Genomic DNA, 57,423 nt, shown 5'->3' with positions numbered 1-57,423 from the left:
TCAAGGCCATCGTCTACTTCGACACCGCCCACGACGACCAGGGCGACCGCGACATCAGCATCGACAGCACCAAGACCAACCTCGCCGCCTTCCGCGCCCTGGCCGCTGACAAGATCTTCGACGTGAAGCTGCGCTGATCCTCAGGGACTCACGAGCCGCCCGGCGGGCCTGCCGGGCGGCTCGTGCCGTTCTCCGCGGCGTTCCCGCCACGGAGGGGGCCTGCTCTCCGTTACCGTGAATCCGAGCCGGTGCCGCCTTTCCGCCGGGCCAGGGCGACCATCGCCCGTCGGTCCGGTGAACGTTCGGTGAACTGCGTCAAGCCCGCGGTCGTCGCCGTCGAACGGTGGTGTAGCGGGGCGCTACGCGCCTCCTCAGGCTGTCGAGACGGAGTGGACGTGGGCGCTGTGCGCTGGGTGCGGAACCGTGGCATCAAGACCAAGATCCTGGCGGTGGTCGCTGTCGCGGTCGTCGGCATGATCGTCACCGGGCTGTTGAGCCTCATCGGTCTGGGCAGCCTGCAGGACACCCGCTCGCAAGAGCTGCGCCGTGCGGTGCCCTACCTGACCAACCTGAACGGCGCCGCGTTGGCGCTCAAGGCGGCGGCGAACGACGAGCGGGGATTCCTGATCGCCGGGGACGCCAAGTTCCGTGACGAGTCGCTGGGCCGCAAGGACACCGTCGACAAGAACCTGGTAGCCGCCCGGTCGCTGGGGAACCCGGCCGAGCAGGCGACCATCGACAAGATCAAGGGCGCGACCGATGCGTGGTTCGCCGCCCTGAACACCGAGTTCACCACGTACGGCACCGACAAACAGGCCGCGATCGATGTCGCCCTCGGGGCGAACCGCGACCTGCGCAAGAGCTACGAGACGCTGCTCGGGAACGAGATCGCCCGCGCTGACCAGGCGCTGCTCGCCGGCAGGGACTTCGACTCCACCGTACGCAACATCCAGCTGGTGGTGTTCCTCGCCTTCGTGATCGCGGTAGCGCTCGCGGTGGTCCTGGCGCTGCTGGTGGCCCGCATGATCGTCGTACCGTTGCGCCGGGTGTCCTCGGTGCTGGACGCGGTCGCCGACGGCGACCTCACCCACGACGCCGCGGTCGACCAGCGCGACGAGCTGGGCCAGATGGCCACCGCGCTGCGGCGCGCCACCACGACGCTGCGCCAGACGGTCAGCGACCTGGCCGGTCACTCGACCGAGCTCGCCACCGCGGCGAACTCGCTGACGGCCACCAGCCGCCAGAGCGCGTCCAGCGCCGACGCCGGCGCGCGTCAGGCGGCGAGCGTGGCCGAGTCCGCGGCGGTGATGTCCTCGACGATCCAGACCGTGGCCGCCGGCGCGGAGGAGATGGGCGCCTCGATCCGGGAGATCAGCGAGAGCGCGACGCAGGGCGCCGGTGTCGCCTCCCGGGCGGTGTCGGTCGCGGCGAACACCACCGACGTCATGGCCAAGCTGGGCGAGTCCTCGGCCGAGATCGGCAACGTCATCAAGGTCATCACCGCGATCGCCGAGCAGACCAACCTGCTCGCGCTCAACGCCACCATCGAGGCGGCCCGCGCGGGTGAGGCGGGCAAGGGCTTCGCCGTGGTCGCCTCCGAGGTCAAGGATCTCGCGCAGGAGACGGCCAAGGCGACCGAGGACATCGGCCGCCGGGTCGCGGCGATCCAGGCCGACACCACGGGCGCCGTGGCCGCGATCGGGGAGATCAGCGAGATCATCGCGCGGATCAGCGACTTCCAGACCACGATCGCCTCGGCGGTGGAGGAGCAGACCGTCACCACCAACGAGATGAGCCGGAACGTCACCGAGGCCGCCGCCGCGGGCGGGCAGGTCGCGACCACGATCAACGAGGTCGCCGCATCCGTGCAGCTGACCACCGTCGGTGTCGGCGAGGCGGACCAGGCGGCCACGCGGCTCGCGCAGATGTCGACCGACCTCAACCGCATCGTCGACCGCTTCCGCCTCTGAGGACGTCAGCGCCGGTACCGCAGCCCGTCCATCAGCAGGTCGAGCAGGCGTCCCGCCTGGTCGCGCCGCCCCGGCTCACCCGCCGCGAGGGCCACCCCGCCGAGGCCGGTCAGCACGTCCAGGACCGGGACGTCGTCGCGCAGTGTGCCGGCGCGTACCCCGGCCTGGAGCAGGGGCGTCAGGGCGGCCACCAGCAGGTCGCGGCTGTGGGCGTACGGGTCGCCGCCGGAGGCGATGACCATGCGCAGCGCCCCGGACATGCCCCGCTTGGTGGTCATGTAGTCGACGAACCGGTCCATCCAGGCGCGCAGGGCGGCGGCCGGTTCGTGGGTACGCAGCAGCCGCGGCGCCGCCGCGCACAGCCGGTCGAGCTCGTTGCGGTACGCCGCCTCCGCGAGCGCCTCCCGGGTGGGGAAGTGCCGGTAGAGGGTGCCGATGCCGACGCCGGCCGTCCGGGCGATGGTCTCGAGCGGCACGTCCGGGCCGTCGGTGGCGAAGGCCCGCACCGCCACCTCGAGCAGCCGGTCGCGGTTGCGGCGGGCGTCGGCGCGCAGCGGCCGGGTGCTCATCCCCCGGTTTCCCGGCCGCGCGCCGCGAGCCACGCCTTGGCCGTACGCTTCGGCGCCCGCGCCAGCCAGGCGTCGCGGATCAGTTCGTCCAGCTCACCGGGATCGATCTCCGCGAGCCGGACGAGCACGGCCGGATAGCCCGCGAAGTGCGGCGTGGTGAAGTAGACCGCCGGGTCGTCGGCGACCAGCGCCTCCGCGACACCGACGTCCTGGACGCGGACGCCGAGGATGTCGCCGGCCGGGGCGTCGGCGCCGAGGGCCGCGAGATCCGCCGGGCGCAGGGGCCGCTCCCACGCCAGGTTCTTGTCGTGGACCCGCCATTCGTGCGGGCCCCGCTCGGTCACCTCCGGCAGCGCCGTCGCGCTGCGCCGGACGTCGTCCCAGGTCGCCATTGTTCTTCCGGATTCTCTCAAGTGCGCCGCCGGCCGTCCGATTTCAGGGCGTGCCAGAAAGGCTAGACGGACCGGCGTCAGGCCGGCGAGCATTCACCGTGTTCGTCGCCGCCCTCGTCGCCGTCTTCGTGGCCTGGATGGTCGCCGGCTGGGGCGGCGCGACGGTGACCAGTGCCGTCTCGGGTGCCGGCACCTTCGGGATCACGGTCGCCGCCGGGATCTGCTGCCTGCTCCGCGCCCGCGCCTGCCGCGGCCGGGACCGTGCGGTATGGGCCTTCCTCACCGCCGGCACCTTCGTGTACGCCTGCGGCGAGGGCACGTGGGCCGGTATCGAGACGATCGCCGGCCGGGAGGTCCCGTTCCCCAGCCTCGCCGACGCCGGCTATCTCGGCATGGTGCCCCTCGCCGCCGTGGCCCTGCTGCTGGTGCCGACGCACCGCCGGTCGGCGCCGCAGCGGCTCCGTACGCTCGCCGACGCGGCGATGATCGCGTGCTCCCTGCTGCTGATCAGCTGGCTGCTCGTCCTCGAGCCGCTGCTGGGCACGGGCGGCACTGTGCTGAGCCGCGCGGTGGGGTTCGGATATCCGATCAGCGGCGTGGTCCTGGTCACCGTCGTCCTGCACGTGCTCGCGGTGCTGCGCCGCGACGATCCGCATGCCGGCGCGCTGACACTCGTCGCCGTCGCCATGGTGGTACTCGGCGTCTCTGACAGCGCGTACGCGTTCGTCTCCCTGCACGACTCGTACGGCTCCGGCGGGCTGCTGGACGCCGGCTGGTTCGTCGCCTTCGCGCTCGTGCTGCTCGCCGCCCGGTACCCGGTGGGCCCGGGTGCGGCGACCGGCGGGCCGGCCGAGCCCCGGACGTTCGCGTTGCTCGTCCCGTACGCTCCGATCCTGGTCGCCGTGGTCTGCAGCGTGGCCTTCTCGGCGGTGACCGGCCGCACCGACGCCGTCCACAACGGCTGCCGGGCCGCCCTGATCGCGCTGATCGTCGTCCGCCAGCTGCTCACCCTGCTGGAGAACCGGCACCTGACCCGGCATCTCGAGGACCGGGTGGCCGCCCGCACCGCCGAGCTGCGGGCCAGCGAGCTGCGGTTCCGCGCGCTGGTGCAGCAGAGCTCCGAGTCGGTCGCCGTCATCGACCCCGACTCGACCATCCGCTACCAGAGCGACTCCGTCGAGCGGAACTTCGGCTGGCCGGCCCGGCTACTGCTCGGCCGCCGGCTCGTCGAGATCGCCGGGCGGCGGTCCGGGCCGCGCATCGCCGCCGCCATCGAGGCGGTAGTGGCGGGCCCGGACAAGGTCACGGTCCTCGAGGTCCCGATGCGCCACCAGGACGGCCGGTACCGGCTCGCCGAGATGACCATCACGAACCTGCTCGACGTCCCCGCCGTGGGCGGGCTGGTGCTCAACACCCGGGACGTGCACGACGCCCAGGAGCTGCAGGAGCGGCTCATGCACGAGGCGTACCACGACGCGCTGACCGGGCTGCCCAGCCGTGCGCTGTTCCGCGAGAGGCTGGTCGAGGCCGTCGCCCGGGCCTCGGGTACGGACGACGTCGCGATCCTCTTCCTCGACCTCGACGGCTTCAAGGAGATCAACGACAGCCTCGGCCACGCGGCCGGCGACGCGCTGCTGTGCCAGGTCGCCGAGCGGCTGTCGGCGGCGGTTCGCGAGGGCGACACCGTGGCACGCTTCGGCGGCGACGAGTTCGGCGTGATCGTGGAGTCGGTCGCCGCCCGTACCGACGCCGAGGCGGTCGCCGGGCGCATCGCCGCCGCGCTGGAGGCGCCGTTCCTCGTCGGCGAGCGGGAGCTGCTCGTCGCGGCGAGCATCGGCCTGGCGTGCGCGGCCGACGCCGAGGACGTGGAGCAGCTGCAGCGCAACGCGGACCTCGCCATGTACCGGGCGAAGTCCGGCGGCGGGAACGGCATGGCCGCCTACGACCCGGCGATGCTGACCGGCCTGGTGCGGCGCCTGGAGCTGGAGGCCGATCTGCGTGCCGCGCTGGCCCGGGAGGAGCTGGTGCTGCATTACCAGCCCACGGTGGACCTGCGCAGCGGCGAGATCACCGGCTTCGAGGCGCTGGTGCGCTGGCACCACCCGACCCGGGGCATGATCCCGCCGCTCGAGTTCATCGGCGCCGCCGAGGCCACCGGGCTCATCGTGCCGCTGGGCCGCTGGGTGCTGCGCGAGGCGTGCCGCCAGGCCGTCGCGTGGGGCGCCGGCACGACCCGGCGGCTCAAGATGGCGGTCAACGTCTCGGTCCGTCAGTTCGAGCATGGCGACCTCGCCGCGACGGTGGCGGAGATCGTCGCCGAGACCGGCATGCCGGTCGGTCAGCTGTGCCTGGAGATGACCGAGAGCGTGCTGCTCACCGACACCGACGAGAACCTCGCCCAGCTGCGGCGCCTCAAGGACCTCGGGGTCACCCTGGCCATGGACGACTTCGGTACGGGCTACTCGTCGCTGGCGTACCTGCGCCGGTTCCCGATGGACACGCTGAAGATCGACCGCTCGTTCGTCGACCGGCTCGGCGGCGAGCGCGAGGACGAGGCGCTGGTCCGGACGATCGTACGGCTGGGCCAGAGCCTCGGCATGACCACGGTGGCCGAGGGCATCGAGGACTCCGCGCAGCTCTCGGTGCTGCAGGACCTGCAGTGCGACTACGCCCAGGGCTACTACCTGTCGCGCCCGCTGCCGGCCGACGAGGCGGGCCGCGTCCTGCGGGAAGGGTTCTCGGCCAAGGTGACCTGACCGGCCGCGAGCCGGTGCCGCAGCGCGAGCTGCAGGCGCAGCCGGGCGTCCGGGTCGTCCAGGGCCGCGCCGAACACGCGGCGGATCTTGCGCATCCGGTAGCGGACCGTCTGCGGGTGCGCGTGCAGCGCCGCGGCCGCCGCCACGACCTGCCCCTGCTCCCGCAGCCAGGCGTGCAGCGTCGCCAGCTCCGGCTCCCGCAGCTCCCCGGCACCGGCCAGTTCCCGTGCGGCGAAGCGGTCCATCAGCCCCGGCTCCCACCCGGTCACCAGCTCGAGCAGGAAGTCGTCGCAGTGCATCAGCCCGTCGCCCGGCAGCAGCCGCAGCGCCCGCCGCGACAGCCGGTACGACAACCGCGCCGACGCCAGGGGCACCGCCGGACCCACGGCCGCGCGCCGCCCGCCCAGGACCGCCGCCAGGTGGGCGAGCCGGCCGGGCGTCGCCGGCGACGGCACGACCATGCGGGTGGCGTCGTCGATGACGGTGGCGATCGTGCCGTTGCCCGCCGTCCGCGCCAGGCGCTCGCCGTCGGTGCTCTCGATGCTCACCACCGCCACGCTCGCCGGCAGCGGCCAGCGCGCGGCGTCCGCCGCCGCCTGCAGCGTCGCGTCGCCCGGCGGATCCGGCTGCACGAGCAGGGTGATCAGCCGTCGCCGGACGGTGTCCCAGTCCCGCGCGTCGGCGTCCTGCTCGTCGAGATAGCCCTCGGCCGCCGCGCCGGCCAGCATGTCGAGGAACCCGAACAGCGCGGAGGCCAGCACGTACAGCGCCTCCGGTGGCAGGTCCTGGGTGACCAGGAACGCCCACAGGTCGCGGCCACCGACCGTGAGGACCGCGCGCAGGGCGTCGACGCGGTGACCCTCGCGGAACTCCGTGCGCCCCAGCTCGGCGAAGACCGCCCGGCTGGCCGCCAGGTCGTGGGAGGGCGACGCCACGGCCTCGACGAAGGCGTCGACGGCGGTCTCGACGCCGAGCGTCAGCCCCCGCCCCTGACCACCGGAGAGCGAACGGCCCTGCGCGCTCATCACCGTGCGTACCGTGCCGAGCACCCGGTCCCGGAGCACCGGGCGCAGCGCCCGGATCCGGTCCCGGACGGCAGCGGGCAGCTCCGCGACACGCGGCTCGATCTCGCCGTACATTTGTCACCCCGGTGATAAAGCGGCCTCGAATGTGTGCGCCGCGAGAGCATCATTTTGGCAGCCGGGTTCCTACCGTGGGGAGCATGGATGCGGATGTGATCGTCATCGGCGCCGGCCTGGCCGGGCTCGTCGCCACCGCCGAGCTGGCGGACGCCGGCCGCAAGGTGCTGCTGCTGGACCAGGAACCGGAGCAGAGCCTCGGCGGTCAGGCGTTCTGGTCGTTCGGCGGGCTGTTCATGGTCGGCACGCCCGAGCAGCGGCGCATGGGCATCCGCGACTCGGAGGAGCTCGCCTGGCAGGACTGGCTCGGCAGCGCCGCCTTCGACCGGCCCGAGGACCACTGGCCGCGGCGCTGGGCCCAGGCGTACGTCCACTTCGCCGCCGGTGAGAAGCGCTCCTGGCTGCACGCCATGGGCCACCGCTCGTTCCCGGTGGTGGGCTGGGCCGAGCGCGGCGGCGGCGCCGCCGACGGCCACGGCAACTCGGTGCCGCGCTTCCACGTCACGTGGGGCACCGGCCCGGGAGTGGTCGAGCCCTTCGAGCGACGGGTACGCGACGCCGCCGCCCGCGGCCTGGTCACGTTCGGCTTCCGGCACCGCGTCGACGCCCTGGTCACCACGGCGGGGGCGGTGACCGGCGTCCGCGGGCACATCCTCGAGCCCAGCTCCGTCGCCCGCGGCGAGTCCAGCTCCCGGGCCGAGATCGCCGACTTCGCGTACGCCGCCCAGGCCGTCATCGTCACCTCGGGCGGCATCGGCGGCGACCACGACCTGGTCCGCAAGGCCTGGCCGGCCCGCCTCGGCGCCCCGCCGCGCCGGATGGTCTCCGGAGTGCCGGCGCACGTCGACGGGCGGATGCTGGCCATCACCGAAGCCGCGGGCGGGCAGATCATCAACCCGGACCGGATGTGGCACTACACCGAGGGCCTGCAGAACTGGGACCCGATCTGGCCGGGTCACGGCATCCGCATCCTGCCCGGCCCGTCGTCACTGTGGCTGGACGCGACCGGGCGACGCCTGCCCGCACCGCTCTACCCGGGCTTCGACACCCTCGCCACGCTCAAGCACCTGCGGGCCACCGGCCACGACCACAGCTGGTTCATCCTCACCCAGAAGATCATCGAGAAGGAGTTCGCCCTCTCCGGCTCGGAACAGAACCCCGACCTGACCGGCCGCAGCATCCGCCAGGTCCTCGGCCGCGTCCGCCCCGGCGCCCCGCCGCCGGTCGAGGCCTTCAAGCGGCACGGCGAGGACTTCGTCGTCGCCCCCGACCTGCCCGCCCTGGTCGAGGGCATGAACAAGCTGGCGGCGACGACCGGCGGCCCGCAGCTCGACCTCGAGGCCGTACGCCGTACCGTCGTCGCCCGCGACCGCCAGATCGACAACCCGTTCGCCAAGGACGCGCAGATCACCGCCATCCACGGCGCCCGCCGCTACCGCGGCGACCGCCTCGTCCGGGTGGCGACCCCGCACCGCCTCCTCGACCCGGCGGCCGGCCCCCTGATCGCGGTCCGCCTGCACATCCTCACCCGCAAGACCCTCGGCGGCCTCCACACCGACCTCGAGGCCCGGGTCCTGCGCGCGGACGGCACCCCGCTGCCGGGCGTGTACGCGGCGGGCGAGGCGGCGGGGTTCGGCGGCGGCGGGATGCACGGCTACAACTCGCTGGAGGGCACCTTCCTGGGCGGCTGCATCTTCAGCGGCCGCACCGCGGGCCGATGCGCCGCGGCCGCCCTCGGCTAGGGTCGGCGGCCATGCTGCGGCCCGCCGGGCCGTGGGTGGTCCCAGGCGCAGCGTGACTCCGGTTTCAGGGGTGTCGAAGATGCGGCCTGGAGTAGAGGTCGCAACCCGGGGATGCAAGCACGTCCCACCCGCCTGCCGCGGGACGCTCGTGCTGGCCGATGCCCTTCTCGGCAGGTCGGACAGCGCCGCTGTCGTCCTGCGATCGATCATCGGCTACGACGAAGGGCTCAAGCTTGAGACCGAGTTCCTGCTCCGCGCCCCCGGTGTGGAACGACGCCCGCTGCGTGATGCCCTCAACCCGGATAGCGCCGACCCGGCGATCTCCTTCGGTGCGGGAGCCGCGGGTGACTTCCAGCCGCTTACCTGGAACGACCTGGGCAGCACGCTGGACATCTCGACGCTCAGTGCCGACGAGGCTCACTCCCGGCTGACGATCAAGACGTGGATCAAACCGACGCCCGATGACCTGGTCATCGGTGTTCGTTGGAATTCCCACGGCATCGGGCCGACGTACCTGCGGGTCGACTGCCGCCACCCGGCGGCCGGCTGGTCGGTGCCACTCTGGGCCTGAGTACCGGTTCCCGCCGTCTGTGATCACGGAATGCCGTGGGAGCCTTCTACGCCCTGGCCGAGTACGGCCGCGCCCGGACGAGCGCGTCCGCGTTTCACGCGTCTGCAGACGCGTGGCGAAATCGCCACTCAGATGCTGCACTCCGCCTGAGCGGACGGCGCGGCCGGGTCGATGTGGACCTTCGGCGCCGCGCCCCATTCCGGCGGGCGGTTGCCCGACAGCACCGCGGCGGCGTCGTCCAATCCGACCGTCGCCGCGACCAGCGGACGAGGATCCACGGCGCCGGATGCGTACAGATCAACGGTCCCGGCCAGCGCTCCCGAGCCGCTGAGCACGCCCACCGCGGTCACGTCCTTGAGCACCAGCTCGCGGGTGTCCAGCAGGCTGGCCCGCGCCGCGAGCCCGATGAACACCACCCGCCCGCCCGGCTCCACCAACTGCACCGCCCGCGCCGGGATGCCGCTGCCGGTGGAGGCGTCGACGACGGCGTCCCAGCGCAGGTCCGGCAGGTCCGAGGCCGTCCACGCCCGCTCGATCCCGATCTCGTGGGCGAAGCCGGTGGTCTCGCCGAGCACGTGCACCTCGGCGCCCCGGGCCGCGGCGATGAGGGCGGTCAGCAATCCGATCGTCCCCGGCCCGGCGACCAGGATCCGGTCGCCGGGGGACAGGGCCGCCGCGCGTACGGCCCGCAGCGCGTTGGCGCCCGGCTCCACCAGCGCACCCAGCGCCGGATCCATCGCTTCGGGCAAGGGCACGAGAGCCTTCACGGGTACGGGCAACCGCTCGGCCAGCGCCCCCGGCCACCCGTGGCGGATGCCGATCTCGTACCGGTCGGCGCACAGATGCTGGCGTCCGCCGCGGCACCGCCGGCACTTCCCGCACCCGAGCATGGTGTCGCCGGTGACCCGCCGCCCCAGCCACGCGCGGTCCACGCCCGGCCCGGCGGCCGTCACCGTGCCGCACCACTCGTGCCCGATCCGCACCGGATACGCGGCCTGCCCGGTGTGCAGGTACACCATGTGCCCGGAGTAGAACTCCGCGTCGGTGCCGCACACCCCGGCCCGTTCGACGGCCACGACCACCTCGCCCGGCCCGGCGACCGGCTCGGCCACCTGCTGGACCTCGGCCTCGCCGGGCCCGGTGACGACGAATGCGCGCATGGGCCCATCCTTCCTGTGACCGGTTTCGCGCCGCGCGATTCACGGCGGGTCGCGGCGATCCGTGCCACGATGACACCGATAGTTCGGTTCAGGCGGGAGTCAAGAGCAGATGAGCGAACACGTTTCCGACAGCGCCGAATGGCAGGCTGTGCAGGGCCACGCCGAGAAGTTCGCGAGCGTGCACCTGCGCGAGCTGTTCGACAGCGACCCGCGGCGCGGCGAGCGGCTCACCGCCCAGGTCGCGGACCTGTACGTCGACTACAGCAAGAATCTGGTGACCGACGAGGTCGTCGCCGCGCTCGTCGCGCTCGCCGAGCGGGCGAAGCTGCGTGAGCGCACCGCGGCGATGTTCGCGGGCGAGCACATCAACCTCACCGAGGACCGGGCCGTCCTGCACACCGCCCTGCGGCTGCCGCGCGACGCATCGCTCGTCGTCGACGGCCAGGACGTGGTCCGGGACGTGCACGAGGTCCTCGACCGGATGGGCGCCTTCACCGACAAGGTGCGCTCCGGCGAGTGGAAGGGCGCGACCGGCGAGCGCATCCGCACGGTCGTCAACATCGGCATCGGCGGTTCCGACCTCGGGCCGGTCATGGCGTACGAGGCACTCAAGGCGTACGCGGATCCGGGGATCGAATGCCGTTTCGTCTCGAACATCGACCCGACCGATCTGCACGAGAAGACGCACGACCTCGACCCGGCGAGCACGCTGTTCGTGGTCGTCTCGAAGACCTTCGGCACCCAGGAGACGCTGACCAACGCGACCGAGGCGCGCAACTGGCTGCTGGCCGGCCTGGGCGGTGACCAGTCGGCGGTGGCCAAGCACTTCGTCGCGGTGAGCACCAACGCTCAGCGGGTGGCGGACTTCGGCATCGACACCGAGAACATGTTCGGCTTCTGGGACTGGGTCGGCGGGCGCTACTCGCTGCCCTCCGCGGTCGGCCTCTCCGTCATGATCGCCATCGGCAAGGAGCAGTTCGCCGAGATGCTCGCCGGCTACCACGCCGTCGACCAGCACTTCCTCACCACGCCGCTGGAGCGCAACGTGCCGGCGCTGCTGGGCCTGCTCAACGTCTGGTACGACACGTTCCTCGGCGCCCAGTCGCACGCGGTGCTGCCGTACTCGCAGTATCTGCACCGGTTCGCGGCGTACCTGCAGCAGCTGACGATGGAGAGCAACGGCAAGCACGTGCGCCTGGACGGCTCCGCGGTCGAGTACCAGACCGGCGAGGTCTTCTGGGGTGAGCCGGGCACCAACGGCCAGCACGCCTTCTACCAGTTGATCCATCAGGGCACCAAGCTGATCCCGGCCGACTTCATCGGGTTCAGCGTGCCGAACCACGACACCGGCTCGATGCACGACCTGTTCATGAGCAACTTCTTCGCCCAGACCGGAGCGCTGGCCTTCGGGCGTACGGCGGAGCAGATCGAGGCCGAGGGCGTCGCGGCGGAGATCGTGCCGCACAAGGTGATGCCCGGCAACCACCCCACGACGACGATCCTCGCCGAGAAGCTGACCCCGTCGACGCTCGGCCAGCTGATCGCCCTGTACGAGCACATCACGTTCACGCAGGGCACGATCTGGGAGATCAACTCGTTCGACCAGTGGGGCGTCGAGCTCGGCAAGGTCATGGCCAACCAGCTCGCCCCGCTGCTGACGGCGCAGGCGGCGCCCGAGGCGGCGAACGACTCGTCCACCGACACCCTGATCGCCCGCTACCGCGCCCAGCGCGGCCGTTGATCACCGGTAGGGCGGCCTTTTGTCAGAGGGCCGCCCTACGCTGCACCACGTGGACCTGACGACCGAAGAAGCCCTGGCCGTACGGATGCGCAGCTTGCTGCTCACCCCGGAGAAGCGGTGCGGCAGCGTCGCCGAGATCGTCGAGTGGTTCGGCGCGATGCAGGCCCAGGACATGGCGAGCGGGCTGTGGTCGCTCGGCGTGCGCCTGCCCGGCTCGGTCGTCGGCGACGTCGAGGCGGCCCTCGAGCGCCGCGAGGCGATCCGCACGTGGCCCATGCGCGGCACCGTGCATCTCGTCCCGCCCGCCGACGCGCACTGGATGCTCGAGCTCATGGGTGTCCGGGCACTCGCCGGCGCGGCAAAACGCCGGGAGACGATCGGACTGTCGGAGAAGACGGCGGACCGCGGGGTCGAGGTTCTCGCCGGGGCCCTCGCCGGTGGCAAGCGCCTGACCCGGGCCGAGTGCCTGGCCGCGCTCGCTGCCGGGGGAGTCGAGCTCGGCGGGCAGATGGGCTACCACCTTCTCTGGTACGCGAGCCAGCGCGGCGTCACCTGCATCGCCCCGCACGTCGGCAAGGAGCAGACGTTCGTCCTGCTCGACGAGTGGGTGCCGAACCCGAACCGCCCGTCCCGCGAGGAGGCGCTGGGCCTCATGGCGCTGCGCTACTTCCGCAGCCACGGCCCGGCGACCAAGCAGGACTTCGCCCGCTGGACGGGCCTGACCATGACCGACACGAAGGCGGCGGTCGGGGCGACCGGCGATGCGCTGACGACGGTACGGGTGGACGGCACGGAGATGCTGGCCGACCCGGCGGCGCTGGACCCGGCCCCGGCCACCCGCGACGACTGGGCGGCCCTGCCCGGCTTCGACGAGTACATGCTGGGCTACAAGGACCGCGCGATGATGGTCGACAAGGAGCACCTCGACGCCATCGTGCCCGGCGGCAACGGCGTCTTCCAGTCCACTCTGGTCGCCTCCGGCCGCGCGGTGGCGACGTGGAAGCGCACGCTCGGCAAGTCGGCCGTCACCGTGGACGTGTTCCCGCTGACGTCGATGAAACCGGCCGCCCGCAAGCGGGCGCAGGCGGCGCTCGAGCCGTTCGCCGCCTTCGTCGGGCTGCCGCTGAAGGTGCGCTGGAGTCAGGGATCGCCGAGCAGCACCGACAGCCCCTCGTAGGGTGTCAGCGACAGGGTGCAGGCGCGGTCGTGGCCGATCTCGCCGAGCACGGTGCCGGTGAGCATCTCGGTTCACCGGCGCGGCCCTGGGGAAGATCCTCTGCCACAGTGCCTGCCCGCGATCCAGGACCACCGGCCGGCAGCGAGCCCGGCTGACAAGATGGGTCAGGTGCGCGCCGTGGTGATCGATGCTGTCCGGGCCCGGCCCGAGGTCCGGGAGGTGCCCGAGCCGGTGGCTCCGCCGGGCGGGGTGGTGGTCCGGGTCATGGCCACCGGGATGTGCCGCAGTGACTGGCACGCCTGGGCCGGCCATGACGAGATCGTGTTCCCGCACGTACCGGGTCATGAGCTGGCCGGTGTGGTGGCCGACGTGGGTGCGGACGTCGGCCGGTGGCAGGCCGGTGACCGGGTGACCGTTCCGTTCGTGTGCGGCTGCGGGCGGTGCGAGTGGTGCCGTAGCGGCGACGCCCAGGTCTGTCCCGACCAGGAGCAGCCGGGCTTCACGCACTGGGGGTCGTTCGCCGAGTACGTCGCCCTGCACGCGGCGGACACCAACCTGGTGGCCGTACCGGAGCAGGTCGGCTTCGCCGCCGCGGCGAGTCTCGGGTGCCGGTTCGCCACGGCGTACCGGGGCCTGGCCGGACGTGCACGGGTCGCCGAGGGGGAGTGGGTGACCGTCGTCGGCGCCGGCGGAGTGGGTCTCAGCACGGTCATGATCGCGCGTGCGCTGGGTGCCCGGGTGATCGCCGTGGATCGGAACCGGCGGGCCCTCGACGCCGCCCGCGAGCTCGGCGCGGAGCACACGCTGCCCGTCGACGGCGCCGACATCCCGGCCGCTGTCGCCGACCTGACCGGCGGCGGCAGCCACGTGGCCGTCGACGCGGTCGGCAGCGAGCAGACCTGCGCCGACGCGATCCTCAGCCTTCGCCGCCGGGGGCGCCATGTCCAGATCGGGCTGCTGCCGCCGGTCGTCGGTCACCCGCGGGTGCCGATGGCCCGGGTGATCGGCTGGGAGCTCGACCTGCTGGGCAGCCACGGAATGGCAGCTGGGGACTATCCGGGCATGCTGGCGCTCATCGAGCAGGGCAGGCTGCAGCCGCAGCGGCTGATCGAACGCACCGTCGGGCTCGACGAGGCGGCGGCGCTGCTGCCCGGATTCGACCAGGCCGCGGTCGCCGGTATCACCGTGGTCGATCCCGGTCGATCTGTTAACAACCCTTGCTAAAGGAGTTCACGAACGTCAAGATGTGGTGAACCAGCCCTGGTCATCGATGTGTCAGGAGCCGCCACATGAGGAAACGACGTACCGTGTTCGCGCTGGTAGCCGGCGCCGCGATGACCCTGACGACGGTGGTGCTCGCGCCCGCCGGCATGGCCGCCGTCTCCGGCGGACCGCTGCGAGCGGCCGCCGTCGCCTGCAGCGCGCCCGCGTGGGCCGAGGGCAACACCTACACCGCCGGTACGCAGGTGACGTACAACGGCCACCTCTACTCGGCCCTGGTCACGCACACCGCCTATCCCGGCACGAACTGGAATCCCGCCGCGACGCCGACGCTCTGGACCGACCTGGGGGCGTGCACCGGCGGCACGACCCCGCCGACCACGCCTGCGACCACCCCGCCGACCACGCCGCCCACGACTCCTCCCACGACGCCGCCCACCACGACGCCGCCGGGCAGCAGCACCTGTGCCGTGAAGTCGAAGCCGGGCGGCAAGGTCCTCGTCGGATACTGGGAGAACTGGGACGGCGCGAGCAACGGCGTCCACCCGGGCCTCGGCTGGATCCCGATCACCGACAGCCGGCTGAAGCAGCACGGCTACAACGTCATCAACGCCGCCTTCCCGGTGATCCGCTCCGACGGCACGGTGCTGTGGGAGGACGGCATGGACGCGGGCGTGAAGGTGTCCACCCCGGCGGAGATGTGCCAGGCCAAGGCGAACGGCGCCACCCTGCTGATGTCGATCGGCGGCGCGGCCGCCGGCATCGACCTCAGCTCCAGCGCGGTGGCGGACCGCTTCGTGGCGACGATCGTGCCGATCCTCAAGCGGTACAACTTCGACGGCATCGACATCGACATCGAGACCGGGCTCACCGGCAGCGGCAGCATCGGCACGCTGTCGACCTCGCAGGCCAACCTCATCCGCATCATCGACGGCGTGCTCGCCCAGATGCCGTCCACCTTCGGCCTCACGATGGCCCCGGAGACCGCGTACGTCACCGGCGGCAGCGTCACGTACGGCTCGATCTGGGGCTCCTACCTGCCGATCATCAAGAAGTACGTGGACAACGGCCGCCTCTGGTGGCTGAACATGCAGTACTACAACGGCAGCATGTACGGCTGCTCCGGCGACTCGTACTCGGCGGGCACCGTCCAGGGCTTCGTTACGCAGACGCAGTGCCTGAACAACGGCCTCACCATCCAGGGCACGACGATCCGGGTGCCGTACGACAAGCAGGTGCCCGGCCTCCCGGCCCAGTCCGGAGCGGGTGGCGGCTACATGAGCCCGTCGCTGGTCTCCCAGGCCTGGAACAACCTCAACGGCAGCCTCAAGGGCCTCATGACCTGGTCGGCCAACTGGGACGGCTCGCGCGGCTGGACCTTCGGCGACAACGTGAAGGCGCTGCAAGGACGCTGACCCGCCGGATGTCACGGCCCGTCGCCCAGCGCGGCGGGCCGTTTCCGTGTGACCGGGAGCTCGCTTCCGTACCTGTCTTTGACTATGAAATAATTGCTCAGTCAAGGATGTTGTGCGGGGCGGTCCGGGACCGCGGGTCCCGACAGAGAGCTCAGGAGCGGGTCATGCAGTTCGGGATCTTCACCGTCGGCGACGTCACGCCCGACCCCACGAACGGCCGGGTACCGACCGAGCACGAGCGGATCAAGGCGATGGTGACGATCGCCCGCAAGGCCGAGGAGGTCGGCCTCGACGTCTTCGCGACCGGCGAGCACCACAACGAGCCCTTCGTGCCGTCCTCGCCCACGACCATGCTGGGCTACATCGCGGCGCAGACCGAGAAGCTGCTGCTGAGCACGTCCACCACGCTGATCACGACCAACGACCCGGTCAAGATCGCCGAGGACTACGCGATGCTGCAGCACCTCTCCGACGGCCGGGTCGACCTCATGATGGGCCGCGGCAACACCGGGCCGGTCTACCCGTGGTTCGGCAAGGACATCCGGGCCGGGATCCCGCTCGCGATCGAGAACTACGCCCTGCTGCACCGGCTGTGGCGCGAACACGTGGTCGACTGGAAGGGCAAGTACCGTACGCCGCTGCAGTCGTTCACCTCGACCCCGCGCCCGCTCGACGGCATCCCGCCGTTCGTGTGGCACGGCTCGATCCGCAGCCCGGAGATCGCCGAGCAGGCCGCCTTCTACGGCGACGGGTTCTTCGCCAACCACATCTTCTGGCCCGCCTCGCACACTCAGCGGATGATCGCGCTGTACCGCGAGCGTTTCGCCCACTACGGCCACGGCGACCCGGACCAGGCCATCGTCGGCCTCGGGGGCCAGGTCTTCCTGCGCCGCAACAGCCAGGACGCGGTGCGGGAGTTCCGGCCGTACTTCGACAACGCCCCGGTCTACGGTCACGGCCCGTCGCTGGAGGAGTTCAGCCGGGAGACGCCGCTCACGGTCGGGAGTCCCCAGCAGGTCATCGACCGTACGCTCGGATTCCGCGACTACGTGGGCGATTACCAGCGGCAGCTGTTCCTGATCGACCACGCCGGGCTGCCGCTCAAGACGGTGCTCGAGCAGCTGGACCTGCTCGGTGAGGAGGTCGTGCCGGTGCTGCGCAAGGAGTTCGCCGCGCTCCGGCCCGCGCACGTGCCGGAGGCCCCGACCCACGCCTCCCTGCTCGCCGCCCGTTCCACCGCCGCTGAGGAGGTCGTCGCATGAAGCAGCGCTCGCTCGTCGTCGTCACGGCGGGGCTGAGCCGGCCGTCGTCCACCCGCCTGCTCGCGGACCGCCTGGCCGCGGCGGCGGTGGACCACGCCGCCGGGCTCGGCGTCGACCTGACCGTACGGGTCGTGGAGCTGCGTGACCTGGCTCACGACCTGATGAACCACATGCTCACCGGCTTCCCGCCCGCCGCCCTGCGCGACGTCCTGGACGCCGTGGCGGCGGCCGACGGCCTGATCGCCGTGACGCCGGTGTTCAACGCCTCGTACAGCGGGCTGTTCAAGTCCTTCTTCGACGTGCTGGACAGGGACACGCTGGCGGACAAGCCGGTCCTGATCGCCGCGACCGGCGGTACGGCCCGGCACTCGCTGGCGCTGGACCACGCGCTGCGGCCCCTGTTCGCCTACCTGCGGGCGGCCGTCGTGCCCACCGCGGTGTTCGCGGCCTCCGAGGACTGGGGCGGCGACGAGGCGGACGGCCAGCTGCGCGGCCGGATCGACCGGGCGGGCCGGGAGCTCGCCCGCGAGATCGAGCGGCGGGAGCCGGCCGGCGTCGTCGACCCCTTCGCCCTGACGACCTCGTTCGAGGAGCTCCTGAGAGGGTAGGGAGACGCGAACGGACAGGGGGCATCATGGCGGAGATCGTGCTCATCCGGCACGGGCAGACCGAGTGGAGTGCGGCTCGTAAGCACACCTCGTACACGGATCTGGATCTGACCGAGATCGGCGAGCAGGAGGCCCGGGCGGCCGGGAAGAGGCTGGCGGGCCGCACCTTCGCGGCGGTGCTGTCCAGTCCGCGCAAGCGGGCGCTGCGCACCGCCGAGCTGGCCGGCCTGACCGTCACGGAGACCACCGAGGACCTCGCCGAATGGAACTACGGCGAGTACGAGGGCGTCACCTCGGCGGCGATCCGCGAGACCCGGCCCTCCTGGTCGCTGTGGACGGACGGCTGCCCGGGCGGCGAAACGCCGGAGCAGGTCGGCGCGCGCCTGGACCGGGTCCTCGCCCGCGCGCGCGCCCATCTGGACCGGGGCGACGTGGCCCTCGTCGCGCACGGGCACAGCCTGCGGGTGGCCGGTGCGCGCTGGATCGGGCTGCCGCCCAGCGGCGGCGGCCTGTTGCGGCTGGACACGGCGACGCTGTCCACGCTCGGCTTCGAGCACGGCAATCAGGTCGTCGGCACCTGGAACGCCGCGACCTGAGCGGCTACAGCTGCACCTGGATCAGGAGCGCGGCACCCGCCAGGACCAGCGACACGATGGCGGTCGCCGTCAGCGCCCAGCCGAGATTGACGAACTGGTGTTTCCTCAGCACCACGTGCGACAGGTTGACCAGGTTGTACGACAGCGCGGTGACCTCGAAGCGCCGGTCGGCGCCGCCGATCATCCGGGCGGCGGCGTCGCCGTCCAGGTGCGCTATATGCCCGAAGTACCAGAGGACCTCGGGGCGGTAGGAGCCCGGATCCGCGGGCTCCACCGCCAGCCTCGGGAAGGCCTCCTTGATGTTGCCGGTGTGCCGGGACCACAGCGCGCCCGCGGCGCAGCCGGTCGCCCCGATCACCGCCGCGGCCGAGACGATCGCGAAGATCCCCGCCCCGACGCCGACCTGGCGCACGGCGCGGTCGGCCGGCCCCGCCTTGCCGGTCAGCACGGCGAAGTAGACGGTCACCAGGAGGCCGTTCACCGTGAGCAGCAGCTGGGCCTTCGCCTCGGCGACCTTGTACCAGTCGATCGCCCGGTCGTAGGCGCGGCGCACGTACTCGGCGTCCGGTTCCGGAGTCGCTTGCGGGCGCCGCGGTTCGCGATGGGGGAAGAGCCACATACGCTCAGTGTGAGCGGGTTCACGCAGAGTCGACAGCTGCGTCATCCGTACATGTGACGCCGACGTAACAGATCGGCTTTCTTCACTGGCTAGCGTCCTGTCGCATGAGTGTGCGGAGGACCGCCGTCGCGACCCTGCTCGCCGTGACGACCGCCGCGGCCGTCGGCTGCCCGGCGCGCGCCGAACCGTCCCGGCCCGGGGCGCCGGTGCCGGCTGCCGGGTCCGGGGAGCTCCCGCCGGGGTGGTCGGCCGTGCGTCGCGGCACCGGGCTGCTGCTGACCTGGCGGGCGCCGGCGCGGCTGCCGATGGGCGACGCCACCGTCGAGTTCTCCGCCGGCGACCGGATGCTGGGACGCCCGCGTGCCGGCGCTGATCTGCGTACGTTCACCCTCGAGGTCGCCGATCCGCGGGGGATCGGACTGTCCACACTGCAGGTCCGGGCCGGCGGCCGGCGGCTCGACGGTCCGGCCGTGGTGCCGCCGTCGTTCGCGAACACCCTCCGCGGTATGCCCCGCCGGCCGGCACCGGCGGTCTCCGATGATCCCGGCATTCCCGGTCCCTATCGCACGGTGACCGGTGAGTACACCCTCGATCCGGTCACGTTGCCCGGGCTCCCGCAGCCGGTGGAGATGACCGGCGTCGTGGTGGGCCCGGACGGCGCACCGGGCGAGCGGCCGCTCCTGCTCATCCTGCACGGCAGGCACTTCACCTGCTTCTCCGGCGTCGATCCCGACGCCGTCAGCGGCGATTGGCCGTGCCCGGCGGGGACGGAGCCGGTGCCCAGTTATCGCGGCTTCGGGGAGCTTCAGCGGCTGCTCGCCTCCCAGGGTTACGTCACTGTCAGCATCTCCGCCGACGGGGTGAACGGGCAGGATCACCTGGCCGACGACGGCGGCGCCCAGGCCCGCTCGTCGCTGATCCGGCTGCACCTCGCCCGCTGGGCCCGGTGGGCGGGCGCCGAGCGGTCCTCCGCCCCGGAGATCGTTCGCTCGGTCCCGCCGGCGGACCTGTCGCGGGTGCTGCTGGCCGGCCACTCCCGGGGCGCCGACGGCGTCAACCGGGCCGCGTCGGACAGCCTCGTACCGCCACCGGCGGACCAGGACGGCTACCACGGTGCCGTGCGATGGACGATCCGCGGCACGGTGCTGCTGGCGCCGACGCTCCGGGGACACAACCCCGTCCCCGACGTGCCGTCCGTGACCGTGCTACCCGGCTGCGACGGCGACGTCGCCGACCTGCAGGGCCAGATGGCCGTGGACGCCACCCGCGGGGTCAGCCTTGGCCGGGCGTTGCACTCGGCCCTGTACGTCGTGGGCGCGAACCACAACTTCTTCAACACCGAGTGGACCCCGGGCCAGGCACAGGCGCCCGCCTCCGACGACGCCGCGGGCTCCGGGGACCCGGCGTGTGCCGCGTCGGCGCCCGGCCGGCTGAGCGCCGATGACCAGCAGCGGATGGCCGCCACGTACCTGGCCGCGGCCGCGCGCCTGTTCGTGGCCGGCGACGACGCCGTGCGGGGCCTGCTCGACGGGACGGGGCTGCGGGCAGCGTCAGCCGGTCCGGCACGGGTCTACCAGCACGCCCTGGGCGGGAACCGCAGCCCGCTGCTGGTGCCGGCCGCCTCCACCCGGGTGTCCGGTGCCCGGCTGTGCACCGAGGTCAGCACGGACCCCTCCGCGCTGTGCCTGGCCCTCGGTCGCTACAACCCGCCCTCGCCGCACTTCGTGCCGTTCGCCGGCGGCACCGATCCCGACCGGTACGCCATCGCGATGTCCTGGTCGCAGCCCGGCAGTCCGGTCACCGTACGGCCGGCGGAACCGGTCCCCGTGCGGGACGCGACGCATCTGGCACTGCGCATCATCGTCGCGCCGAACCAGACGGGCGTCCGGATGGGTGTCGCGGTCACCGACACCGCCGGCCGTCGTGCCGTCCTGGGCGAGATCACCGCCGACGGCCTGCCCAGCTCCGGGCGTACGACCGCGCACTGGGCACAGGAGCTGCGCGTGCCGCTGAGCGGCGCGAACCTCGGCGCCGTCGCCGCCCTGGAACTGGTGCCCCGCAGCGCTGGAGGCCAGGCGTGGCTCATCGACGCCTGGGGCTGGCGGGCCGGCACGCCGCGGGCCGTACCGGCCCGGTTGCCCCGCGTGGACGTCGGTCACGTCACGATGAACGAGGGTGACGGCGGCGAACGGACCGTACGGATCCCGGTCACCGTCACCGGGGAGGGGTCCGGCGCGGTGACCGCGTTCCTCAGCGACTCCGGTACGTCCACCACCACGGCCACCCACCTCGACGTGGCGCCGGGCAGCACCACCATCGACGTGCCGATCACCATCGAGGGCAATCGACGGTACGGGTACGACCACGGGTTCGGCCTACGGATCCGGGCCCTGCACGGAGTGGTCGTCGGGGCCTACGACGGCGGGCTGCTGGTCCGCGACGACGACCCGCTCCCGGCCGTGACGGCGTCTCCTGCAGCCCGCGTCGTCGAGGGCACCGCCCTGCGCTGGCGCCTGAGCCTGTCGGCGCCGGCGGACTGTCCGGTCACCGTCGGTTTCGTCGCCGAGGCGCCCGCCGGCGGCACCGAGGTGTCCACCACGGACGTCGAGCCCGGATGGTTGTTCGAGCTGACCGGGCAGCAGGCGGGACCGGCGCGTCCGCTGTCGCGTACCGATCTGCGGACGTCGCTCATCGTGCCGGCAGGGGAGACGGGTGTCGAGTTCGTCGTGCCCACGGTCGCGGACGACGTACCCGAGCCGGAGCGCGGCGTGCGGTTCGCGACGATGTCCTCGGGGGTCGACGCCTCGGTGACGGTGCCGGGCCCGCCGCTGACCGGAACGCTGATCGACGGGCCGTGACGGGCCTCAGGGGACCATCCAGCCGAGCACCGGGGTGCCCTGCAAGGTCACCAGCAGGCACATGACCGCCAGCAGCCCGAGGCTCCAGCCGACCACCCGGCGGAAGATGTCGCCCTCGCGGCCCGCCATGCCTACCGCCGACGCGGCGATCGCCAGGTTCTGCGGGCTGATCATCTTGCCGAGGACGCCGCCGGACGAGTTGGCCGCCGCGAGCAGCAGCGGGTCGAGGCCGGCCCGGTCGGCGGTCTGCACCTGCAAGGCCCCGAAGAGGGCGTTCGCCGACGTGTCGGAGCCGGTCACCGCGACGCCGATCCAGCCGAGCATCGATGACAGGACCACGAAGAACCCGCCCGCGGCGGCCAGGAACTCGCCGAGCGTGTTGGTCTGGCCGGACTGGTTCAGCACGTACGCGAGGGCCAGCACCGCCATCACCGTCACGATCGCGTGGCGCAGCTCGACGTAGGTGGCGCCGTACGCGCGCAGGGCGCGGCGCGGCCCGACCCGCAGCACCGCCGCCGTCAGGATGCCCGCCAGGATCATCAGCGTGCCGGCCGCGGGCAGCCAGCCCAGGGTGAAGGTCGTCGACGCGAGCGGTTTGCCGCTCGCGGAGAGCACGTGCAGGCCGGGCCAGCCGAACGCGACCGTCCACGGCTCCTTCGCCAGCGCCGCCTTGATCGGGCCGATGTTCGCGAGCGAGAAGATGACGATGATGATCAGGTACGGGGCGTAGGCGCGAGCAACCTCGGCAGCGGTGTCCCGCCGCTCGGCGGTGCCGACCACGGTCCGGCCGCCCGAGGGAGTGCCCCCGGCGGGCGCGGCGTCCGGCGGCCGCCGTCCGGGCGTCTCGTGCAGGTCCGGCGACTCCGCCGGTCGCCAGAACCGGAGGAGGACCATCACGGAGGCCGCGGACAGCAGCGCCGCGATGATGTCGGTCAGCGGGACCGAGACGAAGTTCGAGGCCAGGAACTGGCCGGCCGCGAAGACCGCGCCTGCGACCAGCGCCGCGGGCCAGGTCTGGCGGATCCCGCGCCGGCCGTCGATGACGGCGACCAGCACCAGGGGTACGACCACCGCCAGCAGCGGCGTCTGCCGGCCCACCATGGCACCGAGCGTCTCGGTGTTCAGCCGCGGGTCGTCGCTGGCGCCCGAGGTCACCGTGCCGAGCGTGACGACCGGCGTCGCGAGCGCCCCGAACGCGACCGGCGCGGTGTTGGCGATCAGCGCGACCGAGGCCGCCCGCAGCGGCGGGAAGCCGAGCGCCATCAGCATCACCACGGTCACCGCGACCGGGGTGCCGAAGCCCGCGAGCGCCTCCAGCAGCGCGCCGAAGCAGAACGCCACGATGATCGCCTGGACGCGCATGTCGGGACTGACCCGCTCCATCGAGCGGCGCAGCACGTCGAAGTGCCCACTCACGACCGTGAGGTTGTAGACCCAGATGGCGTTGAGGACGATCCAGAGGATGGGGAAGAAGCCGAATGCCGCGCCCTCGCTCGCCGAGAGCAGCGCCTGGCCGACCGGCATCGAGTAGACCGCGACGGCCACCACCAGCGCCACCGCGAGGGAGATCAGCCCCGCCAGCCAGGCCCGCATGCGGACCGCGCCGAGCAGGACGAAGAGGGTCAGCAGGGGCAGCACCGCGAACAGGGCGGACAGCGCCACGGAGTCGCCGACGGGGTCCGTCACGATCGTGAACTGATCGGCCATGAGTGCCATCCAGGATCGTCTATTGCGCCTGGAGGTCAAGTTACGGGTTAACGGTCACCTGCGCCAGCGCTGCGTGGATGTCCCCGCCCTCGGCGAAGGCCCGCCGCTGCCGGGCGGCGCCGGTGCCCTCCGCCCGGATCCGGTCCAGCTGGGCGGCCACCACCTCGAGGTCGCCGAGCCCGCGCAGGGCCGGGGTCACCAACTCCACCAGGTCGCCCACCAGCTCCCAGGCCGGCCACGGCACGCCGGTGCGCGCGTCGAGCAGCGTGGTGTCGAGGCCGGTGTGCGCGGCGTTCCAATGCGCGGCCTCGAGGAGGTGATCGGGGATGCGGAACTCCGGGCCGTCCGCCTCGGTCACCGTCACGACCAGGGCGCGGACGAGCCCTGCCAGCAGCACCGCGTCCTCCACCGTCGGACAGACGTCGGCCACCCGGATCTCCACCGTCGGGTACGTGGCCGACGGGCGGGCGTACCAGAGGATCATGCTCTCGTCGAGCATCGTGCCCGAGGCCACCAGGGCCGCCACTGTCCGGTCGTAGTCCTCTGCGGAGCTGAAGTGCGGGGTGGGTCCGAGCGCCGGCCACCGCCGGAGCTGGATCGAACGCCAGCTGGCGTGGCCCGTGTCGGCGCCCGCGTAGAACGGTGAGTTCGCGGTCAGCGCCTGCAGCACCGGCAGCCAGGGCCGGAGGCGATTGCTGACCCGGACGGCGGTCTCCGGGTCGGGCACCCCGACGTGGACGTGGCATCCGCAGACCGCGGCGTCGTGAGCGATCGGCCCGTAGTGCCGGGCGATGGCGTGGAAGCGCGCGTTGTCGGTCGGCTCCCGGACCGGGTCGGCGATCGGGGTGGCGCCGACGGCGACGAGCCGCGCCCCCGCCTCCTCCGCTGCCTCGGCCGCCGCCCGGCGCAGCTCGGTGAGCTGCCGGGTGAGGTCCGCCAGGCCGGTGCAGACCGGCGTGGCCATCTCCAGCATGCTGTGCCGGAACTCCAGCCGGCTCTGGCCGCGTACCGCGTCCGGCAGCGCCGCGAGGACCTTCTCCACCACGGGCGCGTTCTGCCCCGTGCCGGGGTCGAGGAGCAGGAACTCCTCCTCGACCCCGAGGGTCGGCCCCGTCGTCACGGGCGGGTCGCGGTGAGCACGATGACCGCGATGCGCTCGGCGTGGGCGTACGCCTCGCCGTCGAGTTCCTCGCCGTACACGTCCGGATCCACCTCGCGGTAGGACCAGCCGAGATCGGTGTCGGCGAGGCGCTTCTCGGCCGCGGCGCGCAGCGGGTCGTGGCCGTCGACGATGCCCGTACCGCTGAAGAGCACGAGGGAACCGCCCGGGGCGAGCCGTTCGGCGGCCGCGTCGACGATGGCCAGCGACAGGCCGTGACCCTCGGGGCCGCCGCCGTCGCGGTACGCGCGCCCGGCCGGGTCGATCATGAACGGCGGGTTGGAGATGATCAGGTCGAACTCGCCGTCCACGCCGGAGAGCAGGTCGCTGTGGCACGGACGCACGCCGGCGGTGCCGGCCAGGGCCGTGTTCACCTCCGTGAAGCGCAGGGCGGCGTCGTTGATGTCCACCGCGAGGACCTCGGCGCTGGGGGCCCGCTTGGCGACGGTGATCGCCCCGGCACCCGTGCCGCAGCCGATGTCCACCGCGCGCCGTACGGGCCGGCCGAGGCCCTCGACGTGCGCGGCGGCGGCATCGGCCATCCGGTACGTGTCCGGGCCGAAGAACACGGAGTCGGCGGCGGTGGTCGGGAACGCCGAGTGCACGAACAGCTCGCCGTCGTACGTGGAGAACCGCACCCGGCTGCGCCAGTGCTCGCCGGAGCGGTCCAGCACCCCCGCGGCGTCCATCAGCTCGACGATGCCGGCCGGCAGGGTGCCCGGCTCGAACGGCCGGCTCCAGCCCAGGACGTCACGCAGGCTGCGGGCCAGCGCGTTCTCCGGCCGGGCGTTGACCCGTGCGTGCGTCGCGGGGGTGACGGTGGTGAACTCGTACCCCATGTCCTTGAGAGCCGTGCCCAGCTCGCGGAGCTTCGTGATCATGCGCGCATGGGTGCCCAGCTCCGGGCCGGATAATCCCCTCAGCCGAGCGGCAGCACCGCCCGGATGTCGCCGAGCCCCCGCGCCACCAGCAGGTCACCTCCGCCGCCCAGGCCGCCCCACGCGCCCGCCTCGGTGTCCCACCTGCGCCACACCCGGCGGTCGGTCGCCACGGTGACGCGGGCGGACTCGCCGGCCGCCACGGTGACCGCGGCCCACCCGGCCAGGCGTACCGGCTGATCCAGGTCGTCCGGCTGCAGGTAGACCTGGACCACCTCGCGGCTGGCCCGGTCGCCGGTGTTGGTCACCGTGACGGTGACGGCCGGGGAGTCGCCGCTGATCAGGCGGGCGTCCGCGTACTCCCAGCGGCCGTAGCCGAGGCCGTGGCCCAGCCAGAAGGCCGGCTCCGGGGCCCGGCCGGCGAAGTGCCCGCGATAGCCGAGGAACGGGCCCTCCTCGTACGCGAGGACACCGTCGGCCGGGGTCACCGACCACGCCGGGCTCTTGCCGTCGTCCTTGGGGAACGTCGTCACCAGGCGCCCGGCCGGCTCGACCGTGCCGAGCAGCGCCGCCGCGACCGCGTGTCCCGCCTCCTGCCCCGGCAGGCCGGCCCAGAGCACCGCGTCCACGCGCTCGCGCCACGGCATGATCACCGGGGTGGCCGCGTTCACCACCACGACCGTGTGCCGGGCCGCGCCCGCCACGGCCTCGACCAGGGCGTTCTGGGCGCCCGGCAGGTGCAGCGTCTGCTTGTCGGCCGCCTCGGTCTCCTGTTCCTCGGTGAGACCGACGACGACCACCGCCACGTCGGCCGAGGCGGCGGCGCGGACGGCATCGTCGATGACGTCCACGGTCTCGCGGGACGCCTCGTGCCCGATCAGCCCGAACTGCCCGGCGCCGCCGAACACCTGCGTGCCGGCGGGGAGCTCGACGGTCGCCTCGAACAGGATGCCGTCGCTCACGTCGTACACCTGGGTGGAGATCGGCGGGGTGAGCACCTCCTCGCCGAAGCTCTTGCCGGAGGTGCGCAGCTCGAACGACCGCTCGTCCTCCCCGGCCCGGACCGTCCACCGGCCGACGCCGAGCACGCCCAGCTCGACGGCGCCGGCGCGGGTGACGATCCCGGACAGGACGGCCGTGGCCACCGTGCCCGCGAAATCGTCGTCCATGCCGACCATGGTGGTGGCGCCCGCGACGTGGCGCTGCTCCAGCTCCGTGCCGCTCGCGTCGCGCAGGACGACCCGGATGCCGGGCTCACCGGTGACCGGGTCGGTGAGGAAGCCGCCGCGGGCGGGCACCGGCCGGGTGCGCACCTCGACGCCGTCCACCACGGTCAGCCGGTCACCCAGAACCGCGCCGAGGCCCTCCGCCACGCTCACCTGGTACGGCGGGTTGACCTGCGCGGAACCGCCGCCCATCCCGATCGTCTCGACGGCGTGCCGCCCGATCAGCGCCACTTTCAGCGCCGGGTCCAGGGGCAGGACGCCGCGCTCGTTGCGCAGCACGGTCATGCCCTGGGCGGCGAGGCGGGTCAGCTGCTCACGGCGTACGGGGCTGTCCGGGGCGGGCAGGCCGGCGGGGCGATCGCGGGGTTCGCCCAGCGCACCCACCCGCGCGGCGAGCAGCAGCAGGCGGCTCACGTGGTCGTCGATCACGGACTCGTCGACCTCGCCGGCGCGGACGGCGGCCACCAGCGCGTCGCCCCACGGCCCGTCCGGGCCCGGCATGACCAGGTCAAGCCCGCCGTTCGCGGCCGCCGCGGCGGTGCGGGTGGCGAACCAGTCCGACATGATCAGCCCGCGGTATCCCCACTCGCCCTTGAGGATCTCCGTGTTCACGTGGCGGTGCTCGGTCGCGGTGACCCCGTTGACCGAGTTGTATGCCGCCATCACCGACCACGCGTCGGCGTCGGCGATCGCGATCTCGAAGGGCAGCAGGTAGACCTCGCGCAGCGTCGCCTCGTCGAGCACGCAGTCGACGGCGTTGCGGTCGGTCTCGCTCTCGTTGGCCACCAGGTGCTTGAGCGTGGCGCCGACACCCAGCTCCTGTATGCCGCGCACGTACGCCGCGGCGAGCCGCCCGGTCAGCAGCGGATCCTCGGAGTACGCCTCGAAGAGCCGCCCGCCCAGCGGCGAGCGGTGCAGGTTGACGGTGGGGCCGAGCACCACGTGGATCCCCTGCGCCAGCGCCTCCTCGGCGAGCAGCCGGCCCACCTCGGCCAGGCTCTCCTCGCTCCAGGAGGAGGCGAGCAGGGTGGCGTTGGGCAGCAGCGCCACGACCCGGCCGCCGCTGAACTTCAGGCCGCGGACGCCGGTGGGGCCGTCGGAGAGCCGTACCTCACCCAGCCCGATCGACTCCCGCGGCGCCAGCGTGAAGGACGTCGCGCCGGTGAGCAGAGCCACCTTCTCCGGCAGGTCCAGCGCCTTCACGAGGGCGGCGTGGTCGGACTCGGGTGCTGTGCTCATGGGCCCTCTTCGGAACTGACACGTGTAACTTGCTCGTTTCAGTACCGTAGACAGCAGCGAGTGCCCACGGCAAGACCGCCGGGAGGTCAGCGCCATGAACGACGTCACGCCCCGCCGCGTCACGAGCGCCGACGTCGCCCGCCTCGCGGGCGTGTCCCGGGCGACGGTCAGCTACGTACTGAACAACACCCCGCACCAGACCATCTCCGCGAGCACGCGCGCCCGCGTCCTGGACGCCGCAGCGGGCCTCGGCTACGCCCCGTCGGCCGCCGCGCGGACGCTGCGCACCGGGCGGTCGGACGTGGTCCTCTGCCTGCTGCCGGACTGGCCCATCGGCCACGAGGTGGGTGCGCTGCTCGCCCACCTCTCCGCCGGGCTGGACCAGGCCGGCCTCACGTTCCTGGCGCACCCCGGCACCCGGCGCCCCGCCGGCCACCTGTGGCGCTCGATCAACCCGGCCGCCGTCCTCGCCTTCCGGCGCTTCTCCGCCGAGGAGACCGAGTCCATGCGCGCGGCGGGGGTCGCGCCGGTGGTGGCTCCGCTGAGCCGTCCCGGCACCCCGGAGGGGCCCCAGCAGCGCATCGGCGACCTCCAGGCGGCGCATCTCGCGGCGGCCGGGCACAGCCGGATCGGGTACGCGTACCCGGACGACGACCGCGTCCGCGGCTTCGCCGAGCCCCGCCTCGAGGGGGTCCGCGCCCGCTGTGCCGAGCGGGGGCTGGCGCCGCCGCAGGTGCAGACGGTCCCGCTGGAGGCCGAAGCGGCCGCCGGGGCGGTCCGGGAGTGGTGCGCGGCCGGGGTCACCGCGGTGTGCGCGTACAACGACGAGGTCGCGATGGCGGTGCTTGCCGGAGCGCGGCGGTCCACGGACGAGCCGTCGAGCCTGGCCGTGATCGGGGTGGACGACATCCCGGCGGCCCGCCTCGCCGAACCCGCCCTGACCACGGTGACCACCGACCGGGCGACGGTGGCCGCACACCTGGTGGCGGCGGTGCTCGCCGCGGTGCACGGGGAGCCCGACCCGGTCCTGGACCTGGCCGACGCCATCCGCGTCGTGGTGCGCGCCTCCGCCTGAGTGGGCACGGCTACACCGCGGGCCAGGGCCAGCGGCCCGGGTCGTCCAGGCCGCCCGCCGCCGCGAACGCCGGGCCCAGCTGGTCTGGGCCGGCGCCCGCCGCCAGCGCCGCCATCAGCAGGATCCGGGCCTTCCACGGGTCCAGCAGCCCGGCCGGGATCAGGCCGCGGGCCAGCAGGTCCCGCTCCGAGCCGGGATAGGCGTACGTGGCGGACAGCACCGGCCCGGCGAGCGTGCGCGACGCCAGCACGACGGGGATCCGGGACACGGCCGCGGCGAGCGGATCGACCCACCATCGGGGCAGGTGCCCCGCGCCGAACGCCGCGACCACCAGCCCGCCGGCGTCCGCCGGGATCACGGGCGCGTCCTCGCCGAGCGCCGCGACGACCACCGGGACCCGCGGCACCCGCTCGCCCCGGGGCACCACGAATCGCGCCGGTGGCGGGCCGCCGAAATGCACCGACCCCTCCACCAGGTGCCCGGCCGGTCCGCCCGCCGCGGACTCGAACGCCGACACCCGCGCCGAATGGGCCTTGCGGACCCGCGCCGCCGCATGCACCTCGTCGGCGAAGGCCACGAGCACCCCACGCCCCCGCGCGGCCGGGGAAGCGGCGACGGTGACCGCGGCGAGCAGGTTCGCCGGCCCGTCCGCCCCGGCCAGCGCCGGGTTGCGCATCGCGCCCGTCACGACCACCGGCTGCGGGCCGTCGTGCAGAAGATCCAGCAGGTACGCGCACTCCTCCAGGGAATCCGTGCCCTGGGTGACCACGATCCCGTCCGCGCCGTCCGCGAGCAGGCCGGCGACCGTACGCGACAGGGCCAGCACGTCGCCGACCCGCAGCGACGAGCTCGGTTCGTTGCGGACGTCGACGAGCCCCAGGTCCACCCCGAGTCCCGCCAGTCCGGGCACCGCCGCGGTGAGCTCGCCGGTGGTGAGCGCCGGAGCGACGCCGCCGCCGGGCGTGGCGGTCATAGCGATCGTCCCGCCCATCCCGCACACCATGATCCGCGTCATGACCGAGACCCTACGACGGGCGGCAACGTCCGGTGTGGATCCGACCGGGAGGGGTACGCGGCGGCGTGCCCGAACCGCCCCGATCTTTCGCGTATCATCCGGCACTCGACGGCGTCCGCGCCCTCGCCGTCGGCGCGGTCCTGATGTTCCACGGCGGTGTGGCCGCGGTCGGCGGCGGGTTCCTCGGCGTCGATGCGTTCTTCGTGCTCTCCGGTTTCCTGATCACCTCGCTGCTGCTCGCCGAGCACCGCGACTCCGGGCGCATCGACCTGCCGGCCTTCTGGGCGCGCCGGGCCCGCCGGCTGCTGCCGGCATTGCTGCTGGTTCTCGGCACGGTGGTCATCGTCGGCCGCTGGACCCTCGCCCCCGAGGAGCTGCCGGCCCTGCGGACGGACGCCCTGGCCGCCGTCGCCTACGTCGCCAACTGGCGGATGATGTACCGGGGTGGCGGCTACTTCGCCGAGACGGCCGCCCCGTCGCCGCTGCAGCACACGTGGTCACTCGGCATCGAGGAGCAGTTCTACCTGTTCTGGCCGCTGTTCCTGACGCTCGTGCTCGTGCTCGCCCGCCGCCGGGGGCACGGCGTGCTGCTGGGGGTGTGCGGCGCCGGTGCCGCGGCCGCCGCGTTCGCCGCCGCGCGGCTCTTCGACCCGGCCGAGGTGGACAGGGTCTACTACGGGACGGACACGCGGGCGACCGCCCTGCTGGGCGGTGCGGCGCTGGCCGTCGTGCTGAGCGGACGGACGCCTCGGGCCGATGCGTCACCGGCGGCCCGGCGGCTGCTCGGCGGATTCGCGGCCGCCGGCGCTGCGATCACCGCCTGGTTGTGGGCCGACGCGGACGGCACCGACGCGTGGCTGTACCCGGGCGGCCTCGTGGTGGCCGCACTCGCCGTCGTGGCGGTCCTCGCGCACGCCGTGGTGTCTCCCCGGTCCCCGACGGCCCGGTTGCTCGCCTTCGGCCCGCTGGTCCGGCTCGGGCGGATCTCGTACGGCGTCTATCTCTGGCACTGGCCGCTGTTCCAATGGCTGAACGCCGGACGCACCGGCCTGAGCGGCTCCTGCCTGCTCCTCGTCCGGGTGACGGCGGCACTGGCCGCGGCCGCCGCATCGCATCTCCTGGTGGAGCGGCCGCTGCGGCACGCCCGCGGGCTCCGGCGCCCGATGCTGACGCCGGCGGCCGCCTGCGGGGCGACGGCCGTGACCGTGGTCGTCGCCCTGCTGGCCACCGCGCCGCCCGCGAGGGCACCGGCGCCCGTCATCGACCTCGACCGGGCGCTAGCGGTGCCCACCGCCGAGCCGGGTCACCGCCTGGCACACGCGCTGCCGGCGTCACCGCCTCCGGTGCGGCGTCCCGGCCGCCGGCCCGGCGAGCAGCCCCGGATCAGCATCTTCGGGGACTCGGTCGCCTGGACGCTGGGTACGTACCTCCCGCCACAGACCAGACTGGACGTCGAGTCCCGCGGCGTGCAGGGCTGCGGCATCGCGCGGCTGCCCGACATCCGGTACCTCGGGGTGGCGCATACGAATTATCCGGGATGCGAGAACTGGGACCGGCGCTGGCGGAGCGGCGTCCGCAGGGACGACCCGGACGTGGCGGTGATCCTGCTGGACCGCTGGGAGCTGATGGACCGCCGGCTGGACGGGCGGTACCAGCACGTCGGTCAGCCCGCGTACGACGCGTACCTGCGTAAGGAGCTGGACCTGGCGATCGGCATCGTCACCGCGCGGGGCGCCCTGCCGGTGCTGCTCACGGCCCCGTACACCCGCCGGGCGGAACGGCCCGACGGTGGCCTCTGGCCGGAGGACCAGCCGCAGCGGGTCGACGCGTGGAACGCCCTGCTGCGCGACGCCGGGAAACGCCATGGCGCCGTGGTCATCGACCTCAACCGCCGCGTGTGCCCGGACGGTGAGTTCACCTGGCGGGCGGGCGGCGTACGGATCCGCAGCGACGGCCTGCACTTCACCCCCGAAGGGGTACGCGCGTACCTCGCGCCGTGGCTGCTTCCGCAGCTGGCGCGGCTCGCCGTCGGGGGCCCGCAACGATGAGCGGGCATTGCCAACAGACGCACAGGTACCGCACAAGTGCACCTCAGTCTCGGCGCGAAGAGTGGGCTCCGACGGAAAAGGAACGGCTTGGGGGAGTCCGAGATGCTTGTGCAGCTGAACCGCAGCGACCAGAACCGGGCGTTCGCGCCGAACTCGACCGCCGTGCCGGTACCCGGCCTCGACCGGCAGCGCACGGACCCGGTCGTGGTCGTCCTCGGGCAGCCGGGACGCGTCGCCGCGCTCGGCCCGCACCTGCCGGCCGGCTGGACCGTACGCCTGGCCGCGGACCCCGCGGACGTCCGTCCTGACGAGATCGTGCTGATCAGCGGTGCCCGGGAGCCGGACGTCCGGGCCGCGCGGGCGGTGCTGTCCGCGCGGACCCGGGTGGTGGCCCTCGTCGACGAGGACGCCCGGGCGGAGCTGGTGGCGGCCGTGCTGACCGGGGGCGCGGACGCCTGCGTGCGCGGCGGCCAGCCGGCGATCCTCGCCAGCCATCTCGTCGCCTGCCGGCGCCGGCAGCTGACCGATCGGTGGCTGAATGTGGCGGCTGCGGTACCGGCCGCCGACTGACGGCTTAATGATTGACACATGCGAAGGGATTGATGCTTTCCTGAGAACTTCCCTAGGCTGAGGGCCTCGATGGCTCTCACCGGGGGAGACGGCCCTGGACACCGATGCACGGCTCGCGGCGACCACCCTGTTCGGCAGGGCGCCGCTGCTCGCCGCCGTGGAGGACCGCCTGGCCGCAGGCGGTGGGGTGGCGCTGCGCGGTCCGGAGGGGATCGGGAAGACGGCGGTGCTCGACGCGGTGGCCGCCACGGCCGCGGCGCGGGGCGAGCTGGTCGTGCGGCTACGGCCGGCCGCGGCGGAGCGGCTCCTCCCGTACGCGGGGATCGCCGACCTCGTGGCGCAGATGCCGCCGGACGCCGTCGCCGCCCTGACCCCGGCGCACCGAGCGGCCCTGGCGATGCTGAGTCAGGGCGCGGCACCGCGGGCGGGTGCTCCCGCCCTGGCCCGCCGGATGGTGCTGCCCGGCCTGCTCGCACACTGCGCCCGGACCCGGCCCGTGCTGTTGGTCCTCGACGATGTGCAGTGGCTCGACGCCGAGTCGGCCGAGCTGATCGGCTTCGCGATGCGCCGCCGCCCGGGGCCGCGGGTCCGGGTCGTCGCCGCGCAGCGCTTCCCGGGCGAGGGCGGCCGGCACCGCGCGACCCGGCTGTGCCCCGCTCCCGTGGCGGACCTGGTGGTTCCTCCGCTGGGCGCCGGCGATCTGACCGCGCTGCTCGAGGCCCGGGGGCTGCCCTGCCGCACCGCCGCCCGGCTGCACGAGGCCAGCGGCGGCAACCCGTTCCTGGCGCTGGCGCTCGGCGCGGTCGAGCCGGGACCCGTCTGGCGGCCGGCGCCGCTGCCCGAGGCGGTACGCGCCCTGCTGCGCCGCCGCGTCGCCGCGCTGCCGCCGCCCGTCACCGGCACGCTGCTGGTCGCGGCGCTGGCGACCGAGCCGACGCTGACCGTGCTCGTGCGCGCCGGTCACGAGGACGCCGACCGGGACCTGCGGATCGCCGCCGAGGCCGGGGTGGTGGAGATCGACGGCGAGCTGATCCGGTTCACGCCACCCGCGCTCGCCGCCGTGCTCGCCGAGGACGCCGGGGCGGCCCGCCGGGCCGGGGTGCACGACGCGCTCGCCAATGCGGCGCTGGACGAGACGGTGGCGGTGCGGCACCGGGCACTGCGCAGCGGGCGGCCGGACGCCGACGTGGCCCGCGACCTGGTCGACGCCGCCGCGCGGGCCCAGCGGCGCGGTGCCGGCCGTACGGCCGCGGAGCTGTTCCTGCTCGCCGCCGACCGCTGCCCGCGCAGCCTCGCGGCGCAGCGCTTCGACTGGCTGGTCACCGCCGCGGGCACCGCTGCCACGGCCGGAGCTCCCACGGTCGCCGGGCGTGCCGCCGAGGCGGTCCTCGCCGCCGCCGACGCTCCGCCGGCGCACCGCGTCCGGGCCCGGCTCGTGCTGCTCGACCTCGCCGGTCAGGCGCTGGCCGGCATGGGCGAGATGTTCGCCGGCGCGCTCAACGACGCGGGCGCCGACCCGGCCCTGCTCGCGCCGGTGCGGCTGCGGCTGACCTGGGCGGCGATGATCGGCGGGGATGCGGACGCCGCCGCGACCTGCGCCGCCGAGTCGGCCGCGGCGGCGCGATCGGCGGGGGACCGGACGACCGAGGCGATGGCGCTGAGCGCCCTGGCCCAGGTGCAGCGGCTGCGCGGCGAGCCCCGGTGGGAGAGCACCCTGCGGCGGGCGCTGCTCCTGCCGGCCCCGCAGGTGCCCGGCTGGCTGCACCTGAGCCCCCGCTACCTGGCGGCGCGTTTCGCCATGATGGACGACCGGCTGGACGAGGCCCGGGCCGAGCTGCTCGTCCTGCTGGCCGTCGCCGAGCACGACCGTACGGGGGAGGCGCTGGTCGAGATCCTGCGCAGCCTGTCCGAGGTGGCCACCCGCGCCGGCCGCTGCCGCGACGCCCTGCGGTACGCCCACCGCGCGGTCGCCGCCGCCCAGAACGCCGGCCTGAGCCCCGGCCCGACCTGGTACACGGCGGCCGTCGCCGAGCTGGCCGGGGGCAGTCTGGCCGCCGCCTGCGGGTACGCCGACCGCGGCGTGCGGGCCTCCGAGCAGGAGGGCGACAGCCTCTACCTGCGCCGCAACCTGCACGCCCTCGGCCAGGCCCAGCTGCGCACCGGCGACATCCGGGCCGGGGTCGCCACCCTGCGCCGGCTGCGCGACCTGGAGGGCGGCGGCGCCGCCGACCCGATGATCGTGCGCTGGCAGGGCGACCTCGCTGGCGGCCTGGCGGCGCTCGGCGAGCACGACGAGGCTGTCGCGGTGCTGGCCGACGCCCGCGCCGGTGCCGAGCGGCTCGGCGCCACCCCGGCGCTCGGCGGGTACCTGGACCGGGCCACCGCGATGGTGCTGTCCGAGCAGGGCCGGGCCGACGCGGCGGTGGTCCTGTCGGCCACGGCGGCGCGGCATTTCGCCGAGCTGCGCCAGCCCCTGGAACAGGCGCACGCGCTGCTGGTGCAGGGCGGGGCGGAGCGGCGGCGCCGCAGGTACGCGGCCGCCCGGGTCGCCCTCGGCGCGGCGCTGGCCCTGTTCCTCGCCGCGGACGCGAAGCCGTGGACCGAGCAGGCCGAGCGGGCGCTGGCGCGTACCGAAGGATCCGCCGCACCCCCGTCCGACCTGGGCCTGACCACCACCGAGGCGCGCATCGCCGCGCTCGTGCGGGACGGGGCCAGCAACCGCGAGATCGCCGGCCGGCTGTTCCTGAGCGTCAAGACCGTCGAGGCCACCCTGACCCGGGTCTACCGGAAGCTCGGAGTGCGTTCGCGGACCCAGCTGTCGCAGAAGCTGCCGACAAGGGTTTTCCCCGATTCGGTGACCGCCGTCGATGCATAGCGTCATGGCTGGAGCAGCCTAGGTGCCCCCAACCCCCGGGGCATCGCGCCCAGGCCTCGCCCCGATCGGGTCGAGAAAAGGAGTACCAGCGTGGGACGCAGAAAACTCATCCCGGCCGCCGCGGCACTCGCCGCCGGAGCCGCGCTGACGCTGGCGGCGACGCCGGCCTCGGCGCAGCCGCAGACCCCCAGCCCCACTCCCGCCCCCGCGGCCCTGGCCGCGTCGGCGGCCGACCGGCTCGTCGGCAGCGCCGGAACCTCGTCGCTGCTGCGCCGTGCCGACGGCGACGCCCTCAAGCGCACCGGCGTCGTGCAGGGCACCCGCGGATTGCAGTACGTGACGTACGCCCGGACCTTCAAGGGATTGCCCGTGGTCGGCGGCGACGTGGTGGTGACCACGGACGCGGCCGGCACCGTCAAGGACACCGCGGTCGCGCAGACCGCCCCGATCGCCGTCGGCACCACCGCGACGGTCAGCGCCGCCCGGGCCGCCGCCACGGCCCGGGCCCGGCTGGCCGAGGTGGACACCGCGGCCGCACCCCAGCTCAAGGTGCTCGCCTGGGGCGCCCCGAAGCTCGTGTACGAGAGCGTCGTCGCGGGCCGTACGGCGCAGGGCCGGCCGAGCCACCTGCACGTCTTCGTCGACGCGCGCACCGGCAAGGTGGTCGACCAGGTCGACGACGTCCGCGAGGGCACGGGCAACGGCTACTACTACGGCACGGTAACCATCAACACGTCCGGCTCCGGGTCGTCGTACTCGATGACCGACCCCACCCGTCCCGGCCTCAAGTGCGGCGGGCAGAACGGCTCGGCGTACACCGGCACCGACGACGTATGGGGCAACGGCTCGGGGACGAACCTCGAGACCGCCTGCGTCGACGCGATGTGGGGTGCGCAGCGCGAGATCGACATGCTGGCCGCCTGGTTCAACCGCAACGGCATCCAGGGCAACGGCAGCAACCCGCCGATCCGGGTCGGGCTGAACGACGTCAACGCCTACTGGAACGGGTCGTACGTCAACTTCGGCCACAACCAGGCGAACACCCGCCAGGCCACGCCGATCGACGTGGTGGGCCACGAGCTCGGTCACGCGGTGTTCCAGTACACCCCGGGCGGCGCCGGCAGCGGCAACGAGAACGGCGGCATCAACGAGTCCACCGGCGACATCTTCGGCGCGCTGACCGAGGCGTACGCCAACAGCCCGCTCGACCCGCCGGACTACAGCGTCGGCGAGGAGGTGGACCTGGTCGGCGACGGCCCGATCCGCTACATGTACAACCCCTCGCTGGCCGGCGACCCCAACTGCTGGTCCACGTCGATCCCGTCGACCGAGGTGCACTCCGCGGCCGGTCCGCTGAACCACTGGTTCTACCTGGTGGCCGAGGGCACCGCGCCGACCGACGGCCAGCCCGCCAGCCCCACGTGCAACTCGTCGTCGGTCACCGGCATCTCGATCCGCAAGGCCGGTGAGATCTACTACAACGCCATGCAGGCGAAGACCTCGACCTGGAAATACGCCAATATCCGTACGGCTACGCTCAACGCGGCGAAGAATCTCTACCCGAACAGCTGCACCGAGTTCAACACGGTGAAGGCGGCCTGGAACGCGATCAGCGTGCCGGCGCAGAGCGGCGAGGCGACCTGTACGGGCACCCCGTCGAACGACTTCTCGCTCTCGGTCTCGCCCGCGTCGGGCAGCGTCGCCGCGGGCTCGTCGGCCACCACCACCGTCGCCACGGCCACCACGGCCGGCTCGGCGCAGACCGTCACGCTGAGCGCCTCGGGCCTGCCCAGCGGCGCCACCGCGACGTTCAGCCCGGCGTCGGTGACCTCCGGGTCGTCGTCCACGCTGACGATCGCGACCAGCGCGTCGACCCCGTCGGGTACGTACGCGGTGACCGTCACCGGCACCGGCTCGGCCACGCACACCGCCACCTACACGCTGACCGTCACCGGCGGCCCCGGCGGCGGCTGCTCGGGCACCAACGGCACGGACGTCTCCATCCCGGACGCCGGCCCGGCGGTGACCAGCACGATCACGATCAGCGGGTGCGGGCGCAACGGCTCCGCGACGTCCACTGTGGCGGTGAACATCCGGCACACGTACCGCGGTGACCTGGTCGTGGACCTGGTCGCGCCGGACGGGACGTCGTACCGGCTGAAGAACAGCAGCCTCTTCGACGGTGCGGACAACGTCATCGCCACCTACACCGTGAACCTGTCCGCAAAGGCGGGCGACGGCGCCTGGAAGCTGCAGGTCCGCGACGTGTACAGCCAGGACACCGGCTCCATCGACACCTGGACCCTGACCCTCTGATTTTGCTCTGCTGTGGTGTAAAACACTGAGGAGTCCTGACCAGGCAATCAGCAACACAGAGTGACCCGGGCTACAGCATTTCGGTGGCCCGGGTCACGTCTGGATCGAATGTTTTACCTGCTTGATTTGTTGCGGTAGTCCGAAGCGGCGATGCTTTTCTCATCACCTTCCGTAAGGAGAACGGACTATGCACCTCCCGAACAGGATCAAGGACGCGCGCGTCAGCCTGTCGCACCGCCGCACCGAGCGGCGGGCCCACCGTCAGCTGAGCGCGGAGCTGGCGGCGTTCCGCACCCAGGCCGAGCGCGCGGAGCTCGACCTCATCCTCGGCCGCTACGACGAGGCCGACACGGCCCAGATCCGCGAGATCCTGAACCAGCAGGACTACGAGCGCCAGCGCACGCGGATCGCCATGGGCGGCTATCGCGCCTGACGGCTGGGGTCCTCCTGCGGGGCATGCGCCCGCAGGCTACCGGCGTGGGCCTTCGCCGACGGATCCCGGCGGGTCTTGGCCAGGCTGGCCACGGTCGTGATCACCAGGACCACCAGGATGACGCCGAGCGAGACCGGGGTGCCGATCACCGGGGCGTCGTGCCAGACGTCCTCGTGCAGCCAGTGCAGCACCAGCTTGACGCCGATGAACGCGAGGATCAGCGACAGCCCGGTGGAGAGGTAGACGAGCCGGTCCAGCAGACCCTTCACCAGGAAGAACAACGCCCGCAGGCCCAGCAGGGCGAAGGCGTTGGCGACGAAGACGATGTACGCCTCCTCGGTCACGCCGAAGACCGCCGGGATGGAGTCGAGCGCGAACAGCAGGTCGGTGCTGCCGATGGCGATGAGCGTAATGAACAGCGGGGTGGCCATCCGGCGGCCGTCGATCCGGGTGAAGAGCTTGCCGCCGGCGTACTCGTCGGTGACCGGGAAGAGTCGCTTGCTGGCCTTGACCAGCGCGTTGTCGTCGACGCTGGGATCCTCGTCGCGGTGCCGGAAGAGCTGCACCGCGGTGTAGATCAGCAGCAGGCCGAAGATCAGGAACATGAACGAGAAGAGCGACAGCAGCGTCGCACCCAGCGCGATGAAGATGACCCGCAGCACCAGCGCGATGATGATGCCGAAGGTCAGCACCTTCTGCTGATACTTCTCCGGCACCGCGAAGGTGCTCATGATGATGACGAACACGAAGAGGTTGTCGACCGACAGGCTCTTCTCGACGATGTATCCGGCGAAGTACTCGGTGCCGTAGTCCCACCCGGCGACCTGGGCGAACACGACGCCGAAGGCGAGCGCCACGGCGATGTAGAAGACCGACCAGGCGGTGGCCTCACGGAATCCGACGGCGTGCGGGCGCAGCACGCCGAGGGTCAGGTCGAGGGCGAGCAGGGCGACGATGACCGCGATGGTCAGCGTCCAGCCGAGCGCGGTGACCTCCAGCATCAGGGAGAAACCTCCGTGCATCGTGGGGGGATGTACCCAGAATCCCTGGTCACGCTGGGAGGATCCTGAAAACGGCGGCTCAGTTCGCCTGGAAGGAGCGCTTCGCCAGGCCCATCCAGAAGCCGTCGATCGGCTGCTCGGGGCTCTGCTCCGGGTCGCCGGACGCGCCCAGCGTCAGGAACATCGGGGCGAAGTGCTCGATCGTGGGATGGGCGTACGGCATGCCGGGCGCCCGGCTGCGGAAGTCCGCCAGCTCGTCCACGGCGCCGCGGGCGAGGGTCTCGGCGGCCCACGCGTCGAACTCGCGGGACCAGCCGGGAGCCTCCGCGTCGGTGCGGAAGTCACGCAGGAACGGCAGGCCGTGGGTGGTGAAGCCGGAACCGATGATCAGGACGCCCTCGTCCCGCAGCGGGGCGAGCCGGCGGCCCAGCTCGAGCAGCCGGTCCGGCTCCAGGGTGGGCAGCGACATCTGCAGCACCGGGATGTCGGCGTCCGGGTACATGACCGTCAGCGGCACGTACGCGCCGTGGTCGAGGCCGCGCCGGGTGCGGGCGACGTGCTCATTGTCCGGCATCAGCTTCTCGATGCGGTCGGCGAGCGCGGGCGCTCCGGGGGCCCGGTACTGCACCTCGTAGTAGCGCCGGGCGAAGCCGCCGAAGTCGTACACCAGGGGGACGGTCTCGGTGGCACCCAGCATGAGCGGCGCCGACTCCCAGTGCGCCGACGCCACGAGGACGGCCTTGGGTCGGGGCAGGCCGGCCGCGAGGTCCTGGAGCTGCGCCACCCAGGCCGGGTCGTCGACCAGTGGCGGGGCGCCGTGGCTGAGGAACAGCGCGGGCATGGTGCTCATCGGGACCTCCGTTGACGCTTCAACTATCTGACGTCCACGGTACGCCGATTTACTTGAGGCGTCAACTAAATGTCAGGCGTCCCTCCCAGCCGCCCAGGATCGAATGAGCGTCGGCGTCGAGCACATCGGCGAGCAGCATGGCGTACACGTCCCGGAAGTCGACGGTGTGGCGCAGGTCGCCGTCGTCGAGGTCGGTGAGACCGGGCGGTTCGCCGTACAGGCCGCCGGGAATGCCGTCGCCCATGAGCAGGACGGAGGAGGCGGTGCCGTGGTCGGTGCCGTCGGAGGCGTTGGCGCGTACCCGGCGGCCGAACTCCGAGTAGACGGCGACCACGACCTTGCGGCCGGCCATCCGCTCCGCGAACGCGGCGAGCGGCTTGTCGAGGCTCGCCAGGATCGCCTCCTGGGCGCTCTTCTCGTCGGCGTGGAAGTCGAAGCCGCCGAGCGAGACCGAGTAGACCCGGGTGGCCGCGCCCGCCTCGATGCAGCGCGTGACCAGGGCGAGCTGCCGGTCCAGGGGCGGGGCCTGCCCGCCCGTCGCCGTCGCCGGCTGCTCGCTGCCGTCCTCGTCCTCCTCGTCCGGGACCGCCTCGTCGACCAGGTCCTGCACCCGGATCAGGTCGGCGTAGCAGGCCGCCGCCCGGGCCCGGCCGGCCGACTCGCCCGCCGCCGGGGCGCCGAACCCGGCCAGCACCTTGTCGTCCACGCCGCGCGGCAGCTTCAGCGCGCCGCCCGGCACGGTGGCGCCGGCGCTGGTCGCCCCGGCCAGCAGCGGCGGGAGCACCGGCTCGAAGGAGACGGCCAGGCGAGGATCGCCGCCCGCCCGGTCCAGCCAGCGGCCGAGCCATCCGGTGTTCTCCGGGCGCTCCGGGTTCGCCGTCTGCCAGATGTCCATGGAGCGGAAGTGACTGCGGTCCGGCCGGGGATAGCCGACCCCTCGCACGATCGCCAGCCGGTCGTCGCCCCACAGCCGGTGCAGCCCGGCCAGCCCCGGATTCAGCCCGAAGCCCTCGGCGAGCGGCAGGACCTGGTCCGGCCCGTAGGCCATCGACGGCCGGTTGGCGGCGTAGGCCGGGTCGGCGTACGGGATGACGGTGTTCAGGCCGTCGTTGCCCCCGTAGAGCGTGACCAGCACGAGGATCCGCCCGGCGGCAGCGTCGTCCCGGAAACCGAGGATGTCCCCGAGGCCGTACGCGGTGCCACCGGCCGCGAGGGCACCCGCCGCGACGACGCCGCTGGCCGTCAGGAACCTGCGCCGCGTGATGCTGTCCATGCCGCTCTCCTCAGTGGACGGTGTACTCGGGACTCGCCAGGCCGAGCGCCAGGAGGCGGCGCGGCTCGGCGGCGCCTCCGGTCAGCACGGCCCGCGTCCGGTCGCTCCAGGCGTCGACGACGAGCATCCGCGCCAGCGCGTCGACCCGGTCGCCGCGCGCGGCAGCGCTCAGCCTTTCGACGGCCTCCGGTGCGAGCCCCGCCAGCGCCTGGCCGGTGCGGAGCCGCGCCTGCGCCGACGAGGTGGTGAGCCACGCCGTGCCGACCGGCCAGCCGCCCACGCTCGGCGGCCGGAACGGGATCTGGCCCAGCGCGCGCAGGCCGCCCAGGATCGGGCCGCGCTTGTTCTCCGGCAGGGCGCCGAGGTCAACGCCCAGCTGGCGTACCGCGCCGATCATCCACTCGACCGGCTGCTTCACCAGGGTGCCGTTGGTCGCGGCGAACGCCTCGGCGCCGGCGAGCGCGCGCAGCATCCCGGTCGTGGTGCGCTCCGGTGCGGAGGTCATCCGAGCGGTGGTGGCGGCGTCCGGGCCGGTGCCCGAGGCGTACCGGATCCAGAGCCGGCGTGCCAGGAACGGCAGGTGCGCCGGGTGGTGCACGAGCAGGTCGGCGTACGAGTCGGTGTCGAACGCCGCGGTGCGCCCCAGCAGCGTGACGGGGCCGGGATCGTGGCGCGCGGGGACGAACGTCGCCGTGGTGGCCGTCCGCGCGGCCCGCCAGCCGGTGAGGACGCGCGCTCCCGCCTTGACGTCGTTCTCGGTGTAGGCGCCGACGCCGAGGGTGAACAGCTCCATCAGCTCGCGGGCCAGGTTCTCGTTCGGTGCCTGGCGCGTGTTGCGCTGGCCGTCGAGCCACAGGATCAGGGCGGGGTCGCGCAGCATCGCGCGCACGAGCGGGCCGCTGCCGCCACCGCCGTACTGCCGCAAGGTGCGGTGCTGGGCGAGCATCAGGGCCGCCGAGCGCACCTTCCGCACCGAGGTCGCCCAGTGCCCGTGCCAGAAGAAGGTCAGCTTCTCGGCCGCACCCGGCGCCGACGCCATCCGCGAGACCCACCACCAGGTGGCCTCGGTGGCCTGCCGCCGTGCGTCCTGCCGCCCCTCCTTGCCGGGGCGGAACGGTCCGGGTTCCGGGATCGGCACGGTCGCGCCGATCCCGGCGAGTGCCTTCTCCACGGTGGCCGGCACGCCGGCCCGGACCGCCGCGTCGACCTCGGCCGCGGTCGGCCCGAACGTCAACCGGCGGAGCAGGTGGGAAACCGTGCTGCGGTCCGTCATGCCGCTGACGCTAGGCCCGGCGTGTAAGCGATCGGTAAGGACGATATTCGATGCCCGTCAAGACTTACGGCCATGACGTCCTGGTTAATTCCGTCCACAGTGTCACACGCATAAGCCCAGGTCAACGCCCTTGTGCACGATGCATCGAAGCTTTGACCACTCTGGACATTGCGCCGGGTAGTCGAGCGCTGGCAAGCTACGCGTTGTTGTGCATACGCCGCTCACCGTAATGGTCGGCGGTGACTGTGCCCTGCTTCCGCCCGTACCCGAGACTGCCGGTGACCGCGACCGGCGGTCATCCCGTCATGCCCCGAGGGATTGATTCCGTGTCGTCATCGCAGCTGCCGCTCGCCGATGACCTGTACCTCGCCGCCCACGACTCGCCCCGCGGCCGCTGCGTGCTGACCCCCGCCACCCTCGGGCTGGGGCTCGCCGCCGGGCTGCTCGCCGAGCTCGTCCTGTGGCGCCGTCTCGACCTGCGCGAGAACCACGTCGTCGTGATCGACGACGAGCCGACCCCGGACCCGGCCACCGCCGCCGTCCTCGGCCAGCTCCTGCGCGAACCGCACCACCGGCGCATCCGCGACTGGATCTCCTTCCTGGCCACCGGGGTCGCCACCGACCTCGTGGAGCGCCGCCTCGCCCGGGCCGGTCTCGTGCACCGCAGGGAGAAGCGCGGCCTGCTGGGCACCAAGGTGCGCTTCGAACCCGTCGACTCGACCACCGCCGGCTGGCCCGGCACCCGGATCCGCATCTCCGCGACCCGGGGCGAGCTGCTGGACACCTCCGATCTCGTGCTGACCGGGCTGATCCTCGCCACCGGCCTCGACCAGCACGTGCTGGTCACGCTCGAAGCCCCCGAGCGCGATCACCTGTTCCACCAGCTGCGCCGGCGCCTGCCGGCCATGCTGCAGCACCTCGTCGGCCACGCAGAGGCCGCCGTGGGCGACGCCGTGATGGCCCGAAGGGCCTGACCACCCCTCCTCCCCGCTTGGAGACCCCCGTGTCCGCAACCACCACCTCCGCGAGACCCAGCCAGCTCTCCACCGCCCTCGCCCGCGACCGCCTCGGCGTGGCCGCGGTCGTCTTCTTCGTCATGTCGGCCGCCGCGCCGCTCACCGTCGTCGCCGGGGTCGTCCCCACCGGCCTCGCCGTCACCGGGCTCACCGGCATCTCCATCGCCTTCCTGGCCGTCGCGGTCGTGCTCGCCGTGTTCGCCGTCGGCTACGTCGCCATGGCGCGGCACATCGCCAACGCCGGCGCCTTCTACGCGTACATCTCCCAGGGCCTCGGCCGGCCCCTCGGTGTCGGCGCCGCGTGGGTCGCGCTGCTGGCCTACAACAGCTTCCAGCTCGCCTCGTACGGCGGCTTCGGCGCGATCGCCTCCCCGCTGTTCGCCGACTGGTTCGGCGTCGACGTGCAGTGGTGGGTCATCGCGCTGGTCGCCTGGGCGCTGGTGGCGGTCCTCGGCGTCCGCGACGTCGCCGTCAACGGCAAGGTGCTCGCCACCCTGCTGGTCGCCGAGATCGTGCTCGTCGTCGTCTTCAGCTTCGCCGACCTGGCCGCGCCCACCTTCACCGCGTCGTCCGCGCCGCTCGACCCGGGCAGCCTCGTCGGCACCGGCGCCGGAGCCCTGCTGGTCATGGCGGTCACCGGCTTCGTCGGCTTCGAACAGTCGGTGGTCTTCAGCGAGGAGTCCCGCGACCCGCGCCGGACCGTACCCCGCGCCACCTACATCGCGGTCGCGCTGATCGCCGTCCTCTACGGCTTCTCGGCCTGGGCGATGATCTCGGCCTCCGGCGGCCACGCCGTCGACCGCGCCGGCGCCGAAGGCCCGGAGCTGTTCTTCAACCTCGCCTCCGACCGCCTCGGCGGCACCGCGATCCACCTCGGCCACGCGCTGTTCCTCACGTCGCTCATCGCGGCGATGATCTCCTTCCACAACATCATCGCCCGCTACACCTTCTCGCTCGGGCGCGAGGGCGTGCTGCCGAGGGCATTCGGGCGTACGGTGCCCGGCACCGGCGCACCCAAGAACGGCTCGCTGGCCCAGTCGGCGCTCGGCCTGGTCGCGATCCTCGTGTACGCCGTCATGGGCTGGGACCCGCTGGTGCAGCTCTTCTTCTGGGGCGGCACCACGGGCGGCATCGGCGTGCTGCTGCTCATCACGGTCACGTCGGTCGCGGTCATCGGCTACTTCGCCCGCAACCCCCAGGGCGAGGATCTGTGGCACCGGCTCGGCGCCCCGGCCATCGGCACGGTGCTGCTGCTCGTGATGACGTACCTCGCCCTGACCAACATCGCCACGCTCTTCGGCGTCGAACCGGGCTCCGACCCGACATGGGTGGTGCCGCTCGCGTACGCGATCCTCGCGCTCGCGGGCGCGGCATGGGCGCTGATCCTGCGCCGTGCCCGGCCCGCGGTCTACCAGGGCATCGGCCTGGGCGCCCGGAGCGCGGCCACCTACTCCTTCTCGGAGGCCGTCCGATGACGCCGATCCGTCCCGCCGCCACGGCGGAGATCCCCGCCATCGGCCGGCTGATCGCCTACTCCTTCGACCACCTCCCGCAGAACCGCTCGCTCGTACCGGACGAGGCCGAACGCCTGACGGTGATGGGGGACTTCTTCACCTTCCTGTCCGAGTCGGCACCCGCGGGCGGCAAGATCGACGTCATCGAAGACGCGAACGGCGGCCTGGTGGCCACCGCGGTGTGGTTCGACCGTACGCGCGAACTGCCGGAGATCCCCGCGTACGAAAAAAGGATGGCCGCCCTCGCCGGCCGCTGGCTCCCGCACTTCCAGGCCCTCGACGAACTCTTCGAGAAGCACCACCCCGAGGAACCGCACTGGCACCTGGCATTCCTGGCAGTCCACCCGGACCACCAGGGCGCGGGATTGGGCAGCGCGCTGATGCAGCACACCCACGACCGGCTGGACGTGCCGGCCTACCTGGAAGCGACCAACGAGGACAACATCCGGCTGTACGAGCGGCACGGCTACACCCGCATGTCGCCGTTCGACATCCGGCTCCCGGACGACACGCCGTTCTTCCGTATGTGGCGTCCGTGAGTCCGGCCGGGGCGCGGTCCGCCGGGCCGCGCCCCGCCATCGTATCGATCTACTTGACTGTCCATCGCACGGCCACCAGACTCTTAACAATGCTTACTGGGCCTGTGAAGAGGGCCGGCATGGCCCTGACCGTCCTCATCGCCTGCGTCGCGGTCACACCGAGCGCCGCCGGCGCCACCCCGGCACGCGGGGAGTGCGCGACACCCTCCGTCGACCGCCTCCAGCAGTGGCTCGCCAGCGGCGAAGGCACCACCGTCCCGGCGACCGGCAGCCTGCTGGTCCCCACCCGCCACCACCAGTACGCGGCCAAGGTGACCTTCCTCAACGCCGAATGGCACGTCGTGGTCGTCTGGCTCGCCAACGAGTTCGAGGCGCAGGTGGACCTGTCGCACTCCCGCGGCTTCCTGCTCACGTACAGCGCCACCGAGGACCTGTACGTCCAGCTGCGTCCGGCGTCGCACTGGAGCGGCGGAGCTCAGTGGCTCACGCCGGTGCCGTCGACGGGGGGCCGGACGGTCACGCGGTTCTTCAGCCTCCGGCCCGGAGCGTGGACGTCGCTGCCGGAGCTGGGCACGCCGGCGTTCCCGTTCGACGTCGCCGTCGGCGAGGCGCGGGGCCTGGTCTTCGTCGGCAAGACGGCGAACGAGCTGGACTTCCGCGGGCTGCGCATCAACGGCTACGTCCCACCCTGCCTCTGACGATGCAGCGTCCTTCGTCCCGGGAGACTCGCCGCACGGCATCTCGCCGGGTCGGGCGCCGGCCGGATCTGCACCGAAGTCGCCGGCCTGAGCCATCATCTTTGTTCAGCTCGACCTGCCCGACCGACCGCGGCCGACCGGCTCGCGTCCTTCGGCGCGGTCTGGGGGCGTCGTATTGATCAAGCTGTGGCGGGACATCGCCGGCTTGCGTGCCCGACGGCCCGGGGGGAACGGACCGTCCTTGAGCAGGGGCAACGATTCCGCGTCCGGATCTTCCGGCCGACGAGAAGACGCCGAGAAACCCCGTGGAACTCCGCTCCACCGGTTGCCTCAACGCTGTGGCGATAGAGCCTCGTCTGGCTCGTCCGACGCCTACGGCAGCGCAGCGAAACGCGAGGGCCGAGCTGTTGTCGAAACGCCGACATGCCCGGTTGAGTGCACCGGATCATGATCGTCGTGAGTCACCTATCGAGTGGTTGAGCACATGATCAAATTGATCATCGGGCGCCGCTTGAGGTTAGCTGAGTGGACCGGCGACGACGAGGCCGTTACCTCCGGCGTCCAGGTAGTACACGCAGCGGATCGGCTCTCTGTCGGTAGGCCGGAGGATCACATAGCATCATGGGCCAGGTTGACTGCTCGTCAGAAGAGGATCCGTGACCAGGCATCATTTCGGACCGGCGGACAATTACGGGGTGTCGGTCGTCGCGTTTGACGGCAACGACCGTCAGGTGTCAGATGTCACGTGGTCTTCCGACGGCAGCCGAATAGTGACGGTCGGGAATAATAGTGCACGTGTGTGGGACGCGGAATCACTTGACCTGCTCGCCGTGGTGCCGGTCCGCAACGCACGACGCGCAGCATTCAACAGTGATGAGTCGGTCCTGGGCGTCGCCGACAACAGAGGGTTCAGTCTCTGGCGAACCGAGGGCTTCGTCGAAGGTTACCGCATCGGAACCTCGGAAAATCCCAAGATCGCATTCTCGCCGCGCTCGAGCCTGTTGGTGTACGCCGACTCGCTCGGTGCAAAGATCTACGACCTCGCGCTCGCTCGGCCACGCCACCTGCCCAGCTCCTTGAGGACTGTCGAGGCACTGGTTTTCGATGACACCCGTCGCTTCATCACCATCGGCGGTGGGGGTGGCGTCGAAGTGATCGATATCATGGATGGCTCCCGCCTTTGGCGCCAGACGACCCATGTCGGCATGGTGACCGACCTGGCCTACAGTCCGAATCATCAACTCCTCGCCGTCGGCTCGACGGACACGACCGTCGGTATCCTGGACGCGGCCACGGGACGGCTGACTACTTCTCTGGAGGGCCATACGGGAGCGATCAGTTCCGTCTCATTCAGCCACGACGGCAAGCTGCTCGCTTCCATGGACACCACAGGTACGGTGATTTTATGGGATTGCGCTGACTGGGCGCCGCTGCACGGACTGGACGTGGGCCGGTCTCCACATTGGGCGGCGCGACTGGCCTTTCATCCCGGGCGGCCCGTGCTGGCCGCGGTGGGGGTCGTTCCGGGCCACAACCAGTCCGCGGTCCTGCTCTGGAAACTCGATGCCAATCGGATTCGAGCGACGCGATCGCAGGCAGACAGTGTGACCTATGCATCGGCCAAGATCGTCCTGGTCGGTGAATCCGGTGCAGGAAAGACCGGGCTCGGCTATCGCCTTGCCCACGGTGTCTTCAAAGAGCATCCCTCCACGCATGGGCAGCAATTCTGGCTGATGAATGAGTTGGCCGTCACGCGCCCTGACGGAGCGGAGTGTGAGGCAGTTCTGTGGGATCTTGCCGGCCAGCCGGATTACCGGCTCATACACGCGCTCTTCCTGGAGGACGCGGACCTGGCGCTGGTCGTCTTCGATCCCACAAGAGATGAAGATCCGTTGCGAGGCGTAGATTACTGGCTTCAACATCTTCGAGCGACCAGCACCACGGCACCGTGCGAGATCATCCTCGTCGCAGCGCGATCAGATCGAGGCGCTGCCCGGTTGACCGAGGATGATATCAGGCAATTTTGTGCGGACCGAGGAATTCGGGCATATGTTGCGACCAGCGCGCTTGCCGACGTCGGACTCGACGACCTCCTGGACCTGATGCGTGACGCGGTCAATTGGGAAGCGCGACCCACCTCCGTCACCACCGCAGCCTTCAAACGTATCAAGGATGCAGTGCTCGCCCTCAAGGACACACTTGACTTCCGGCGAGTCATCGTCAGTATCGCCGAGCTCCGGAGCATTGCCGAGAAGCACGATCCCGAACTGCAATACAGTGACGCCAAGGTCTTAGGGGCTGTTGGGCATCTGGCCAAACACGGCTATGTTTCGGTCCTGCATGGATCGACGGGACAGCAACGAGTTCTCATGCGCCCTGAGCTCCTCAACAATTTAGCGGCCTCGATCGTCCTGGAAGCGCGGCGCAACCCGCGCGGCCTGGGCTCTCTCGAGGAGCATCGATTGATGGCAGACGAATACGCCTTCCCCGAGCTGGTCGGACTGGCCGAGGATGAACGTGAGATCCTCCTGGATTCCGCCGTGGCGACATTTCTCGCACACAATGTCTGTTTCCGTGAGACGGATCCTCTGACCAACCGAGTTTATCTCGTCTTCCCGGAATTGATCAACTTGCGCCGGCCGATGATCAAGAACTCGCGCACTCTTGTCGAGGGTGCTGCCTATACCATCACGGGCGCGGTGGAAAATGTCTACGCATCTTTAGTGGTGATGCTGGGCTACACGGAGGTCTTCACCCGCACGAACCAATGGCGTAACCAGGCGGAGTACACCTTCGGGCAGGACCTGATTTGCGCCTTTCAGCTGGAGGGAGAACGTGAGGGAGAGCTGGATCTTGTCCTCTCATACGGCGAAACGGTCGGCGACTCGGTTCGAATGTTGTTCCAAGGCCTCTTCGAGAGCTTTCTTCATCGCCAGGACGTGACGACAACCCGCTTCGAACCGGTTGTCTGCAGCAATCAGCATCAGTTGAACCGCGCGGTGGTTCGCGAGTTGCTGGCCGATGGTCAGATGGACAGCTTTTGTGCCAAATGCGGCAAGCAAATGAATCTGCGCGGTGGTCCGTTGTTGCTGGCGGCGGAGCAGGACGCCGACCTGGACCTTCAGCGACATGCCGCCACTCAGCGGTCCAGATTCGAGGAAGTGCTCTTCAGGCTCACGACCACTCTGGAGGCAGTTCCTCCCAGCTGCTTCATCAGCTACGCGTGGGGCGATGTGAAACACGAGCGCTGGGTCGAAAGGGAGCTCGCGACCGATCTCGCCAAAGCCGGGATAGCCGTCATCCTGGACCGCTGGGAGAACGCCCGGATCGGAGCCAGCGTGCCTCGTTTTGTGGAACGGATAGCGACCGCCGATCTGGTCATCGTCGTGGGCAGTCCCCTGTATCGTGAGAAGTACGAGAACCGCGAGCACATGGGTGGCTTCGTCGCCGCAGCCGAGGGAGACCTGATCGGTAACCGCATGATTGGAACGGAGGAACGCAAGGAGACGGTACTCCCCATTCTGGCCGAGGGAACCCCGGCTCTGTCTTTGCCGGCACTCCTGCAGGGGCGAGTACACGCTGACTTCACGGCGCCCGAACGCTACTTCCTCACGGTATTCGACCTCATTCTTGCGATTCATGGCCGTTCCGCGCGAGAGCCGGCCATGGCCGGGCTCCGCGAGCGGTTACTGGACCTGTGACGGTCGAGCGCCGCCCGGTCGATTGCCGAGACCCCGATTTGCAGGCGGACGAACCGACCGCCGAGCTGGACCGCGAAGCAAGACGCGACCGCGAGTAGTGCAGTTGCTGCACCCGCAGCGACTATGTCGGCGTTACGGCTGTGTGGCACAAATGGAACCCGCTCCATTGAGCGGCCCTGTGCGGCTGCCGGAGTGGCAACGCACCCTTGCGTATTCGACGCCGGTACGGTGCGCGCATGGCTTCTACCACGACCCCGGCGGATCGGGCCGACACCTGGGACATGGTGCTCGTTCACCGGGTCTTTCGGCGTGAATTGCAGCTCTTACCCGCGCTGGTGCGCGCGGTGCCCGCGGGGGACGTCGCTCGCGCCGAGGTGGTCGGCGCTCACCTCCACAGCATCGCCACGGCCCTGCACCATCACCACAGCGGCGAGGACCAGCTGCTCTGGCCGCTGTTGCTGGAGCGGGCCGTTGAGCACACCGACCTGATTCGCAGGATGGAGGCGCAGCACGATTCGTTGCACCAGCCGCTGGCCCGGATCGCCGAACTCAACCCGCGCTGGAGGCGGCTCGCCGCTGCTGCGGACCGTGACGAGCTGGCCGATGTGCTCGACAGGGCCTCGGCATCCGTCGACGAACACCTCACCGACGAAGAAGAGTTGCTGCTGCCGCTGGTCCCGGAATTCGTGACCCAGCGGGAGTGGGACGCGCTCGGTAAGCATGGCAGGGACGGAACCCCCAAGGGGAAACCACTCCTGCTCTTCCTCGGCGCGATCCTGGAGGACGCCACGCCGGCGGAGAGACAGCGCTTCCTGGGCCAGATGCCGCCGCCGGTCCGCCTGATCTGGCGCCTGCTCGGTGACCGGCTCTACCGAAGGACACGAGACCGGGTCCGTGCGGGGTGATCTCTGTCTGCGGGGAGATAGCAAGCCGCCGTCGCGACCTATGACGCCTACCCGAGCAACCGCTCTCTGCACGCTCGCAACCTCCCGCGGAAAGGCATCGGTCACGAACTCGCATGCCGCATGGTGCGTGGTGGGTTCCGTCCGAGGTCCGGTTCCGCCGAGAGCATTGGCTCAGCCCTGCTCGGACTCGTCGACGAGGCGGGCGATGCGGCGGTCCGGGACGATCCACACGATCGCCACGACGACATAGCTGGCCAGGGCTATGACCACGCCGGCCGTGCCCAGCGTCAGCGCGGCGATGATGCCGATCAGGTAGACGACGGGCGAGGCCTTGCCCTTGAAGTCGGTGCCGAGTGCCCGCCGCAGCGCAGAATCCGGCCCTTCGGCGCGGATGATGACCTTCTGCAGGATGAAGTAGGCGATGGCCGCGGCCAGGAAGTTGAGGCCGTACAGGACGACCGGATCGCGGGCGAGGCGGGATTCGTCGACCCACGCCGTCGTGAACGGGAAGAGGGACAGGCACAGCAGCAGGGCAAGGTTGGCCCAGAGCACGCCGCCGCTGACCCGGCGAACCACGTGGAACATGTGGTGATGGTTGTTCCAGTAGATGCCGACATAGATGAAGCTGAGGAGGTAGCTCAGCAGACCCAGACCTGTGGTGCGCACGAGGTCGTGGATGTGGTGGTCCTCGGGAACCTTCAGCTCGAGCACCATGATCGTGATGATGATGGCGAGCACGCCGTCGCTGAACGCCTCCAATCGGCTGGTCCGCATGGCGCCCTCTCTCGTGGGTGGGGGACGGACCGCTCCCGTCCCTGGGGGTGATCAGGATCTGCGGCTTGACGATAGCCGTCACTGCCCCGACCGGATGGGACACGCCGACTGCATGGCTGAGGGGGACAGCGTGAGTCTGCCCGCCGATCCATCCGCTCGTCTCGCCCTGCTCGATCACCTTGGGAACTGCTTCCCCGACCGGCTGTTCGACGAGCTGCCCGGGGTTGAGGGACCGATCGAGAGCCGGGTACCCGGATTCCGGGTGTTCCGCATCTACCCCGGCTCGGCCGGTGGCTGGTAGTTGTACGTGACGTCGGGCTGTTGGGCCGCGACCGAGCTGAGCGGCCATGGGCTGGGGTTCTTCCAGGCAGCGCCAGGTGATGACGGGGAGAACCTGGAAGCATCACGATGAACGCCTACTACCGCTGCGGTCCTGCCCGGCAAAGGCTCGATGGCGGACCCACGGTGCCGATCGGCCGTCCGTGGCTCGACGGCTCACACTGTGACCACTACCTGGTGAGTCTGCCGTATCCCATCGGCCCGGATTTCGAAACCTGTGAATGGCGCGCCGGGCTCACCCCGGATCCTCTGGCTATTGCCGATCACCGAATCTGTGGTTTGACCGCCTGCACCAAGTCACGCCCCTGAGAAGCAGACACATAGCGCGCCGGCCGATGCACTGATCCGCGCGGAGCGGACGCGCCGGACTACCGGACTCGAACCGGCTCATACCTTGCGGTCGTCAGCACGAGGTGCTGGTAACGGGCTTTCCCATCCGCCTTTGCCCGGCGCGCCCGCCGAGCCTACTCAGAATCCGGCAGCTGCCCGAGGTCCGGCCCGCATTGACATGCCGCTGAGCAGGCGTGCCGGCGTCACGCTGTCTCGCTCGGCGATCTGTCCGGGTGCATTGGTGCGCGATCCCAGGCGGCGCTTCGGGGTGTGAACCCGGGATTCTCGCGAGCCATGTCTAATGCAGCGTCCAGTCCGCGACCTCGGTGCTGATGCTGGGGTCCAGGGTGAGACGGAGTTTGGTCAGCTCGGCGGTCTGCGGCACCTCGAAGAGGATGACGACGTCGATGTCCCAGCCTGGTGCGATCGGGTTCAGGTTGTACGGCTGGAAGCTCGCCGTCATCGAGCTGTGGGGCTCGAACCAGCGGCCCTGTGTATCGAGGACACGCGCGTGTTTGTGTGGTTCGGCGAGGATCGGGGTGGTGCCGGTGTTGTGCAGGTTGGTGTGGAACGACACCCATCGGTGGCCGTTCATCGGACCGAAGCCTGAGGTCGGCGGCTCGTGCGGGTCGGTGACTCGGGCGAGGGAGATCTTGACCTCTTCGCCCGTCGTGCCGTGCAGGGTTATCGCGTCTCCGCTTCGGGTGTCCGCCGCAACGGGCCAGGCGGTGAGGACGGCGGTAGTCCCGCTGGCGACAACCAGAGCCACCACGGCGACCATCACCGGCCAGCGGAGACGGCGCCGCGAAGCGGGCGGCGGCGACGGCGTGACCGGTGCCATCGACTCGTTCGGGGTCGCCTGCACTTGCGGTGCAGCGCTCCGGCGCCGTGCCCGGACGGCCCAGACTCCGCCCACCGCGGCCGCCCCGGTCAGGGTGATCAGCGCCCCCACGCCGAGACGGCCGAGTGTGCGACGGCGCCGCGGCGGCAAGGTCATAGCTCATCGCATCGGCAGGCCGGGTGCGCACCTGAGGGGAATGCCGTAACCGGCCGGCCGACGACGGCATCTCCTCAAGCTTGCGGCTAGCTGCCGTCGACTCCTCGTACCTGCTTCGGATCAGTCGGAGAGGGGATCCGGGCGGCGAGGAACTTGGGGGCCATTTCGCGGTAGCTGTCCGTGATGAGGTCGGTAATCTCGTTCCAGTCGGTGTGGTCGCCTAGGAAGGCACCGGCGACGTTCCGGCCCCAGGCCGCGCGGAAGTACGGGAAGCCGCTCTCGGTCAGACCGAGCAGGTCGTCGTCAGGTACGCGAAAGGTCATCACGATCGGCGGCTCGCCGGTGACCAGATCCCGGGGGTAGTACAGATTGCGGTCCGGGTCCGCCGTGTAGACGTGGGCGATCGTCCGTTGACGGATCCGCCAGCGGACGCCGATCCAGGCCGGTTCCTCGTAGGCTTCCGGCAGCCCCCGGCAGATCGATCGCAACCGGTTCAGGATTTCCGGCGGCACGTCTCCGGGGGCGGACATGGGCCGACGATACCGGCCACCGGCGAGCTTCGCGGGCGCGTTCCGAGCTGACCGTCAGGGGAGAAGCTCGACGTACCCGTCGGTGCCGTGCACGCGGATCCGCTGTCCGTCGGGGATGAGCCGGGTGGCGTCGACGACCCCGACAACGGCCGGCAGCCCGTACTCGCGGGCGATCACCGCGCCGTGGGTCATGAGGCCGCCCACCTCCGTCACCAGGCCCGCGGCGGCGACGAAGAGGGGGGTCCAGCTGGGGTCGGTGTGGGCCGTGACGAGGATGTCGCCCGGTTGGAGATCGGCGTCGGCCATGTCCAGGATGACGCGGGCCCGGCCCTCGATCGTGCCCGCGGAGACCGGCAGGCCGATCAGTGCGCCGGACGGCACGTCGTCGCGCCGGTACGCGCCGGTGATGGCCTCGCCGTCGGAGGTGAGCACTCGGGGCGGCGTGAGCGCCTGGTAGGAGCGGAACTCTTCCTTGCGCCGGCCGATGAGGTGGTTGTCGGCCTGGCTCGTGCGGACGACGTCATCGAGCTCATCGAACGTCAGGTAGAAGATGTCTTCCTTCTCGTGGAGCACGCCGGCGCGGACGAGGCGGTCGGCTTCTTCCAGCAGGGCTTGCTTGTACACGAAGTAGCGGCTGACCATGCCGTACTTCGGGTACTCGCGGTAGCCGATGAAGGTGCGGACCCGGTCGATCTTCTGCTTCGTCTCGTCGGCCTTGCTCTCCCCGTCGGGCAGCGTTCGCAGACGTTCGAGCAGCTCCTGCTCCTTCTTACCGGCCTCCTCGCGGCCCTGCTCGAAGCGGCGGCGGCTCTCGCCGGGTGCGAAGTTCCTGACGTTGCCGAGGATCAGGGGTACGAGCGTGTCGGGACGTTCGCTCCACCGTGGCCGGGTGATGTCGATCTCGCCGACGCAGCGCATGCCGTACGTGTCCAGCCACGCCTCGATGGCCTCGCGCGCCTCGGGGCCGCCCTCGAGTTTCGGCAGCTCGTCCAGGAAGCTCGGGTCCTCGACGCGCTGCAGGAGCGCCGCCACCTCCGGGTGCGGCCGGATCACGTCGGCGACGTCGAGCAGCGCCAGTCCCATCTCCGAGGTGATGTTGTGGGGTACCGACTGCGTGAGGGTGTCCGCCGCGTTCTTCTCGCCCAGCCACTCCTCCAGACGTTCGTTGAGCCACCACGTGGCCTCCATCGCGGACATGAACACGCGATGGCTCCGCGGGTCGAACAAGATCCGCCGCAGTTCCTGGATGTCCGCCCGGATGAAGTCGAGCAGCTCCTCGCCGGTCCTGGTCCGGATGCCGGCCGCCGCCGCGGCGACGGAGGCCTCGCTGTTCCCGATCAGCTCGGTGACGATGGCCGGATCGGTCTCGATCGGGGCCGGCGGGCCGCCGAAGAGCGGGCCGGGGGAGTCCTCGTCGGGGATGGTCCGGATGAAGCCGTCGCGGTCCAGGACGGTCCGCAGCGCGTCCCCGGTCAGCGGATCCCCCTTCGCGATGAGCTCCAGCAGGCCGGCCCGGCTCGCCGGCGCGGCCACCCTCTTGGTGACGTCGACGAACAGGCGGCCGCCGGCCTCGGCCATGGGGGCGGGGGTCGTCATCTGCCAGAAGGAGATCCCCAGCGGCTTCATGGGGTCGGTCATCATCTGCTGGTGGCCGACGGAGAGGTAGACGTGGTTCTCCTCGTCGCCGGACTCGGGCACGGGGAACAGCGTGGTGATCGGCCGGCTCTGGACGATGTGGAAGTCGTCGCCGGCCAGGCACCATTCGATGTCCTGGGGGTGGCCGAACCGCGCCTCGATCCGCCGGCCCAGCCGCACGAGCCGCACGACCTGCGCATCCGTCAGCGACGGTGGCTCGTGCTCGGTCGTCCTGGCGACGATCTCGCCGTCGCGCACCTTGAAGACATCCGGGTTCATCAGGCCGGACACCAGGGCCTCGCCGAGGCCCGGGCCGGCCTCCACGGAGGCGAGTTTCCGGTCGGACGTCACGGGGTCGGCGGTGAACAGGACGCCGGCCGCCTGCGGGAGGACCATCTGCTGCACGACCACGGCCATGCGGACCGTACGGTCGTCGATGCCGTTGCGCCGCCGGTAGGTCACGGCGCGCTCGGTGAACAGCGAGGCCCAGCATCGGCTGACGTGCCGGAGGATCGCCTCCGCGCCCACGACGTTCAGGTACGAGTCCTGCTGGCCGGCGAAGGAGGCGGTCGGCAGGTCCTCCGCCGTCGCGCTGGACCGGACGGCGCAGGCCGCCTGTTCGCCGAGCCGGGCGAGAGCGCCGGTGATCTCCGCTGCGAGGTCATCCGGAACGGCGATGCCTTCAAGAATTCGGCGGATCTCCGCGGTCAGGGTGCGGATCCCCTCCCGGTCGTCGGCTTCGAGCCGCGAGAGCCGGTCGAGGTCGTCGTCGAGCGACGGTGCTTCCGCCACGATGCGCCGGAAAGCATCCGTCGTCACGCAGAAGCCGGGCGGCACACGGACGCCGTCCATCCGCGACAGCGCTCCCAGATGCGCGCCCTTGCCGCCGACGACAGCCAGCAGCGTCTCGTCGACCTCGCGAAGATCCAGCACGTACATGTCAGCCCGCCGAAAGGTTGAGTTCGAAGCTGTAGCGGCTCGCCCGGTAGACGTGGGATCCGTACTCCAGCGCGCGGCCGCTCACGTCCCAGGCCGTACGTGTCATGGTGAGCAGTGAGGCCCCCCGCTTCTCCTGCAGGATACGTGCCTCGCCGGCGGCGGCCGAGCGGGCCCCGATGATCTGGGTGGCGATGCGGGGCTGGTAACCCGCCCGGCGCAGCAGCTCGTAGAGGCCGTGCGCGGCGAGGTCGCCGGCCTCGAGGTGGAGCAGGTCGAGCGGGATGGCGTTGTGCATCAGGGCCAGCGGTTCGCCGCCCGCGTAGCGCAGGCGTTCCATCCAGGTGACCTCGGTGCCCGGCGGCAGCTCCAGCGCCTCGGCGACCTCCGCCGGGGCCGGGATCACCTTCAGCTCCAGGACCTCCGTACGCGGCTCGCGGTCGGAGGTGACCAGGTCGTCGTACAGGCTGGACAGTTCGACCGGGCGGCGGACCTTGGGATGCACCACCTGGGTGCCCACGCCGCGCTTGCGCACCAGCATGCCGCGTTCGACGAGGTACTGGATCGCGCGGCGGGTGGTGGGGCGGGATACGCCCAGGCGTTCGGCCAGGTCGACCTCGTTCTCGATGCGGGCGCCCACGCCGATCTCACCGGCTTCGATGAGCTCCTGCAGCCGGCTGGCGACCTGGAAGTACAGGGGCACGGGGCTGCTCCGGTCCACCTCGACCGGGCGGACCGGACTGCGTGGGGCAGAGAGATCGGATGCCACGTGACC

The 57,423-nt window shown here is 71.8% G+C and carries 45 protein-coding genes; 26 read left to right on the top strand and 19 right to left on the bottom strand.

Features of this window, described 5'->3' with window-relative positions:
- Window positions 1-395 precede the first annotated feature (395 nt).
- The gene (locus ACIBO8_RS30045; RefSeq protein WP_396118714.1) at window positions 396-1,970 is read left to right on the top strand and encodes a methyl-accepting chemotaxis protein; all 1,575 of its coding nucleotides are present in this window, start codon (window positions 396-398) and stop codon (window positions 1,968-1,970) included.
- A 5-nt stretch (window positions 1,971-1,975) separates the two neighbouring features.
- Here the strand turns inward: ACIBO8_RS30045 and ACIBO8_RS30040 are convergent, their stop codons facing one another.
- Window positions 1,976-2,539 carry a TetR/AcrR family transcriptional regulator gene (locus ACIBO8_RS30040; RefSeq protein WP_396118713.1) on the bottom strand — a complete coding sequence of 188 codons (564 nt, stop codon included), beginning with the start codon at window positions 2,537-2,539 and terminating at the stop codon, window positions 1,976-1,978.
- Entirely contained in the window at window positions 2,536-2,931 is a 396-nt protein-coding gene (locus ACIBO8_RS30035; RefSeq protein ID WP_396118711.1) for an MmcQ/YjbR family DNA-binding protein, read from the bottom strand. Before ACIBO8_RS30035 ends, ACIBO8_RS30040 begins: the two co-directional genes overlap by 4 nt.
- Before the next feature lie 98 nt (window positions 2,932-3,029).
- On the opposite strand from ACIBO8_RS30035, the gene ACIBO8_RS30030 reads away from it, so the two are divergent.
- Window positions 3,030-5,687, top strand: coding sequence for a putative bifunctional diguanylate cyclase/phosphodiesterase (locus ACIBO8_RS30030; protein WP_396118710.1), 2,658 nt, complete (start codon window positions 3,030-3,032; stop codon window positions 5,685-5,687).
- Here the strand turns inward: ACIBO8_RS30030 and ACIBO8_RS30025 are convergent.
- Window positions 5,612-6,826: a helix-turn-helix domain-containing protein gene (locus ACIBO8_RS30025; protein ID WP_396118709.1), complete on the bottom strand. Its 1,215-nt coding sequence runs from the start codon at window positions 6,824-6,826 to the stop codon at window positions 5,612-5,614. The two genes, ACIBO8_RS30030 and ACIBO8_RS30025, sit on opposite strands and share 76 nt — an antisense overlap.
- 83 nt (window positions 6,827-6,909) lie before the next feature.
- On the opposite strand from ACIBO8_RS30025, the gene ACIBO8_RS30020 reads away from it, so the two are divergent.
- Together ACIBO8_RS30020 and ACIBO8_RS30015 are read left to right on the top strand one after the other, a co-directional pair.
- A complete protein-coding gene (locus ACIBO8_RS30020) occupies window positions 6,910-8,568 on the top strand; it encodes an FAD-binding dehydrogenase (RefSeq protein ID WP_396118707.1) in 1,659 nt (552 codons plus the stop codon).
- 79 nt (window positions 8,569-8,647) lie between these two features.
- Window positions 8,648-9,139 carry a hypothetical protein gene (locus tag ACIBO8_RS30015; RefSeq protein WP_396118706.1) on the top strand — a complete coding sequence of 164 codons (492 nt, stop codon included), beginning with the start codon at window positions 8,648-8,650 and terminating at the stop codon, window positions 9,137-9,139.
- Window positions 9,140-9,267: 128 nt separating this feature from the next.
- Here the strand turns inward: ACIBO8_RS30015 and ACIBO8_RS30010 are convergent, their stop codons facing one another.
- Complete coding sequence (locus ACIBO8_RS30010) at window positions 9,268-10,299, bottom strand: zinc-binding dehydrogenase (RefSeq protein WP_396118705.1); 1,032 nt, start codon at window positions 10,297-10,299, stop codon at window positions 9,268-9,270.
- Between the two features lie 109 nt (window positions 10,300-10,408).
- On the opposite strand from ACIBO8_RS30010, the gene pgi reads away from it, so the two are divergent.
- The 7 genes from pgi (at window position 10,409) to ACIBO8_RS29975 (ending at window position 18,319) form a co-directional block, all read left to right on the top strand.
- Window positions 10,409-12,040, top strand: a complete 1,632-nt coding sequence (gene pgi / locus ACIBO8_RS30005) for a glucose-6-phosphate isomerase (protein WP_396118704.1) — start codon at window positions 10,409-10,411, stop codon at window positions 12,038-12,040.
- An 85-nt stretch (window positions 12,041-12,125) separates the two neighbouring features.
- Window positions 12,126-13,217 (top strand): winged helix DNA-binding domain-containing protein, encoded by a 1,092-nt coding sequence (locus ACIBO8_RS30000; RefSeq protein WP_396118728.1) that lies wholly within the window; start codon window positions 12,126-12,128, stop codon window positions 13,215-13,217.
- Window positions 13,218-13,394: 177 nt separating this feature from the next.
- The gene (locus ACIBO8_RS29995) at window positions 13,395-14,441 is read left to right on the top strand and encodes a zinc-binding dehydrogenase (RefSeq protein ID WP_396118703.1); all 1,047 of its coding nucleotides are present in this window, start codon (window positions 13,395-13,397) and stop codon (window positions 14,439-14,441) included.
- Between the two features lie 65 nt (window positions 14,442-14,506).
- On the top strand, window positions 14,507-15,853 hold the full coding sequence (locus ACIBO8_RS29990; protein WP_396118702.1) for a carbohydrate-binding protein: 1,347 nt from the start codon (window positions 14,507-14,509) through the stop codon (window positions 15,851-15,853).
- A gap of 164 nt (window positions 15,854-16,017) precedes the next feature.
- Window positions 16,018-17,115: an LLM class flavin-dependent oxidoreductase gene (locus ACIBO8_RS29985; RefSeq protein ID WP_396118701.1), complete on the top strand. Its 1,098-nt coding sequence runs from the start codon at window positions 16,018-16,020 to the stop codon at window positions 17,113-17,115.
- Window positions 17,112-17,723, top strand: coding sequence for an FMN reductase (locus ACIBO8_RS29980; RefSeq protein WP_396118700.1), 612 nt, complete (start codon window positions 17,112-17,114; stop codon window positions 17,721-17,723). The genes ACIBO8_RS29985 and ACIBO8_RS29980 overlap by 4 nt, the downstream gene beginning before the upstream one ends.
- Window positions 17,724-17,749: 26 nt before the next feature.
- A complete protein-coding gene (locus ACIBO8_RS29975) occupies window positions 17,750-18,319 on the top strand; it encodes a histidine phosphatase family protein (protein ID WP_396118699.1) in 570 nt (189 codons plus the stop codon).
- A gap of 4 nt (window positions 18,320-18,323) precedes the next feature.
- Here the strand turns inward: ACIBO8_RS29975 and ACIBO8_RS29970 are convergent, their stop codons facing one another.
- The gene (locus tag ACIBO8_RS29970) at window positions 18,324-18,938 is read right to left on the bottom strand and encodes a hypothetical protein (RefSeq protein WP_396118698.1); all 615 of its coding nucleotides are present in this window, start codon (window positions 18,936-18,938) and stop codon (window positions 18,324-18,326) included.
- 104 nt (window positions 18,939-19,042) lie between these two features.
- Here ACIBO8_RS29970 and ACIBO8_RS29965 point away from each other — a divergent pair, with 104 nt between their 5' ends.
- Entirely contained in the window at window positions 19,043-21,796 is a 2,754-nt protein-coding gene (locus ACIBO8_RS29965) for a hypothetical protein (RefSeq protein WP_396118697.1), read from the top strand.
- A gap of 6 nt (window positions 21,797-21,802) precedes the next feature.
- Here the strand turns inward: ACIBO8_RS29965 and ACIBO8_RS29960 are convergent, their stop codons facing one another.
- Genes ACIBO8_RS29960 through ACIBO8_RS29945 form a run of 4 tightly spaced genes read right to left on the bottom strand, consistent with a single transcriptional unit; the run spans window position 21,803 to window position 28,005 of the window.
- A complete protein-coding gene (locus ACIBO8_RS29960) occupies window positions 21,803-23,512 on the bottom strand; it encodes an L-lactate permease (protein WP_396118696.1) in 1,710 nt (569 codons plus the stop codon).
- Window positions 23,513-23,543: 31 nt separating this feature from the next.
- On the bottom strand, window positions 23,544-24,623 hold the full coding sequence (locus ACIBO8_RS29955) for a glutamate--cysteine ligase (protein ID WP_396118695.1): 1,080 nt from the start codon (window positions 24,621-24,623) through the stop codon (window positions 23,544-23,546).
- Window positions 24,620-25,543 (bottom strand): methyltransferase, encoded by a 924-nt coding sequence (locus tag ACIBO8_RS29950; RefSeq protein WP_396118694.1) that lies wholly within the window; start codon window positions 25,541-25,543, stop codon window positions 24,620-24,622. The genes ACIBO8_RS29955 and ACIBO8_RS29950 overlap by 4 nt, the downstream gene beginning before the upstream one ends.
- A 38-nt stretch (window positions 25,544-25,581) precedes the next feature.
- The gene (locus ACIBO8_RS29945) at window positions 25,582-28,005 is read right to left on the bottom strand and encodes a beta-glucosidase (protein WP_396118693.1); all 2,424 of its coding nucleotides are present in this window, start codon (window positions 28,003-28,005) and stop codon (window positions 25,582-25,584) included.
- Window positions 28,006-28,099: 94 nt separating this feature from the next.
- Here ACIBO8_RS29945 and ACIBO8_RS29940 point away from each other — a divergent pair, with 94 nt between their 5' ends.
- Window positions 28,100-29,080 (top strand): LacI family DNA-binding transcriptional regulator, encoded by a 981-nt coding sequence (locus tag ACIBO8_RS29940; protein ID WP_396118692.1) that lies wholly within the window; start codon window positions 28,100-28,102, stop codon window positions 29,078-29,080.
- A 10-nt stretch (window positions 29,081-29,090) separates the two neighbouring features.
- On the opposite strand, the gene ACIBO8_RS29935 is transcribed toward ACIBO8_RS29940, so the two are convergent.
- Window positions 29,091-30,095: an asparaginase gene (locus tag ACIBO8_RS29935; protein WP_396118691.1), complete on the bottom strand. Its 1,005-nt coding sequence runs from the start codon at window positions 30,093-30,095 to the stop codon at window positions 29,091-29,093.
- Window positions 30,096-30,160: 65 nt separating this feature from the next.
- Between ACIBO8_RS29935 and ACIBO8_RS29930 the strand changes: the two genes are divergently transcribed.
- The 5 genes from ACIBO8_RS29930 to ACIBO8_RS29910 all read left to right on the top strand — a co-directional run bounded on the left by ACIBO8_RS29930 (window position 30,161) and on the right by ACIBO8_RS29910 (window position 38,337).
- A complete protein-coding gene (locus ACIBO8_RS29930) occupies window positions 30,161-32,143 on the top strand; it encodes an acyltransferase family protein (protein ID WP_396118690.1) in 1,983 nt (660 codons plus the stop codon).
- A gap of 102 nt (window positions 32,144-32,245) precedes the next feature.
- Window positions 32,246-32,713 carry a hypothetical protein gene (locus ACIBO8_RS29925; protein ID WP_396118689.1) on the top strand — a complete coding sequence of 156 codons (468 nt, stop codon included), beginning with the start codon at window positions 32,246-32,248 and terminating at the stop codon, window positions 32,711-32,713.
- A 94-nt stretch (window positions 32,714-32,807) separates the two neighbouring features.
- Window positions 32,808-35,588, top strand: coding sequence for an AAA family ATPase (locus ACIBO8_RS29920; RefSeq protein WP_396118727.1), 2,781 nt, complete (start codon window positions 32,808-32,810; stop codon window positions 35,586-35,588).
- A 90-nt stretch (window positions 35,589-35,678) separates the two neighbouring features.
- Window positions 35,679-37,904, top strand: coding sequence for a M4 family metallopeptidase (locus tag ACIBO8_RS29915; protein WP_396118688.1), 2,226 nt, complete (start codon window positions 35,679-35,681; stop codon window positions 37,902-37,904).
- A gap of 187 nt (window positions 37,905-38,091) precedes the next feature.
- Complete coding sequence (locus ACIBO8_RS29910; RefSeq protein ID WP_396118687.1) at window positions 38,092-38,337, top strand: hypothetical protein; 246 nt, start codon at window positions 38,092-38,094, stop codon at window positions 38,335-38,337.
- Here ACIBO8_RS29910 and ACIBO8_RS29905 read toward each other — a convergent pair.
- The 4 genes from ACIBO8_RS29905 to ACIBO8_RS29890 all read right to left on the bottom strand — a co-directional run bounded on the left by ACIBO8_RS29905 (window position 38,325) and on the right by ACIBO8_RS29890 (window position 42,734).
- Window positions 38,325-39,338 (bottom strand): TerC family protein, encoded by a 1,014-nt coding sequence (locus tag ACIBO8_RS29905; protein ID WP_396118686.1) that lies wholly within the window; start codon window positions 39,336-39,338, stop codon window positions 38,325-38,327. The genes ACIBO8_RS29910 and ACIBO8_RS29905 overlap by 13 nt on opposite strands.
- Window positions 39,339-39,417: 79 nt before the next feature.
- Entirely contained in the window at window positions 39,418-40,188 is a 771-nt protein-coding gene (locus tag ACIBO8_RS29900) for a dioxygenase (protein ID WP_396118685.1), read from the bottom strand.
- A gap of 61 nt (window positions 40,189-40,249) precedes the next feature.
- Entirely contained in the window at window positions 40,250-41,461 is a 1,212-nt protein-coding gene (locus tag ACIBO8_RS29895; RefSeq protein ID WP_396118684.1) for a DUF1501 domain-containing protein, read from the bottom strand.
- A 10-nt stretch (window positions 41,462-41,471) separates the two neighbouring features.
- Entirely contained in the window at window positions 41,472-42,734 is a 1,263-nt protein-coding gene (locus ACIBO8_RS29890; protein WP_396118683.1) for a DUF1800 domain-containing protein, read from the bottom strand.
- A 326-nt stretch (window positions 42,735-43,060) separates the two neighbouring features.
- On the opposite strand from ACIBO8_RS29890, the gene ACIBO8_RS29885 reads away from it, so the two are divergent.
- The 6 genes from ACIBO8_RS29885 (at window position 43,061) to ACIBO8_RS29860 (ending at window position 51,107) form a co-directional block, all read left to right on the top strand.
- Entirely contained in the window at window positions 43,061-43,708 is a 648-nt protein-coding gene (locus ACIBO8_RS29885; protein WP_396118682.1) for a GPP34 family phosphoprotein, read from the top strand.
- A 29-nt stretch (window positions 43,709-43,737) separates the two neighbouring features.
- Entirely contained in the window at window positions 43,738-45,225 is a 1,488-nt protein-coding gene (locus tag ACIBO8_RS29880) for an APC family permease (RefSeq protein ID WP_396118681.1), read from the top strand.
- Window positions 45,222-45,803 carry a GNAT family N-acetyltransferase gene (locus ACIBO8_RS29875; protein ID WP_396118680.1) on the top strand — a complete coding sequence of 194 codons (582 nt, stop codon included), beginning with the start codon at window positions 45,222-45,224 and terminating at the stop codon, window positions 45,801-45,803. Before ACIBO8_RS29880 ends, ACIBO8_RS29875 begins: the two co-directional genes overlap by 4 nt.
- Before the next feature lie 119 nt (window positions 45,804-45,922).
- Window positions 45,923-46,501, top strand: coding sequence for a hypothetical protein (locus ACIBO8_RS29870; RefSeq protein ID WP_396118679.1), 579 nt, complete (start codon window positions 45,923-45,925; stop codon window positions 46,499-46,501).
- A gap of 656 nt (window positions 46,502-47,157) precedes the next feature.
- Window positions 47,158-50,202 (top strand): TIR domain-containing protein, encoded by a 3,045-nt coding sequence (locus ACIBO8_RS29865; protein WP_396118678.1) that lies wholly within the window; start codon window positions 47,158-47,160, stop codon window positions 50,200-50,202.
- Window positions 50,203-50,483: 281 nt separating this feature from the next.
- Window positions 50,484-51,107: a hemerythrin domain-containing protein gene (locus ACIBO8_RS29860; RefSeq protein WP_396118677.1), complete on the top strand. Its 624-nt coding sequence runs from the start codon at window positions 50,484-50,486 to the stop codon at window positions 51,105-51,107.
- Between the two features lie 171 nt (window positions 51,108-51,278).
- Here the strand turns inward: ACIBO8_RS29860 and ACIBO8_RS29855 are convergent, their stop codons facing one another.
- The gene (locus ACIBO8_RS29855; RefSeq protein ID WP_396118675.1) at window positions 51,279-51,881 is read right to left on the bottom strand and encodes a TMEM175 family protein; all 603 of its coding nucleotides are present in this window, start codon (window positions 51,879-51,881) and stop codon (window positions 51,279-51,281) included.
- Between the two features lie 112 nt (window positions 51,882-51,993).
- Between ACIBO8_RS29855 and ACIBO8_RS29850 the strand changes: the two genes are divergently transcribed.
- Both ACIBO8_RS29850 and ACIBO8_RS29845 read left to right on the top strand, forming a co-directional pair.
- Window positions 51,994-52,182: a hypothetical protein gene (locus ACIBO8_RS29850; protein ID WP_396118674.1), complete on the top strand. Its 189-nt coding sequence runs from the start codon at window positions 51,994-51,996 to the stop codon at window positions 52,180-52,182.
- A 107-nt stretch (window positions 52,183-52,289) separates the two neighbouring features.
- Window positions 52,290-52,529: a hypothetical protein gene (locus ACIBO8_RS29845; protein ID WP_396118673.1), complete on the top strand. Its 240-nt coding sequence runs from the start codon at window positions 52,290-52,292 to the stop codon at window positions 52,527-52,529.
- Window positions 52,530-52,848: 319 nt separating this feature from the next.
- Here ACIBO8_RS29845 and ACIBO8_RS29840 read toward each other — a convergent pair whose 3' ends face one another.
- The 4 genes from ACIBO8_RS29840 to ACIBO8_RS29825 form a co-directional block, all read right to left on the bottom strand.
- On the bottom strand, window positions 52,849-53,502 hold the full coding sequence (locus tag ACIBO8_RS29840) for a hypothetical protein (protein WP_396118672.1): 654 nt from the start codon (window positions 53,500-53,502) through the stop codon (window positions 52,849-52,851).
- Between the two features lie 131 nt (window positions 53,503-53,633).
- Window positions 53,634-54,077: an MmcQ/YjbR family DNA-binding protein gene (locus ACIBO8_RS29835; RefSeq protein WP_396118671.1), complete on the bottom strand. Its 444-nt coding sequence runs from the start codon at window positions 54,075-54,077 to the stop codon at window positions 53,634-53,636.
- 54 nt (window positions 54,078-54,131) lie between these two features.
- Complete coding sequence (rph, locus tag ACIBO8_RS29830; protein WP_396118670.1) at window positions 54,132-56,651, bottom strand: rifamycin-inactivating phosphotransferase; 2,520 nt, start codon at window positions 56,649-56,651, stop codon at window positions 54,132-54,134.
- Between the two features lies 1 nt (window position 56,652).
- A complete protein-coding gene (locus ACIBO8_RS29825; protein WP_396118669.1) occupies window positions 56,653-57,351 on the bottom strand; it encodes a GntR family transcriptional regulator in 699 nt (232 codons plus the stop codon).
- Between the last annotated feature and the right edge of the window lie 72 nt (window positions 57,352-57,423).

The organism is Actinoplanes sp. NPDC049681, assembly GCF_044465265.1.
Taxonomy (GTDB): Bacteria; Actinomycetota; Actinomycetes; order Mycobacteriales; family Micromonosporaceae; genus Actinoplanes.
The sequence above is the reverse complement of the archived record's forward strand: the minus strand, read 5'-3'. Positions and strand labels throughout refer to the sequence as shown.

Excerpts from the sequence above, each read along its gene's own strand:
- ACIBO8_RS29905 (WP_396118686.1), bottom strand. The coding sequence starts at position 39,338 with ATGCTGGAGGTCACCGCGCTCGGCTGGACGCTGACCATCGCGGTCATC.
- ACIBO8_RS29960 (WP_396118696.1), bottom strand. The coding sequence starts at position 23,512 with ATGGCACTCATGGCCGATCAGTTCACGATCGTGACGGACCCCGTCGGC.
- ACIBO8_RS29980 (WP_396118700.1), top strand. The coding sequence starts at position 17,112 with ATGAAGCAGCGCTCGCTCGTCGTCGTCACGGCGGGGCTGAGCCGGCCG.
- ACIBO8_RS29950 (WP_396118694.1), bottom strand. The coding sequence starts at position 25,543 with ATGATCACGAAGCTCCGCGAGCTGGGCACGGCTCTCAAGGACATGGGG.
- ACIBO8_RS29940 (WP_396118692.1), top strand. The coding sequence starts at position 28,100 with ATGAACGACGTCACGCCCCGCCGCGTCACGAGCGCCGACGTCGCCCGC.
- ACIBO8_RS29835 (WP_396118671.1), bottom strand. The coding sequence starts at position 54,077 with ATGTCCGCCCCCGGAGACGTGCCGCCGGAAATCCTGAACCGGTTGCGA.
- ACIBO8_RS29850 (WP_396118674.1), top strand. The coding sequence starts at position 51,994 with ATGGCTGAGGGGGACAGCGTGAGTCTGCCCGCCGATCCATCCGCTCGT.
- ACIBO8_RS29965 (WP_396118697.1), top strand. The coding sequence starts at position 19,043 with ATGAGTGTGCGGAGGACCGCCGTCGCGACCCTGCTCGCCGTGACGACC.
- ACIBO8_RS29870 (WP_396118679.1), top strand. The coding sequence starts at position 45,923 with ATGGCCCTGACCGTCCTCATCGCCTGCGTCGCGGTCACACCGAGCGCC.
- ACIBO8_RS29895 (WP_396118684.1), bottom strand. The coding sequence starts at position 41,461 with ATGGACAGCATCACGCGGCGCAGGTTCCTGACGGCCAGCGGCGTCGTC.
- ACIBO8_RS29975 (WP_396118699.1), top strand. The coding sequence starts at position 17,750 with ATGGCGGAGATCGTGCTCATCCGGCACGGGCAGACCGAGTGGAGTGCG.
- rph (WP_396118670.1), bottom strand. The coding sequence starts at position 56,651 with ATGTACGTGCTGGATCTTCGCGAGGTCGACGAGACGCTGCTGGCTGTC.
- ACIBO8_RS29935 (WP_396118691.1), bottom strand. The coding sequence starts at position 30,095 with ATGACGCGGATCATGGTGTGCGGGATGGGCGGGACGATCGCTATGACC.
- ACIBO8_RS30015 (WP_396118706.1), top strand. The coding sequence starts at position 8,648 with ATGCGGCCTGGAGTAGAGGTCGCAACCCGGGGATGCAAGCACGTCCCA.
- ACIBO8_RS30010 (WP_396118705.1), bottom strand. The coding sequence starts at position 10,299 with ATGCGCGCATTCGTCGTCACCGGGCCCGGCGAGGCCGAGGTCCAGCAG.
- ACIBO8_RS29990 (WP_396118702.1), top strand. The coding sequence starts at position 14,507 with ATGAGGAAACGACGTACCGTGTTCGCGCTGGTAGCCGGCGCCGCGATG.
- ACIBO8_RS30000 (WP_396118728.1), top strand. The coding sequence starts at position 12,126 with ATGCGCAGCTTGCTGCTCACCCCGGAGAAGCGGTGCGGCAGCGTCGCC.
- ACIBO8_RS29985 (WP_396118701.1), top strand. The coding sequence starts at position 16,018 with ATGCAGTTCGGGATCTTCACCGTCGGCGACGTCACGCCCGACCCCACG.
- pgi (WP_396118704.1), top strand. The coding sequence starts at position 10,409 with ATGAGCGAACACGTTTCCGACAGCGCCGAATGGCAGGCTGTGCAGGGC.
- ACIBO8_RS29875 (WP_396118680.1), top strand. The coding sequence starts at position 45,222 with ATGACGCCGATCCGTCCCGCCGCCACGGCGGAGATCCCCGCCATCGGC.
- ACIBO8_RS30040 (WP_396118713.1), bottom strand. The coding sequence starts at position 2,539 with ATGAGCACCCGGCCGCTGCGCGCCGACGCCCGCCGCAACCGCGACCGG.
- ACIBO8_RS29910 (WP_396118687.1), top strand. The coding sequence starts at position 38,092 with ATGCACCTCCCGAACAGGATCAAGGACGCGCGCGTCAGCCTGTCGCAC.
- ACIBO8_RS29845 (WP_396118673.1), top strand. The coding sequence starts at position 52,290 with ATGAACGCCTACTACCGCTGCGGTCCTGCCCGGCAAAGGCTCGATGGC.
- ACIBO8_RS29945 (WP_396118693.1), bottom strand. The coding sequence starts at position 28,005 with ATGAGCACAGCACCCGAGTCCGACCACGCCGCCCTCGTGAAGGCGCTG.
- ACIBO8_RS30025 (WP_396118709.1), bottom strand. The coding sequence starts at position 6,826 with ATGTACGGCGAGATCGAGCCGCGTGTCGCGGAGCTGCCCGCTGCCGTC.
- ACIBO8_RS29925 (WP_396118689.1), top strand. The coding sequence starts at position 32,246 with ATGCTTGTGCAGCTGAACCGCAGCGACCAGAACCGGGCGTTCGCGCCG.
- ACIBO8_RS29900 (WP_396118685.1), bottom strand. The coding sequence starts at position 40,188 with ATGAGCACCATGCCCGCGCTGTTCCTCAGCCACGGCGCCCCGCCACTG.
- ACIBO8_RS29890 (WP_396118683.1), bottom strand. The coding sequence starts at position 42,734 with ATGACGGACCGCAGCACGGTTTCCCACCTGCTCCGCCGGTTGACGTTC.
- ACIBO8_RS29860 (WP_396118677.1), top strand. The coding sequence starts at position 50,484 with ATGGTGCTCGTTCACCGGGTCTTTCGGCGTGAATTGCAGCTCTTACCC.
- ACIBO8_RS29855 (WP_396118675.1), bottom strand. The coding sequence starts at position 51,881 with ATGCGGACCAGCCGATTGGAGGCGTTCAGCGACGGCGTGCTCGCCATC.
- ACIBO8_RS29970 (WP_396118698.1), bottom strand. The coding sequence starts at position 18,938 with ATGTGGCTCTTCCCCCATCGCGAACCGCGGCGCCCGCAAGCGACTCCG.
- ACIBO8_RS30035 (WP_396118711.1), bottom strand. The coding sequence starts at position 2,931 with ATGGCGACCTGGGACGACGTCCGGCGCAGCGCGACGGCGCTGCCGGAG.
- ACIBO8_RS30020 (WP_396118707.1), top strand. The coding sequence starts at position 6,910 with ATGGATGCGGATGTGATCGTCATCGGCGCCGGCCTGGCCGGGCTCGTC.